Source organism: Ruegeria sp. C10 (assembly GCF_056537805.1).
Window position 1 is genome coordinate 56,011 of sequence record NZ_JBQFSC010000005.1, and the last position, 57,425, is coordinate 113,435.

52 protein-coding genes, 1 tRNA gene and 1 pseudogene (2 of these 54 only partly in view) are annotated in these 57,425 nt (G+C 55.8%); 20 read left to right on the forward strand and 34 right to left on the reverse strand.

Going from position 1 to position 57,425, the window contains the following annotated elements; translation table 11 throughout:
• Both ACR0DE_RS18630 and ACR0DE_RS18635 read right to left on the reverse strand, forming a co-directional pair.
• Window positions 1-588: the 5' portion of an FAD binding domain-containing protein gene (locus ACR0DE_RS18630; RefSeq protein WP_480754714.1), read on the reverse strand. Its footprint begins 279 nt before the window's first position; only the first 588 of its 867 coding nucleotides appear in the window; the start codon lies at window positions 586-588; its stop codon lies beyond the left edge, outside the window.
• Between the two features lie 129 nt (window positions 589-717).
• The gene (locus ACR0DE_RS18635; RefSeq protein WP_480754716.1) at window positions 718-3,930 is read right to left on the reverse strand and encodes a reductive dehalogenase; all 3,213 of its coding nucleotides are present in this window, start codon (window positions 3,928-3,930) and stop codon (window positions 718-720) included.
• 77 nt (window positions 3,931-4,007) lie between these two features.
• On the opposite strand from ACR0DE_RS18635, the gene ACR0DE_RS18640 reads away from it, so the two are divergent.
• On the forward strand, window positions 4,008-4,910 hold the full coding sequence (locus ACR0DE_RS18640; protein ID WP_170398397.1) for a LysR family transcriptional regulator: 903 nt from the start codon (window positions 4,008-4,010) through the stop codon (window positions 4,908-4,910).
• On the opposite strand, the gene ACR0DE_RS18645 is transcribed toward ACR0DE_RS18640, so the two are convergent.
• Entirely contained in the window at window positions 4,901-5,752 is an 852-nt protein-coding gene (locus ACR0DE_RS18645) for a LysR substrate-binding domain-containing protein (RefSeq protein WP_480754718.1), read from the reverse strand. The genes ACR0DE_RS18640 and ACR0DE_RS18645 overlap by 10 nt on opposite strands.
• 103 nt (window positions 5,753-5,855) lie before the next feature.
• Here ACR0DE_RS18645 and ACR0DE_RS18650 point away from each other — a divergent pair, with 103 nt between their 5' ends.
• On the forward strand, window positions 5,856-6,557 hold the full coding sequence (locus tag ACR0DE_RS18650) for an SDR family oxidoreductase (protein ID WP_480504100.1): 702 nt from the start codon (window positions 5,856-5,858) through the stop codon (window positions 6,555-6,557).
• Between the two features lie 2 nt (window positions 6,558-6,559).
• On the opposite strand, the gene ACR0DE_RS18655 is transcribed toward ACR0DE_RS18650, so the two are convergent.
• The 3 genes from ACR0DE_RS18655 to ACR0DE_RS18665 are packed head-to-tail and all read right to left on the reverse strand — an operon-like array spanning window position 6,560 to window position 11,096.
• Complete coding sequence (locus ACR0DE_RS18655) at window positions 6,560-7,831, reverse strand: NAD(P)/FAD-dependent oxidoreductase (protein ID WP_480754719.1); 1,272 nt, start codon at window positions 7,829-7,831, stop codon at window positions 6,560-6,562.
• Window positions 7,832-7,872: 41 nt separating this feature from the next.
• Complete coding sequence (locus tag ACR0DE_RS18660) at window positions 7,873-8,907, reverse strand: ACP S-malonyltransferase (RefSeq protein ID WP_480754720.1); 1,035 nt, start codon at window positions 8,905-8,907, stop codon at window positions 7,873-7,875.
• Window positions 8,904-11,096 (reverse strand): dehydrogenase E1 component subunit alpha/beta, encoded by a 2,193-nt coding sequence (locus tag ACR0DE_RS18665; protein WP_480754722.1) that lies wholly within the window; start codon window positions 11,094-11,096, stop codon window positions 8,904-8,906. Before ACR0DE_RS18665 ends, ACR0DE_RS18660 begins: the two co-directional genes overlap by 4 nt.
• A 217-nt stretch (window positions 11,097-11,313) precedes the next feature.
• On the opposite strand from ACR0DE_RS18665, the gene ACR0DE_RS18670 reads away from it, so the two are divergent.
• Window positions 11,314-12,213 (forward strand): LysR substrate-binding domain-containing protein, encoded by a 900-nt coding sequence (locus ACR0DE_RS18670; RefSeq protein ID WP_480754723.1) that lies wholly within the window; start codon window positions 11,314-11,316, stop codon window positions 12,211-12,213.
• A 7-nt stretch (window positions 12,214-12,220) separates the two neighbouring features.
• Here ACR0DE_RS18670 and ACR0DE_RS18675 read toward each other — a convergent pair whose 3' ends face one another.
• Window positions 12,221-12,973 carry a nuclear transport factor 2 family protein gene (locus ACR0DE_RS18675; protein ID WP_480754725.1) on the reverse strand — a complete coding sequence of 251 codons (753 nt, stop codon included), beginning with the start codon at window positions 12,971-12,973 and terminating at the stop codon, window positions 12,221-12,223.
• 216 nt (window positions 12,974-13,189) lie between these two features.
• The gene (locus ACR0DE_RS18680) at window positions 13,190-14,347 is read right to left on the reverse strand and encodes an acyl-CoA dehydrogenase family protein (protein ID WP_170398374.1); all 1,158 of its coding nucleotides are present in this window, start codon (window positions 14,345-14,347) and stop codon (window positions 13,190-13,192) included.
• A gap of 219 nt (window positions 14,348-14,566) precedes the next feature.
• On the opposite strand from ACR0DE_RS18680, the gene ACR0DE_RS18685 reads away from it, so the two are divergent.
• The 3 genes from ACR0DE_RS18685 (at window position 14,567) to ACR0DE_RS18695 (ending at window position 19,419) form a co-directional block, all read left to right on the forward strand.
• On the forward strand, window positions 14,567-15,208 hold the full coding sequence (locus ACR0DE_RS18685; RefSeq protein WP_170648374.1) for a pyridoxamine 5'-phosphate oxidase family protein: 642 nt from the start codon (window positions 14,567-14,569) through the stop codon (window positions 15,206-15,208).
• Window positions 15,209-15,322: 114 nt separating this feature from the next.
• Entirely contained in the window at window positions 15,323-16,249 is a 927-nt protein-coding gene (locus ACR0DE_RS18690; protein WP_480459897.1) for an NAD(P)-dependent oxidoreductase, read from the forward strand.
• Between the two features lie 104 nt (window positions 16,250-16,353).
• Window positions 16,354-19,419, forward strand: coding sequence for an aminotransferase class III-fold pyridoxal phosphate-dependent enzyme (locus ACR0DE_RS18695; protein WP_480754727.1), 3,066 nt, complete (start codon window positions 16,354-16,356; stop codon window positions 19,417-19,419).
• 46 nt (window positions 19,420-19,465) lie between these two features.
• Here ACR0DE_RS18695 and ACR0DE_RS18700 read toward each other — a convergent pair whose 3' ends face one another.
• Complete coding sequence (locus tag ACR0DE_RS18700) at window positions 19,466-19,942, reverse strand: hypothetical protein (protein ID WP_170425639.1); 477 nt, start codon at window positions 19,940-19,942, stop codon at window positions 19,466-19,468.
• On the reverse strand, window positions 19,939-20,106 hold the full coding sequence (gene hemP / locus ACR0DE_RS18705) for a hemin uptake protein HemP (protein ID WP_170398358.1): 168 nt from the start codon (window positions 20,104-20,106) through the stop codon (window positions 19,939-19,941). Before hemP ends, ACR0DE_RS18700 begins: the two co-directional genes overlap by 4 nt.
• A gap of 225 nt (window positions 20,107-20,331) precedes the next feature.
• Between hemP and gph the strand changes: the two genes are divergently transcribed.
• Window positions 20,332-20,994, forward strand: a complete 663-nt coding sequence (gph, locus tag ACR0DE_RS18710; RefSeq protein WP_480437630.1) for a phosphoglycolate phosphatase — start codon at window positions 20,332-20,334, stop codon at window positions 20,992-20,994.
• Between the two features lie 213 nt (window positions 20,995-21,207).
• On the opposite strand, the gene ACR0DE_RS18715 is transcribed toward gph, so the two are convergent.
• The 3 genes from ACR0DE_RS18715 to ACR0DE_RS18725 form a co-directional block, all read right to left on the reverse strand.
• Entirely contained in the window at window positions 21,208-22,380 is a 1,173-nt protein-coding gene (locus ACR0DE_RS18715; protein ID WP_480754729.1) for an acetate/propionate family kinase, read from the reverse strand.
• A complete protein-coding gene (locus ACR0DE_RS18720) occupies window positions 22,380-23,765 on the reverse strand; it encodes a bifunctional enoyl-CoA hydratase/phosphate acetyltransferase (RefSeq protein ID WP_480754731.1) in 1,386 nt (461 codons plus the stop codon). Before ACR0DE_RS18720 ends, ACR0DE_RS18715 begins: the two co-directional genes overlap by 1 nt.
• A gap of 75 nt (window positions 23,766-23,840) precedes the next feature.
• Window positions 23,841-25,109: a cytochrome-c peroxidase gene (locus ACR0DE_RS18725; protein WP_480754732.1), complete on the reverse strand. Its 1,269-nt coding sequence runs from the start codon at window positions 25,107-25,109 to the stop codon at window positions 23,841-23,843.
• 15 nt (window positions 25,110-25,124) lie between these two features.
• Between ACR0DE_RS18725 and ACR0DE_RS18730 the strand changes: the two genes are divergently transcribed.
• Window positions 25,125-25,595, forward strand: coding sequence for a tetratricopeptide repeat protein (locus ACR0DE_RS18730; RefSeq protein WP_170595133.1), 471 nt, complete (start codon window positions 25,125-25,127; stop codon window positions 25,593-25,595).
• A 30-nt stretch (window positions 25,596-25,625) separates the two neighbouring features.
• Here ACR0DE_RS18730 and ACR0DE_RS18735 read toward each other — a convergent pair whose 3' ends face one another.
• Genes ACR0DE_RS18735 through ACR0DE_RS18760 form a run of 6 tightly spaced genes read right to left on the reverse strand, consistent with a single transcriptional unit; the run spans window position 25,626 to window position 31,203 of the window.
• A complete protein-coding gene (locus ACR0DE_RS18735; RefSeq protein WP_170408182.1) occupies window positions 25,626-26,687 on the reverse strand; it encodes a TRAP transporter substrate-binding protein in 1,062 nt (353 codons plus the stop codon).
• Between the two features lie 25 nt (window positions 26,688-26,712).
• Window positions 26,713-28,002: a TRAP transporter large permease gene (locus tag ACR0DE_RS18740; protein WP_170398321.1), complete on the reverse strand. Its 1,290-nt coding sequence runs from the start codon at window positions 28,000-28,002 to the stop codon at window positions 26,713-26,715.
• Window positions 28,003-28,590, reverse strand: coding sequence for a TRAP transporter small permease (locus ACR0DE_RS18745; RefSeq protein ID WP_170398319.1), 588 nt, complete (start codon window positions 28,588-28,590; stop codon window positions 28,003-28,005). It lies immediately after the preceding gene.
• A 53-nt stretch (window positions 28,591-28,643) separates the two neighbouring features.
• Complete coding sequence (locus ACR0DE_RS18750) at window positions 28,644-29,159, reverse strand: flavin reductase family protein (RefSeq protein ID WP_170408253.1); 516 nt, start codon at window positions 29,157-29,159, stop codon at window positions 28,644-28,646.
• Entirely contained in the window at window positions 29,159-30,049 is an 891-nt protein-coding gene (locus tag ACR0DE_RS18755) for an aldo/keto reductase (protein WP_480754734.1), read from the reverse strand. The genes ACR0DE_RS18750 and ACR0DE_RS18755 overlap by 1 nt, the downstream gene beginning before the upstream one ends.
• Window positions 30,049-31,203 (reverse strand): LLM class flavin-dependent oxidoreductase, encoded by a 1,155-nt coding sequence (locus ACR0DE_RS18760; protein ID WP_480754736.1) that lies wholly within the window; start codon window positions 31,201-31,203, stop codon window positions 30,049-30,051. Before ACR0DE_RS18760 ends, ACR0DE_RS18755 begins: the two co-directional genes overlap by 1 nt.
• 105 nt (window positions 31,204-31,308) lie before the next feature.
• Here ACR0DE_RS18760 and ACR0DE_RS18765 point away from each other — a divergent pair, with 105 nt between their 5' ends.
• Both ACR0DE_RS18765 and ACR0DE_RS18770 read left to right on the forward strand, forming a co-directional pair.
• Window positions 31,309-32,019 (forward strand): GntR family transcriptional regulator, encoded by a 711-nt coding sequence (locus ACR0DE_RS18765; protein WP_170513702.1) that lies wholly within the window; start codon window positions 31,309-31,311, stop codon window positions 32,017-32,019.
• Window positions 32,020-32,031: 12 nt separating this feature from the next.
• Window positions 32,032-33,132 carry a Gfo/Idh/MocA family protein gene (locus tag ACR0DE_RS18770; RefSeq protein ID WP_480754739.1) on the forward strand — a complete coding sequence of 367 codons (1,101 nt, stop codon included), beginning with the start codon at window positions 32,032-32,034 and terminating at the stop codon, window positions 33,130-33,132.
• A gap of 9 nt (window positions 33,133-33,141) precedes the next feature.
• On the opposite strand, the gene ACR0DE_RS18775 is transcribed toward ACR0DE_RS18770, so the two are convergent.
• Window positions 33,142-34,998, reverse strand: a complete 1,857-nt coding sequence (locus ACR0DE_RS18775; RefSeq protein WP_170398548.1) for an SLC13 family permease — start codon at window positions 34,996-34,998, stop codon at window positions 33,142-33,144.
• A 131-nt stretch (window positions 34,999-35,129) separates the two neighbouring features.
• Window positions 35,130-35,597 (reverse strand): annotated as a pseudogene (locus tag ACR0DE_RS18780) (cephalosporin hydroxylase family protein); the annotation flags it as partial.
• Between the two features lie 696 nt (window positions 35,598-36,293).
• On the opposite strand from ACR0DE_RS18780, the gene ACR0DE_RS18785 reads away from it, so the two are divergent.
• The 4 genes from ACR0DE_RS18785 to ACR0DE_RS18800 all read left to right on the forward strand — a co-directional run bounded on the left by ACR0DE_RS18785 (window position 36,294) and on the right by ACR0DE_RS18800 (window position 39,344).
• The gene (locus tag ACR0DE_RS18785; RefSeq protein ID WP_480754742.1) at window positions 36,294-37,025 is read left to right on the forward strand and encodes a hypothetical protein; all 732 of its coding nucleotides are present in this window, start codon (window positions 36,294-36,296) and stop codon (window positions 37,023-37,025) included.
• 19 nt (window positions 37,026-37,044) lie between these two features.
• Window positions 37,045-37,473: a plasmid mobilization protein gene (locus ACR0DE_RS18790; protein WP_480754744.1), complete on the forward strand. Its 429-nt coding sequence runs from the start codon at window positions 37,045-37,047 to the stop codon at window positions 37,471-37,473.
• Between the two features lie 68 nt (window positions 37,474-37,541).
• Window positions 37,542-39,041: a relaxase family protein gene (locus tag ACR0DE_RS18795; protein ID WP_480754746.1), complete on the forward strand. Its 1,500-nt coding sequence runs from the start codon at window positions 37,542-37,544 to the stop codon at window positions 39,039-39,041.
• Window positions 39,042-39,053: 12 nt separating this feature from the next.
• Window positions 39,054-39,344, forward strand: a complete 291-nt coding sequence (locus ACR0DE_RS18800; protein WP_480754748.1) for a hypothetical protein — start codon at window positions 39,054-39,056, stop codon at window positions 39,342-39,344.
• 149 nt (window positions 39,345-39,493) lie between these two features.
• On the opposite strand, the gene ACR0DE_RS18805 is transcribed toward ACR0DE_RS18800, so the two are convergent.
• From ACR0DE_RS18805 to ACR0DE_RS18845, 9 genes are all read right to left on the reverse strand, one after another.
• Window positions 39,494-40,453: a PD-(D/E)XK motif protein gene (locus ACR0DE_RS18805; RefSeq protein WP_480754750.1), complete on the reverse strand. Its 960-nt coding sequence runs from the start codon at window positions 40,451-40,453 to the stop codon at window positions 39,494-39,496.
• Between the two features lie 4 nt (window positions 40,454-40,457).
• Entirely contained in the window at window positions 40,458-42,650 is a 2,193-nt protein-coding gene (locus ACR0DE_RS18810; RefSeq protein ID WP_480754752.1) for a Z1 domain-containing protein, read from the reverse strand.
• Window positions 42,643-44,241, reverse strand: a complete 1,599-nt coding sequence (locus tag ACR0DE_RS18815; RefSeq protein ID WP_170444347.1) for an ATP-binding protein — start codon at window positions 44,239-44,241, stop codon at window positions 42,643-42,645. The genes ACR0DE_RS18810 and ACR0DE_RS18815 overlap by 8 nt, the downstream gene beginning before the upstream one ends.
• Complete coding sequence (locus ACR0DE_RS18820) at window positions 44,242-45,546, reverse strand: DNA cytosine methyltransferase (protein WP_480754882.1); 1,305 nt, start codon at window positions 45,544-45,546, stop codon at window positions 44,242-44,244.
• Window positions 45,547-45,780: 234 nt separating this feature from the next.
• A complete protein-coding gene (locus ACR0DE_RS18825; RefSeq protein ID WP_480754754.1) occupies window positions 45,781-46,716 on the reverse strand; it encodes a hypothetical protein in 936 nt (311 codons plus the stop codon).
• Window positions 46,717-46,718: 2 nt separating this feature from the next.
• Window positions 46,719-47,795, reverse strand: a complete 1,077-nt coding sequence (locus ACR0DE_RS18830) for a hypothetical protein (protein ID WP_480754755.1) — start codon at window positions 47,793-47,795, stop codon at window positions 46,719-46,721.
• Window positions 47,796-48,077: 282 nt separating this feature from the next.
• Window positions 48,078-48,596, reverse strand: coding sequence for a hypothetical protein (locus tag ACR0DE_RS18835; RefSeq protein WP_480754757.1), 519 nt, complete (start codon window positions 48,594-48,596; stop codon window positions 48,078-48,080).
• 193 nt (window positions 48,597-48,789) lie between these two features.
• A complete protein-coding gene (locus ACR0DE_RS18840) occupies window positions 48,790-49,365 on the reverse strand; it encodes a hypothetical protein (protein ID WP_480754761.1) in 576 nt (191 codons plus the stop codon).
• Window positions 49,365-49,799, reverse strand: coding sequence for a helix-turn-helix domain-containing protein (locus ACR0DE_RS18845; protein WP_480754763.1), 435 nt, complete (start codon window positions 49,797-49,799; stop codon window positions 49,365-49,367). The genes ACR0DE_RS18840 and ACR0DE_RS18845 overlap by 1 nt, the downstream gene beginning before the upstream one ends.
• Window positions 49,800-49,975: 176 nt before the next feature.
• On the opposite strand from ACR0DE_RS18845, the gene ACR0DE_RS18850 reads away from it, so the two are divergent.
• Genes ACR0DE_RS18850 through ACR0DE_RS18860 form a run of 3 tightly spaced genes read left to right on the forward strand, consistent with a single transcriptional unit; the run spans window position 49,976 to window position 51,505 of the window.
• Complete coding sequence (locus ACR0DE_RS18850) at window positions 49,976-50,197, forward strand: hypothetical protein (protein WP_480754765.1); 222 nt, start codon at window positions 49,976-49,978, stop codon at window positions 50,195-50,197.
• A gap of 19 nt (window positions 50,198-50,216) precedes the next feature.
• A complete protein-coding gene (locus tag ACR0DE_RS18855; RefSeq protein ID WP_170444369.1) occupies window positions 50,217-50,390 on the forward strand; it encodes a hypothetical protein in 174 nt (57 codons plus the stop codon).
• Window positions 50,387-51,505, forward strand: coding sequence for a tyrosine-type recombinase/integrase (locus tag ACR0DE_RS18860; RefSeq protein ID WP_480754768.1), 1,119 nt, complete (start codon window positions 50,387-50,389; stop codon window positions 51,503-51,505). The genes ACR0DE_RS18855 and ACR0DE_RS18860 overlap by 4 nt, the downstream gene beginning before the upstream one ends.
• A gap of 4 nt (window positions 51,506-51,509) precedes the next feature.
• Here the strand turns inward: ACR0DE_RS18860 and ACR0DE_RS18865 are convergent.
• Window positions 51,510-51,585: transfer RNA gene (locus ACR0DE_RS18865), tRNA-Lys, on the reverse strand.
• Between the two features lie 209 nt (window positions 51,586-51,794).
• Between ACR0DE_RS18865 and dapF the strand changes: the two genes are divergently transcribed.
• Both dapF and mtaB read left to right on the forward strand, forming a co-directional pair.
• Entirely contained in the window at window positions 51,795-52,637 is an 843-nt protein-coding gene (gene dapF / locus ACR0DE_RS18870) for a diaminopimelate epimerase (protein ID WP_480754770.1), read from the forward strand.
• Window positions 52,634-53,890 carry a tRNA (N(6)-L-threonylcarbamoyladenosine(37)-C(2))-methylthiotransferase MtaB gene (mtaB, locus tag ACR0DE_RS18875; protein WP_170664139.1) on the forward strand — a complete coding sequence of 419 codons (1,257 nt, stop codon included), beginning with the start codon at window positions 52,634-52,636 and terminating at the stop codon, window positions 53,888-53,890. The genes dapF and mtaB overlap by 4 nt, the downstream gene beginning before the upstream one ends.
• Before the next feature lie 142 nt (window positions 53,891-54,032).
• On the opposite strand, the gene ACR0DE_RS18880 is transcribed toward mtaB, so the two are convergent.
• From ACR0DE_RS18880 to petA, 3 genes are read right to left on the reverse strand one after another with little or no spacing between them, the layout of a single operon-like run.
• On the reverse strand, window positions 54,033-54,818 hold the full coding sequence (locus ACR0DE_RS18880; RefSeq protein WP_480754772.1) for a cytochrome c1: 786 nt from the start codon (window positions 54,816-54,818) through the stop codon (window positions 54,033-54,035).
• A 17-nt stretch (window positions 54,819-54,835) separates the two neighbouring features.
• The gene (gene petB, locus ACR0DE_RS18885) at window positions 54,836-56,167 is read right to left on the reverse strand and encodes a cytochrome b (RefSeq protein ID WP_170398296.1); all 1,332 of its coding nucleotides are present in this window, start codon (window positions 56,165-56,167) and stop codon (window positions 54,836-54,838) included.
• Between the two features lie 14 nt (window positions 56,168-56,181).
• The gene (gene petA / locus ACR0DE_RS18890) at window positions 56,182-56,766 is read right to left on the reverse strand and encodes a ubiquinol-cytochrome c reductase iron-sulfur subunit (RefSeq protein WP_170398293.1); all 585 of its coding nucleotides are present in this window, start codon (window positions 56,764-56,766) and stop codon (window positions 56,182-56,184) included.
• A gap of 485 nt (window positions 56,767-57,251) precedes the next feature.
• On the opposite strand from petA, the gene ACR0DE_RS18895 reads away from it, so the two are divergent.
• On the forward strand, window positions 57,252-57,425 hold the start of the coding sequence (locus ACR0DE_RS18895; RefSeq protein WP_170425585.1) for a c-type cytochrome. Its footprint extends 273 nt past the window's final position; 174 of the gene's 447 nt are visible here — the first part of the coding sequence; the start codon lies at window positions 57,252-57,254; the stop codon falls past the right edge of the window.

Below are 57,425 nucleotides of genomic sequence, written 5' to 3' on the forward strand. Positions count from 1 at the left end.
GCCCACACCAACCACCGCGATGTCCATCTCAGTGCGCGGGATAAAGCGCAGATAGGCGTCACCGGCATTGTCGCCACGCGCTGGAATGTTGACCGCCGAGATCAGTTCGCCTTTGGCCAGTGAGGTCTTGCCAGGTCCCGTCGGGATGTCTTCGACCGCCACCTCTCGTGTGCCGTCCGGGCCAGTCACGGTAACCGTAACGCCTGCCGCAACCATAGCTGGCACCGAATCCGCCGCCGGAGAGCCATTGCACAGATTCCCGGTCAGCGTCGCACGCCCCTGTACCTGAGTCGATCCAATCAGGTCCATCGCCTCGACCACACCCGGCCAATCGCGGCCCAACGCGGCGTGCTCGCTCATCTCGGCGCCGGTCGCGGCGACGCCCAGCGTCCAGCTGCCATCGGCATTGCGGGTAATTTCGCTAACGCCATCGATCTTCTTGATGTCGATCAGCGTATCGGGCGTCACCAATTCCGAGCGCAACTGCACCAGCACATCGGTGCCGCCTGCCAGAAACCGAGTGATGCCCGTTGCATTTGCGGCCAGAGCCGACGCCTCGGCAAAGCTGGCGGGGCTGTGATAATCCATGAAAGTACCTCGCACCTGTTGATCAGGATAGACTGGGGTTCGCCGGGGACGTTAGTGCAGCAAGTCGGCGGCGTCCATGGCTGGAACGACCAATTTTTGGGATTCAAAATGTCGTTTTATCGAGAGCAATCACAGATCGATCTCGATCACCCCGTCTGCCCGGGCCGCCCGGCTTTGGCACAGTATGATCGCACCTTCGCGTTGTTTGTTGGACAAAACGAAATCGCGGTGTTCGATCTCACCTGAAATCACGTCACATTTGCAGACCCCGCAGATCCCATCAGCGCATTTCACATCCACGTGAAAGCCCGCCTCATTAAGTACCTGCGCCGCATCTTTGTCAGCGGGTACAGTCAACTCCCGACCCGATTTCGCCAATTTCAGAGTGAACGGATGGTTCTCATATTCGGGCTGTTCCGGCACCGAGAAATATTCGAGATGCCGTACACCTTCCGGAAACCCCTGCCGTTCGGCTGCGTGAATGACGCCGTCCATATAGCGGTCAGGGCCGCAGGTATAAACGTGCCATCCGTCCTGATATCCGCCCAGAACAGCCTCCAGATCGGCCCGTGTGCCCTCGTCCGAGAAGTGATAGTGCACGTGATCGGCCCATGGCACAGCCGCCAGATCATCCAGATATCCGGCACCTGCTCGTGTGCTGGCGGAATAGTGTAACTCGAACGGTTTGCCCAACTCATACAGTCGGTGGGCAAAAGCAATCATCGGCGTGATGCCAATACCACCGCCCATCAGGAAGGTTTTGGTTGCAGTCTCGTCCAGCTCAAAATGGTTTATCGGCTTTGAGATGAAGACCTTGCGCCCTTCGTTGAAGATGCGGTGCAGCAAGGCCGAGCCGCCGCGCCCCTCATCCTCGCGCAGCACGCCGATCTGATAAGTGTTGCGGTCGGAGGGATCGCCCGACATCGAGTACTGCCGCAGGAATTCGGGCGAAACCAGCACGTCCAGATGCGCACCCGCCGTCCATTTCGGCAAGGGCGCACCGTCGAGGGTTGAGAACTCGTACTTGGTGACATCCGAGGTCATCTTGTCGACCTTGGTTAATTCCACCCGCATCACCGGGGCGTCCCCTGCGACCTGATAACGGTGGATCACAGACATATCGCCGGCCGCTTTTCGCGCTTTGTAGTCTTCAGCTGTGACCATCGCCTCATAGGCGGCAATTCCGGCTTCCCGGTCCATGTTGAAGGGATAGGGCCATGGGTGCGGAGCGAGCGGAGCGGGGTAGACCGCAAGCGTCTGATCCTCGTACTTCAAATCGAGGTCTTTTTGTAGGTCCCGCCGGTTCAATGGGTGCTGCGACGGGCGATAGGCCCCGTCAGGTTCCAGCTCGATATCCCACCACCATTTCTTGATGTTATTTAGACCACCATTGCCGACCGCATCATCCAGTTTGGCCAATGCAGGCGCGGCCTGCGGAATATTCATCGCGGCCCATCGGAACGGGCGTTCCTTGAATATACCTTCGAGATTCCACGGGCAGGTCTTCATGCATCGTCCGCACATCGCCCCCCCGGGCGTGGTGATACGGTAAGTGGCGCATTTCTGGCTGTCGGATTTCCAGATTTCATAGCCGTTGAACATCAGCTTTGGCCCGGCAGTGATCGCGCCCGAAGGGCATTCCCGAGCGCATTTGTTGCAGCTTTCGCAAAACGTCTGAAGGCCGAAATCGATGGGTTTGTCATGCGTCATCGGCATGTCGGTTGTCACGACACCGGATTTCAGGCGCGGGCCAAGATAGGGGTTCAGGATCACCTCACCGATCCGACTGACCTCCCCCAACCCCGACAACAGCAGCAGCGGCGGTTGCAGCACCTCGCCATCCATCACCGTATGCGCCTTGGCCTTGTAGCCGAGATTTCGGATTTGCTGCGCGATCACGCCCCCCAGCAGTGAAAACCGCAGATAGGCGCGCATGGATTGGGCCACGCTGATCCAGTCATCCCCGCTGGCGCCTTCCATCGTCTCATAGCCCTGGTCGATGATCATGCTGATCGCCTGATCATGGGGCGGAACGATTTCTTCTCCAGTGGCGTCATGGGAATACCAGCTCCACTCGGGGCACCGGCTGAGCCCGACCGCATCGACCCCAAGGAAATAGGTTGCAGCCTTGATATTCGCGGCATTTCTTTCGGTATCTGTGGGCTGTACAGCCTCGGCGCTGTCACCGTCCTGCAGCAAAACAAATGCGCCCAGCGCGCGGCGTTGGGCGAAGCTGGGGGCGGATTTGCGCACGTAATGCCCGCCCTTTGTCGCATCCTGCAGCGATTTTCCCATGTCGCCGAACTGAGCCCGCGCAAACATGTCTGCGCGTTTGGGCACCCGGGCTACGTTTTGCTCGTCGATATAGGTGGTCGGTGTGTCGACTCGTTTGAGGTTTTCAAAAGGATGTGCCCCGTCCACATAGCGCCGCTTGGCATAGGCATCCCGGTTCACAGCGTTCTTGGCGAAGCCTGCACCCAGCCACCATGCAGGTCCTTGCGTGCGGAACCACGGTTGTTCGGCCAGCGGTCGCAAGGGTCGGTCATGCGCGATCTCCATTTCGGTGGTCACAGCGGCCAATCCGAACCGCTTACCCAACCAAGGCACCACAACCGCACCATCCTCAACCGAGGCCAGACCCGCAGCAACTGCCAGCTTGCCCAGATCAACCTCAGAGGACATCGCCGTATGCGCCCGCGCATCGAAACCCAGGAGGCGGATGTAGTTGGCAATGACCACAGCATTCTCGGTGGCAAGCAAACAGGCGCGGTGATCCTGCGCATCCATGATCCAATCGGACCCGGGCTCCGAGGGGTCCGGATCGCGGTTGAACTCATAGAGAAACACGAGCGTATGGCGATGACGGTCCATCGGGCGTGGCGCGGCCTCCATGCTTTCTTTTAGATCCGCCATGATCACATCGATGCCTGAGGCCAGCGTTTTGGTTTGCCGTGTCCTTAGCGCATGTGCCAGCCGGTCGATATCCGGGTTACGCCGAGGCTCAGCCAGCATCGCCTCCGCGGGTAGCGGCCCGCAGCCCATCATCGACGCATCGTTGAAATAGCCAAACGCTTTCAGATGATTGGCACGATCTGCTGGGTTGGCAGGAATTTCCGATGCTACGGGGTTCACAAATCCATCCCGAATTGCGTCCATCATCGCCTGAAACTCGCCCATCGCATTCACGATGCTTTCGGGCTGCTCGGGCCTGCGAAAGCTAAGCGCACACATCGGTTCGACCTGCGCCAGATCAGGCATCCGACCCTGCCGCGCCAGCCGTTCCAGCGGGAACGGACCCATGTGAACAGGTCTGTTCTTGTCCGAGAAAAAGCGGATCCCCATCGCGCGCCTCCAGTTAGCTGCCCTTTCCCCTACCCCGGCATGGACACCAAATCCATTCATGAATAATCATAAATGGTATGAGCAGAATTGATTTCACAGATCTGGACGGCAAGGTCCTACGGGTGTTCCTGACGATACTCGAAGAAAGCTCGGTGTCGAAAGCTGCCGACCGGTTAGGGGTGACGCAATCGGCCATCAGCCATACGCTGGGCAAGTTGCGGCAAGTGCTGGGCGATCCACTATTTGTCCGATCCGGACAGGGGCTGACCCCGACCGAACGCGCTTTGTCGTTGAAAGAGCCGGTGCAACAGGTGCTGGATAACATGCGCGCCCTGACCGAAGGTCGCCCGTTTGATCCGCTGTCCGAACAGATGGACATTCAGATCGCCACCAACGACATGCCGCGTGAGTTGATCTTTCCCGAACTTCTGCGGGCGACACGCGCCGAAGGCGTCAGGTTGCGGCTGGAGTTCATCCCGTCGGGTGTTCCCGACCCGGACTTGCTGCGCAGCGACCGGTGTCAATTGATGCTCACCCCGCTGCCACCGGACGGGCCGGATATCTTTCAGAAGCGGCTGATCACCAGCCCGTTGTTGGTATTCTATGATGCCGCTCACCGTGATCCGCCTGAGGATTGGCAATCCTATTGCAATAGCGATCATGTTGAGGTGCGATTTGCCGACGGGCGCAACGCCCGTGCCGTGATGCGTGGCGTGGATCAAAGCCAGATCAGACCGCCCGTCGTAACCCTGCCGCATTTCAACGCGATCCCGCCATTCGTGAAAGGCAGCGACCTGATCTCGACCGATACGGAGTTGATGAAATGCGGGCCGCTTGCCACGCTGGACAGTGCGCCACTGCCGTTCAAATGCGAAGCAGTGTCAATCTATATGGTCTGGCACCAACGCTCGGCCAACGACCCGGCACATCGTTGGTTACGCGACCGGATCGACGCGATTGCGGCCTCGCTTCAGACCTGAGATAGCAACCAGTCGCGCATCTGTTTCACCAGCTCCGGTTGGCGCGGTTTCTGCGGGGTGACGATGAAAAAGCTCAAATCGTCAACCAGCACCTCAGAGAGCGGCTGCATCAATCGACCCGAAGCCAGTTCCGCAGACACAAGTGGCGCATTGGCCAGCGCAAAGCCTTGCCCCGAGACAGCGGCGTCTATCGCCAGACTTGTCTGGCTGAAACTCATCATCCGCGGCTTCCCCTCGACCCCGGCGCGTTCAAGAAACAACGGCCACAGCCCATGGGAATCGCTGAGCAAAACGTGTTGCATCAGGTCGTCTGGACCTGAAATTTGCGATGCGAGGTCCGGACTGCCCACGACAACGAATTCGGTCGAGAACAAAGGTGTTGCTTGCAGATCTCGAGCAACCGGTGAACGGCTCTGGCGTACTGCAATATCGATTCCATCAGACTGGAAATCCGCCAACCGCTCGCGCGCGTCAACCTGCACCGAGATATCGGGATGGCGGGTCACAAAATCATTCAGACGCGGCACCAGCCATTTTGAGGCAAAGCTGGGCGTGACCGAGATCGTGATCTGCCGCTGATCAGCCAGCTCATCGACAGCCTCTTCAATCAGCCGAAACGCCCGACGCAGCGGCGCGTGGAACCGACGCCCCGCTTCGGTCAAGCGCAACCCACGTGGTAGTCGTTCAAAGAGTGCAGTGCCCAGCCGCGCCTCCAACCCCCGCACCTGCTGCGCAACGGCCCCTTGGGTTACGCCGATTTCTTCCGCAGCCAAGCGAAAGTTCAAGTGGCGTGCCGAGGCCTCAAAGGCGCGCATCGCATTGAGAGGTGGAAGAGCGGGCATAACTAGACTGTAGATTTTCTACAGCCTATGCGCAATAGAACTGATTGGTCAAAGTGAACGCTGCCAGCCATCTTTATACCAAACATCGCAAAGGAGCGTGAAGATGGAAAAAGTAGCTTTGATCACGGCAGGCGGCAGCGGTATGGGCGCGGATTCCGCGCGCAGATTGGCGGCGGATGGTTTCAAAGTCGGCATCCTTTCCTCGTCAGGCAAGGGTGAGGCGCTGGCGCATGAGTTGGGTGGCGTGGGCATCACGGGCTCGAACCAGTCGAATGATGACCTGCAGAAACTGGTCGATGCTGCAATGTCCCATTGGGGGCGGATCGATGTGCTGGTGAACTCAGCCGGGCACGGGCCCCGCGCTGCGGTGCTTGAGCTGACCGATGAGGACTGGCACACCGGCATGGATGTCTATTTCATGAATGCCGTAAGACCTACGCGACTAGTGACCCCTATCATGCAAACGCAGGGCGGTGGATCGATCATCAACATCTCAACCTTTGCTGCGTTTGAACCGGACCCGGTTTTTCCTACCTCGGGCGTATTCCGCGCCGGGCTGGCGGCGTTTACCAAGCTGTTCTCGGACAAATACGCCGCCGACAACATCCGCATGAACAACGTCTTGCCCGGGTTCATCGACAGCCTTCCGGAAAAAGAAGAGTTCCGCACACGCATCCCGATGGGCCGCTACGGGCGCAGCTATGATGAGATCGCCTCGGTCGTGGCTATGCTCGCCTCAGAAGGCGGAGGCTACATAACCGGGCAGAACATCCGCGTCGATGGCGGTATCACCCGGTCTGTCTGAACTCAGAACCGCGCCTTAACAAGATGCGTCAGCGCCGCGCCGGTTTCGAAGAAAGCGCGGCGCAGGCCAGTCCAGTTTTCGCTATACTCAGCCACTGACGGAACCGGCAGCAAAGACGGATCGTCCTTCAGCAGGCTCTCTGCCATCAAGCGCCCGAACACGGTGCCCGGCCCGATCCCGCGACCAGAAAACCCATGCGCGGCTAACGCATTTGGCCCGATCTGAGTGATTTTGGGAATGTGATCCGAAGTCATGGCAATCCGCCCATGCCAGCCCTCGATCAACGGCTGATCCGCCAGTTGCGGATACAGCGCCGCCAGTTTGCGCCTGATCCAGGATTTGTGGGCAAATCCTCCGGCGCTGCTTAGATCCCCCATGCCGCCAATGACGAACCGCCCCGTCTGATCCAAACGGAAGGATGTCATGATGAGGCCGGTATCCCAGCATCCTTCTGCCTTCGGCAATATGCTGGCCCGCAGGTTATGGGACAGCGGCGCGGTGGCGTATTGGAAGTAATAGACCGGCACATAGTCGGGCGCCATATCGGCGATGCCCTGATGATAAGCGTTGGTCGCCTGAATAACCGATCTTGCGCGTACGGTTCCACCATCCCCCTGCAGCACCCAAGCCCCGGCTTCCTGCCGCAAAGATCGAACCGGGCTTTGCGTATATATCTGCGCCCCCGCATTCTGTGCGGCGCGGGCCAGTCCCACCGCATAGCCCAGCGGCTGAATTGTACCCGCGCGGGGGTCAAACAATGCGCCGTGGACTGCCGGGCTGCCCGTCCGCTGGCGCGACGCATCAGGATCAAGCAATTCAACCGGCGCACCAGAAGCGCTCAGCTGTGCGTGGCGTGTACGCAGATCACCAAAGCCCGATGCCGAATGAGCACAATGCAACGTGCCTTGCCGCTCAGGCTCGCAGTCAATCCCGTGCGCTTCAATCAACTCGAACACGTCTGACGGCGCGTTAGCCAGCAGATCGATCAACTGATCCCCCGCCATTTGCCCCAGATGCGACCGAATTTGATCGGGTGGCAGCCAAAGCCCTGCGTTGACGAGACCGACATTCCGCCCCGATCCACCATGGCCGATCTGATGCGCTTCGAGCAGGCACACCGAAGCCCCCGCTTTTGCTGCGGTCAAGGCCGCAGAACACCCGGTGTAACCACCGCCGATCACGGCAAGATCAACGCTTACGTCATCAGAAAGCTTTTGCGTGTCGATACGCTCGCGACAGGTGTGCCGCCATAACGATTGATCATAGTCGCGCATGCCCGGGCCTCGCCAAAGTTTCGCTGATCATCAGGCTGGTCTCAGTTGGTTGCAAGGGCGCGCTGGTCAGCCCGCCCCATGGCGATGAGGAATGGATCCGCCTCCTGATGCGACTGGAATGACGCCTTATCTGTCATGCCCCGCCAGCGCCCCAGTGTCAGTGACTGCGCCACCGCGCCGCTCAGCGTTGCACCGGGGCCGGTGACGATGAACAGATCGGGCGCGAACTCGCGTGCGGCCGTCTGGATCGCATGTGTGAAGTCATAGGTCTCGGTCACCTGATGGCCCAGGGTGTAGTCCCACAACTCACTCGTGTCAGTTGCGCCGGGCCACCAGATTTTGCCACGCCCGTCAATCATCGGGAACTTGGGCTGAGCAAAAAGATCAGAACTCAATTGCGCCCGACCTTCCGCCGCCACCGGGGCCTGCAGCGCCGTATGAAAGGCGGCGTGATTGGCCAGCCGTAGGGGGAACCGATCCTGCACCGTAGGGTGTGCCGCCTCAAACGCCGTCAGACCCGCCTCGTTGCCAGCAAGCACCAGCATCCCACCCAGATCAATGGAAAGCGCCAGAGAATGATCGCGCAACGCATCGATCCTCGCCACCTCATCCAGCAATGCGGCTTTGCGGGCAGGATCATTCGCCCATGTCTCATCGACGAATGGGTAAACCAGTTGACCGCCGATCAGGTGCTTCTGCATCAGCGTGCCCATCGTATTGACCACGCGAAACCCGTCCCCAGGGGTCAATGCCCCTGCGGTGGCTAGCGCAATATACCAGCCCATCGAGTTACCAGTGACGGCGACGACTTCAATATCGTTGGCCAATGCCTGCGCATCGGCCAACGCGGCAGCATAGATCAGGGGTGAGGCCACATCGCCGCGCGAGTACTTCCCGACGCTAAAGCGATCAGCCCCATCCAAGGCAGTAATCGCATCCTGTCCGGTTCCGGCGCGAATGGCGTCGAAGCTGCGTAACAAGTCCATTCGATCCGAATGATGTTGGTGCAGATAGCCCAGCTCAGGCTTGTTATAAGTGCCCCGGCCCGGGCAGATCACAACGGCGGTGCGGGTCATGAGGCTGCTCCTGTCAAAGCCAGCGCTGCGGCAACGATACCGTCTTTCGAAGGAAGAGGCGCGGCATAGGCCGGGCCGGTTGCGATAAAGCAATCCTCGGCCACAACGCGGGCGGTTGGGGTGGAGGGACTTTCTTCGGCGAAGAAAGTCATCAGCGCTTCGGACTGACTGCCGGTCTTGCGGCATTCGTCGACGATCAGAACATGCGCGCATGTTTTGGTGGCTTCACGCAAGGCCTCCTCTGGCAGAGGAGCTAGCCAACGCATATCGATAATCCGGGTTTTTAGACCCGCCGCCTCAATTTCGGGCAGGGCCTGTTGCGACAGGTAATGCCCGTTGCCATAGGTCACGATGGCGAGATCGGTGCCGTCCCCGTGTACTCCCACCTCGCCCAGCGCAATTTTCTGATCCCGCGCAGGATAGGTGGTCATCCACCCGCCATCCTGCGCCGCATGCAGATCGCGCATCGGGTAGAGTGCGATCGGTTCAAGAAACACCACGACCCGCTGCTCTTCGCGCGCCAACCGCACGCATTCGCGCAGCATCAGTGCTGCATCGGCCCCGGTCGACGGGCAGGCGATGATGACACCAGGGATATCCCGCAAGACGGCTAGAGAGTTGTCGTTATGGAAATGTCCGCCAAAGCCCTTCTGATACCCGAGCCCCGCAATTCGCAGCACCATCGGGTTGGTGAACTGCCCGTTCGAGAAGAACGGCAGGGTTGCCGCCTCCCCCCTGATCTGATCCTCGGCATTGTGCAGATAGGCCAGAAACTGGATCTCGGGGATCGGGATGAAACCGTTATGGCCCATACCGATCGCGAGACCCAGAATGGATTGTTCATCCAGCAGCGTATCAATCACGTGGTCCGAACCAAAGCGTTGCTGCAGCTTTTGTGTGACGCCATAGACGCCACCTTTGCGGCCCACATCTTCGCCCATGCAAACGATCTCGGCATGTTCCAACATCAGATCGGTCAGCGCCCAGTTGATCAGGCGGCTGAGCGGCTGCGGCTCATCCATCGCGCGCATATCTGCGCCAAAGGTCTTCGCACGCGCCTCAGCGCTCGGGCCGTTGGTCGCTTTACAAGGGCGCTTAGGCGGGATCAGGCTTGCCATCACTTCGGTCGCATTGGCAAGATGGGGACGGCTGGCAGCCTCTGTAGCCACACGATCAGTTCGGGTGCAGGTATCGCTGTAGATTTTTAACGCCTGATCCGGCGACAATGCACCCGCCTGATCCAGCAGTCGTACGGTGTGCAAAAGCGGATCATTGGCCTCATCCGCCTCAACCTCAGTTTTCGGCAGATAGGTCGTGGGCACATCCGCCCCGGCATGGCCATAAAGCCGCACGGTTCTGAGATGCAGGAAGGCCGGTTTCCTGCGCTTGCGGACATAATCTGCAGCCTCTTTCGCGACCGCATGGGTTTCATAAATGTCCAACCCATTGGCCTGAAAATACTTGATCCCCGGACGATGCTCCATCGACGCCTGAATCCAGCCCTTGGGCGTTTTGACCGAAATCCCGATCCCGTTGTCTTCACACACGAACAGCAGCGGCAGCGGCGTCGATTGCACACTGGTCCAGCCTGCCGTGTTGATCGCCCCCTGCGCGGTTGAGTGATTGGCCGAGGCATCCCCAAATGAACACATCGCAATCCCGTCTTCCGGCAACACGCGATGTTCGGGCGCATGTCGCCGGGCTGCCCCCAGCGCATAAGCCGCACCAACGGCTTTGGGCAAATGGCTGGCGATGGTCGAGGTCTGCGGCGGGATCATCAGCGCCCTTGATCCCAACACCTTGTGCCGCCCGCCCGAGGTCGGGTCCTCACTCGAGCACGCAAAGCTGAGCAGCATATCCCACGCGATCTGCTGACCGGGCACCTGTTCGGCACGCGCGATCTGAAACGCAGCATCCCGGTAATGCAGAAAGGCAATATCGCTTGGGCGCAATGCGTGCGCGACGGCGGCCATCCCTTCGTGGCCAGATGAGCCGATGGTGTAGAACCCCTGCCCCGCCTTCTGCATCGCCCGGCTGGTCCGATCCAACGCGCGGCTGAGAACTTGCGACCGGAATAGCGAAACGGCTTCAGCATCGCCCAGACCGACGCTCGGTGGGGCTCCGTCGGGAAAATCACGATTTGCGACACGGGTCAGGAAATTCTCATGTACGATCTGGGCGCGGTCCATGTCTCTCGCTTTTGTCTTGTTGGTGTCATCGGCCTTGGGGAACCTCTGCGCGGGCCCGACCCGCTTGCTGATTTGTCCCGCGCTCCGACGTGAATTTCAAGATCGCGGATGGTACGGCACCCGCTCGACCACAAAAGTGATGTGGCGCACCACTCATCGCTCTGGCGGTAGGAAAAAACCAGTGCTATTGCGTTCAATAGGTATGAGGAATTGTCATATGATTGCACCCCGCCGTTTCTTGCCTTCAATCTCGTCCTTGCTTGCGCTTGAAGCCATAGATCGGCTGGGCAGCGCATCTGCTGCTGCGGCTGAGCTGTCCTTGACACAAAGCGCGATCAGCCGGCAATTGAAGACGATGGAGGATCAGCTGGGCGTGCAATTGATTGAGCGCAGCCAGATGCGATTGCACTTGACGCCAGCAGCCAAAGACTATGTGCAAACCGCAAGGTCTGCTGTTCAGGATCTGGCGCAGGCCGCACTGAAACTCAAAGCCAACCCGGCGGGTGGGTCACTTGATCTATCGATCCTTCCCGCGTTCGGCATGCATTGGCTGGCACCCCGCCTTCAGGATTTTGCGCAACGGCACCCTGAGGTCACCGTCAATCTGGGTACCCGCCTCAAACCGTTTGATTTCATGTCTGAACCATTTGATGCCGCGATCCATTTCGGTCAGCAAGACTGGGCGGGCGTTCAGTATTTACCGATCATGCGGGAAGAAGTCCTGCCCGTCTGCGCCCCTGCCCTTACCGCTGTCAATTTCAATAGCTTGGGTGCTCTCCGCGCCGCGCCACTGCTGCATCTGGAGTCGCGTCCGGATGCCTGGGAGCGCTGGTTTGAGATACAGGGCCAGCCCGTCACCGGCCTACGGGGAATGCTGTTCGATCAGTTTTCGACCATGATTCAGGCCACGATTCATGGGTTGGGCGTGGCTCTGTTACCGTCATATCTGCTGCAGGATGATTTGCGCACCGGGCGGCTTGTCCAGGCATGGGACGGGCCGCGCGTGAGCCTTGGCAGCTATTATCTGGTCTGGCCGAATGACCGCTCGATGCCCGAGCCTCTACGGTCTTTCCAAGCCTGGATCAGTGAACAGATTGGGGCAGACGCCCACGCCTAACGCGGCCTTAGAACTTGCCGTTGTCATTTTTCCATTCGCTGCGTGGTGCAATGGACTCAACCGTGTCCCAGTGTTCGACGATCTTGCCATCTGCAACGCGGTACAGATCATACAATGCGCTGTGAGTGCCCTGATATTCACCTTCGCACACGGTCAGTACAAAATCCCCTTCCGCCAATACCCGATGCAGATGCTGATAGTTTAGGGCGTTCCTATCGGCCAATGCGGTCCTCAAGGCAGTCAAGTCATCCGAGAGCTGCGGGCTGTGTTCTACGTAAGCGGAAGTGTTGATACAGGCCTCTATCTGGTCGAGATCCCCGGCAATCAACGCGGTTTCGACGAAGGCGCGAACAAAGGCCCGGTTTTCCTCGGTTTGCTCGACATCCCGAACTTCGGTCGGACCATCCACCATACTGTGATCCGAGCCGTTTGGCCCCATCCGTTTCTGGATATTGTCCCAGTGCTCTACCGCTTGCCCGTCTTCGAACCGGAACACTTCGAAGCCGATATTCCGCCGTGAGAAATCATATTCCGTATGTGCGAAGACAAAATCGCCGTCTTCAAAGGCGCGTACGATATTCACGCGCGGTGAGGTCTGGGACAGCCGTTTGAATAGGGATGCAAGCCCTTCGCTGCCTTCATGGGTTTGCGGATTGTGCTGGATATATCGTGCTTCATTTACCACCGAAACCGGACCCGGATCGCCCGTTTCGATGCTTTTGAGCAGGGCAGATATGCGATCTTTGTTGGACTTCTCCATACCGGGTTCCCTTCAGGTCTGACTACTCCGTGATCACAATGGCAGGCGACGTGTCAGGCATCAACGCCAGCAACAGCCAAACCCTGCGCGGCCTTCGGCCTTGCGTCCTGCGGACGGCAGGGGGCCAGGCAGGCGCGGGCTGCGTCCGCGCCTGCCTGGCCCAACGGGAGGAGACGTTCCGTAAGGAATGTGGACGACGGGCGGGAGTGTTTTGGTTCAGACGTCCAGCGAACGGGCGATGAGCTCTTTCATGACTTCATTCGTCCCGCCATAGATCATTTGGACCCGCGCATCCGCATAGAGCCGCGCGATTGGGTATTCCATCATGAACCCATAGCCGCCGAACAGTTGCAGGCATTCGTGCATCACTTCGTTCTGCACCTCAGAGCCCCAGTATTTCACCATCGAGGCCGTCGCAGCATCCAATTCACCGGCCTCCAGTTTTCCAATGCAGTCATTGACGAAACTGCGCAGCACCTCGGCCTTGGTCTTACACTCGGCCAACTTGAAACGTGTGTTCTGGAAATCCATCACCCGTTGTCCGAACGCCTTGCGCTCCTGCACGTAGTCCACCGTCTGCGATATGGCGAAATCGATCGCGCCCAGCGCCATGATCCCGATGGTCAGCCGCTCCCACGGCAACTGTTTCATCAGTTGATAAAACCCCTGCCCCTCTTCCGGACCCAGTAGGTTGGTCATTGGAACTTTGACATCCTCAAAGAACAACTCGGCTGTGTCGTTGCCCTTCATTCCCAGTTTCTTGAGGTTCCGCCCCCTCCGGAATCCATCAGCCCCGTCGGTTTCGACCACAATCAGAGAGACACCCTTCGCCCCTAACGACTTGTCAGTTTTGGCAGCCACGATAACCAGATCAGCCGATTGCCCGTTGGTGATAAATATCTTGGACCCGTTGAGCCGATAAGAATTGCCATCCTTCTCAGCGGTCGTCTTCACGGCTTGCACATCCGATCCCGTGCCCGGCTCGGTCATGGCCAGCGCGCCGATCATCTCACCCGAGGCCAGTTTCGGCAGCCACTTCTGTTTCTGATCCTCACTGCCATAAGCGGTGATGTAGTGGGTCACGATAGACTGGATGCCATATCCCCATCCTGCGTCCCCGCGCGCAGTCTGCTCATACAAAGTAACGGAATCGAAACCCATCCCGCCGCCGACGCCACCATATTCCTCAGCAATCGAACCGGCCATCAGACCCGTCTCTCCCGCCTGCAACCAAAAGGTACGATCAACCGCCCCGTTCTCGGCCCATTTCTCGGTATTGGGTACCAAGGCATCATCCATGAACCGGCCCGCCATTTCAGCAAACATTCGGTGTTCGTCAGTAACCCAGGCGGCGGTGCTGGTAAAAAGCGACATCAAATAGCTCTCCAGATCAGGTGTTTGCCCAAAACTAGCCGGGTGTGTGATTCCTTCCAATCCATGTGACGTGGCGTCCAGGACAGATACTACGCAACGTCCTTGGCACCGTTGCCGAATTTGGGGCCAAACGTTCACATCTGTGTTCCCACGCCTGATAGAGCAGGCCATCATCGACCATATTGCGCAAACGCCCCGGAAGACCCAGGAGACAGCATAATGCCCCGCGCCTTTTCTGAACTGACCTTCACACCCGCCGTTCGCGCCCATCAAGAGCGGATGGGATCCGCCGCGACCTATGCGAAATTCCTGAGCCGAGGACCAAAACAGGGCCATCAAATCGGACCGACCGAAGAGGCGTTCATTCGCGCCCGCGACGGGTTCTATCAGGCCACCGTCTCAGAAACCGGCTGGCCTTATGTGCAGTTTCGCGGTGGGCCGATAGGGTTTCTGAAAGTGCTGGACCCGCACACCATCGGCTATGCGGACCTGTCTGGTAACAAACAATATATCTCGCGCGGCAACCTGGATGGAAACGACCATGTGGCGTTGATCTTGATGGATTACGCGAACCAGCGCCGCCTCAAGATACTTGGCCGGATGACATTCAAGGAAGGTGCCGCGGCAGCAACTGATCTTTACACCAAAGGCTCCGAGACCCAGGCAGAACGGGCCGCGATCATCAAAGTTGAAGCGCTTGACTGGAATTGCCCCCGCCACATCACGCCGCGCTTTACCGAGGCCGAGCTTCGGCCACATCTGAATGATCTGGGTCAGCAACTGGCTGTTCTGCAATCAGAAAACCAGCGTTTACAGAGGGAATTGGCTGAGCTCAAAGCTGCGGCCGTTTTTCGAAGATGAAATCCGCGCCGGTTCAGATGTGAAACGAATGGCGCGCGATCGCTATGGATCTGAGCGGCAAATTGTGACGCAGGGTTGCCCTTTGGTCCAAGCTTTGCTTTGTCCTTTCTAAACATCACGACCTGCCGTCCGCTCGAGGCAGGAGCGGATAACAGAGAGGATCATCACATGGCAAAAGTTGCGTTCCTTGGCCTAGGCGTCATGGGCTACCCGATGGCCGGGCATCTTCAGGCTGCCGGCCACGAAGTCACCGTCTACAACCGCACCGCATCCAAGGCCGAGGCTTGGGTCGCCCAGCATGGCGGCGCGATGGCCCTGACACCGCGGCAAGCCGCAGAAGGGGCAGAGTTCGTGATGGCCTGCGTTGGCAATGACGACGATCTGCGTATGGTTTGCACAGGTGAAGATGGCGCCTTTCACGGAATGGCCAAGGGTGCGGTATTTGTTGATCACACCACCGTCTCGGCCAAGGTCACGCGCGAGTTGTACGAGGCTGGCAAGACACAGGGGGTTGCTTTTGTGGACGCCCCGATCTCGGGCGGTCAGGCGGGAGCCGAAAATGGTGTGCTATCGATCATGTGCGGCGGTGACATGGACGCTTATCGTGCTGCTGAGCCGGTGATGCAGGTCTATTCCAAAATCTGCCGCCGCATTGGAGACAGCGGCGCGGGTCAAATGACCAAAATGTGCAACCAGATCGCGATTGCCGGGCTGGTGCAGGGCCTGAGCGAAGCATTACATTTTGCCGAGAAGGCCGGGCTGGATGGCCGAGCTGTGGTCGAAGTGATCAGTCAGGGCGCGGCTGGCAGCTGGCAGATGGCCAACCGGTATGAAACCATGCTGGATGACCATTTTGAGCATGGCTTTGCAGTCGACTGGATGCGCAAGGATCTGGGAATCTGTCTGGATACCGCCAATGAGACCGGGGCTTCACTGCCAGTGACGGCGCTCGTCGACCAGTTCTACAAAGACGTGCAGAAACTTGGCGGGGGCCGGTGGGATACGTCCTCGTTGTTCAAACGGTTGCGAGCACTGGACTGAGCAAAGAGGGGGCTGTCTGCCCCATCGCGCCAGGGCGCGACTCCGCCCGAAGATATTTTTGGCCAGATGAAGAGGATCACCGTGGCAGTTGCAAGAGATAGCGCATGAGCGACTTGAACACTTTCTGGGCTGGTCGCCTGCGTGAACACTGGGGTCTGGACGCCCGTCTGACGCGTCTGGATGGGGAGTACGACCTCAACTTTCTGGTCGAAGCCACCAACGGGCAGGATTATGTGCTCAAGGTGATGCACGCGGGGTGCGATGCGGCATTGGTCGATCTACAGATCAAGGCGCTGGGACATCTCAGCGCAGCAGCGCCCGGATTGCCCTTTCCTGCCGTTTATCCCGATTTGAACGGGATGATGTTGCCTGAGATTGCCGACGCGCATGGGCAACCGCGACAGGTCTGGCTGCAGGAACGACTGCCGGGGGCATGCTATGCAAGCAGCGCGCCCAAGACCGAAGACCTGATACTAAAACTGGGCCGTGTTCTGGGCGCAACCGACCGGGCGCTGGAGGGGTTCACCCACGAGGGCTTGCATCGCGCCGATTTCAAATGGGATTTGACGCGGGCGAGTTGGATCGTCGACCAACTAGAGGCCATCTCTGATCCGGCAAGACGCGCGCGCGTTCAACAAATCGCTGAGGATTTTGAGGCAATCTCTGATCAACTGGGTGCATTGCCAAAGCAGGCGATTCACAATGATGCCAATGATTACAATATCCTTGTCGAAGGCAATCTGGGCGAACGACGCAGCATCTCGGGTCTGATCGATCTTGGCGACATGTGCGCGGCGCCGCGCGTTTGCGATCTGGCTATTGCCGGGGCCTATGTCGTTCTGGACCACCCTAAACCCGAGCGCGCATTGGCTGCGCTGGTACGCGGGTATCACGCCGCCAATCGGTTACGCCCGGATGAGATCGACCTGATCTGGCCTTTGTTGCAAGCACGGTTGGCGGTGTCCGTGGTGAATTCGACGCTGATGGCGATTGAGAACCCGGATGATCCGTATGTCACGATCAGCCAGGCCCCAGCGTGGCGATTGATTGAAAATGAGGCAATCAATGGCGCACTCATGCCCGCCCGATTGCGCGCAGCGTGTGGCTTGCCGGTTGTGAACGGAGCCGAGCGCATTCACGCCTACCTGTCCGGCCATCGCGGACAATTCGCGCAGATGTTCGGGCAGAATCTGAGCGACGCACCGATGGGCTCACTGTCGGTGGAAAACTCAACCTGGCCTCAAAACCCGTTCCACATGCCGCTGGACGAGGCGGCGCGGGTTGGTGAGGAGTTTGGGGATGGTCCCTGGCTTGGGTATTACAGCGAGCCACGCCTGATCTATGCTGAGCCGGGGTTTCGCAAGGGACCGTGGAAAGCGTCGGATCGGCGCACAGTGCATCTGGCCGTGGATGTGTTTGCACCCGCCGGAACAGTGCTGCATGCACCTCTCAGCGGTCGGGTCGAAGCGGTTGAAAACAGGGACGCGCATCTCGACTATGGCGGGGTTGTGATCCTGCACCACGAAACGCCCGAAGGGGATGCATTCTACACGCTTTATGGCCATCTGGACCCTGAGGTGAGTGAGCGTTTGAAACCAGGTGACCCGGTGGCTCAGGGTGCAGCTTTTGCCCGTCTGGGCGATGCCAGTCAGAATGGCGGATGGGCCCCGCATGTGCATTTCCAACTGGCGCTGACGACCGACGGTATGCAGGCCGACTGGCCGGGCGTAGCGGATCCTGATGAGCTCGAGCTTTGGCACGCGGTCTGCCCCAACCCCGCAGCACTGTTGAACTTGCCTGATGAAAAGGTTTTCTATCGACCAACCGACAAGCAGGCGATCCTACAGGACAGGCGCGAACACTTCGGCGGCAATCTCAGCCTGACATACGACGACCCGGTCATGCTGGTGCGTGGCTGGAGGCATCACCTGTTCGATGAATGGGGGCGACCCTATCTGGATGCCTACAACAACGTTCCGCATGTAGGCCATGCGCATCCGCGTATTCAGGCGGTTGCAGCGGATCAGCTGAAGCGCATGAATTCGAACACACGCTATCTGCACCCGGCGCAAACCGCTTTTGCCGACAAGGTATTGTCGAAACTGCCGGATCACCTTGAAGTCTGTTTCTTCGTCAACTCAGGGACAGAGGCCAACGAATTGGCTCTGCGTCTGGCGCGCGCGCACACCGGGGCAAAAGGGATCGTGACGCCCGATCACGGCTATCACGGCAACACAAACGCTGCGGTGGCGATCTCGGCCTACAAATTCAACAAACCTGGCGGTATTGGGCAGGCAGATTGGGTGGAACTGATTGAGGTCGCGGATGACTATCGCGGCTCGTTCCGGCGTGATGACCCCGAGCGCGCACGGAAGTTTGCTGACCTGATTGATCCGGCGATTTCGGCATTACAGGCAAAAGGGCAAGGCCTAGCTGGGTTCATCGCTGAAACATTCCCCTCGGTCGGGGGACAGATCATTCCACCAAAAGGCTATCTGTCTGCGGTCTATGAAAAAATCCGCGCCGCCGGAGGGGTCTGCATTGCCGATGAAGTCCAGACTGGCCTCGGGCGCCTGGGCGACTATTACTTCGGCTTTGAACATCAGGGCGCGCTGCCTGACATAGTGGTAATGGGGAAGCCCATCGGCAACGGCCACCCGCTGGGTGTGCTGGTCACTACCAAAGAGATCGCCGAAAGCTTCGACAACGGGATCGAGTTTTTCTCGACCTTCGGAGGATCGACCCTGTCCTGCCGGATCGGAAAAGAGGTGCTGGACATCGTCGACGATGAAGGCCTTCAAGAGAACGCCCGTGTGATGGGGGCTCACCTGCTGGATGGCCTCAAACAGATCGAAGCTGACTTTGGCTGTGTCGGCGATGTGCGCGGTATCGGCCTCTTCTTGGGTGTGGAACTGATTAACCCGGATGGCTCGGAAAGCGGTGAGATTTGCAGCTACGTCAAGAATCGGATGCGCGATCATCGCATTCTGATCGGTAGCGAGGGATCCAAGGACAATATCCTGAAAATCCGGCCACCGCTAACCATCGAAGCAGAGGACGTCGACATGATTCTTTGGGCGCTGCGGGAGGTTCTTGGCGAAGTGGGTGACTACAGCCCTGCCCCCATGTGCGATCACGATCATCATCATGCGGGCTGCGGCTGCTGCTAAGAAACACAAAACCCCAGCGAAATTGCTGGGGTTTTGTCGCCGTCGATCAGTGGAGCACTGAATGTGGGGGGTGGTGCCCGGTCGTCGGCATAGGGATCGAAACGGTCATCCGGCGTAACGCCAAGCCCAGTTCCTCGGACAACGAGGCCAGTGCCGGGGCGAAATCGGGCCGTACGATCAGCGAGGCCATCATCATTGCATCTTCACGCGCCCCCTCAGAGGCGGCACCGATCATCTGGGCAAAACAATTCTCATCAGCGCCCAGACATGCACATCCCAGCCCATGACGCACCAGCGGACGGCGACCGTGATGTGCACAAAGTGAACACAGCCGGTCCAGCGTCAGCATCGTGGCGCGTCCCTGATCTGCACCCAGCGCGATGTCAAAATCGCTTGCGGCATTTGCCCGGCCTTCGACCCCATCACCCCAAAGCCGCAGATACATGACGGCTCCGGCCTCAATGGGGTTCAGGTCAGCCAGACGGCCAACAGCCGCCCCGCCACGCGAAGAAGGTGCGCTCATTTTGTCAGGATCAGTTTGCCTGCGCGGGTGATACGCAGCGTATAAAGCTGATCGCCCAGCTCGATATGGGCCAAATTGCCGCCATTGGTGAGGTCTTCCGCCTTGTGGGCCGGAAGCATCGAAACAGCGTAGCTAAGGGTCGAGGTAGGGGTTTGCGCGTTCATTGGGGCATCTCCAGAGCATCTGTGGCACTTGGCCTTGTCTGTCTTCGTTTCGCTTGATCTGGCTGACCCTGTTTTGGGCTGGCTATCTGTTCGTGTGATTAATCTGATAAAAATAGTAAGGTTTGTCAAGCTGCTGTTTTTTCAATCGCTCCCACGGGTCTCTATTGCGCCGTCGCACAGCACGACCTAGGCATTGGACATCAACAAACAAAGGCGGATTCGCAGATGGCAGCAGTTGTCGTATTTGATCTGGATGGCACCCTGATAGACAGCCTTGCCGACCTTGCAGCTGCGGTAAACCGAATGCTGCACGATCAGGGGCACCCCGCCTTGCCTCAGGATACGATCCGGGGATTCGTCGGGAACGGATTACCCAAGCTGGTCGAGCGGGCGATGATGCATTGCGGGCTGGAGCCAACGCTTCACAAGGACCTGACACAGCTTACTCTGAAGCACTACAATGCAGGCGCCTGCGATCAGACCGTAGTTTATCCCGGCGTGATCCAGGCGCTGGATGAGCTTCGCGATATGGGCTGTGCGCTTGGGGTCTGCACCAACAAACCCGAAGCCCCTGCCCGGCATGTGCTGGGCGAACTTGGCCTGCTACCCTATTTCAACACGGTCTTTGGTGGAGACACGCTGGATATACGCAAACCCGATCCAGAGCACTTGCACGCCTGTTTCAAGACCCTTCAAGCCGCAGGCCCACAGATCTTCGTTGGCGACAGTGAGGTTGATGCCGAAACTGCGCAACGGGCTCAGGTTCCGTTTTTGCTGTTTGAACAGGGATATCGAAAGTCGCCGGTTTCGGACATGCCGCACACGCTCAGCTATGATTACAGTACCGCACTGCCTGCACTTGTTCGGAAAATCCTGACGCAGGCATAGACCCCAAAAAAGGTCGAGGGGCCGGCCAAGGGGGTAAGAAGCCAGCCCCTCATCGGGGGAAATTAGTGAAAGTGGATTGGGCGCACTGGCCCGGTAGTTAATGAAAAGTTAACGCACCTGCGCGGATCGCGAAATTGGGGGATTCCCGTAGTGCTGCGATTTTTTTCCCGATCTTCCAAATTATTTTGCGCGCAGAAGCCTAAAAACTGGGATTTATGCGGCTTTCTCAGCCGCGGCACGCGCGATCACCAGTTCCTCGTTCGTCGGAATGACCATCAGTTTCACACGTGACAGGTCGGTCGAGATGACGCGCAGATTGTCCGCGTTTGCATCGTGGTCCAGTTCAAGACCCAACCACCCCATGTCAGTGCAGATACGATCACGGATATAGGTCGAGTTCTCACCGATCCCGCCGGTAAACACGACGGCGTCCAGACCTCCCAACACAGCGGCCAAAGCGCCCAGCTCGCGGCGTATCCGGAACGTGTAGTAGTTGATGGCATTGCGTGCACCCGGCGTATTCGACGCCTCAAGCGTACGCATATCATTGGTCATTCCGGAAAGGCCAAGCAACCCGGATTTACGATACAGAAGATCCGAAATCTCATCCGCATTCATGCCTTGCTGATCCATCAGATACAGCACAACGCCCGGATCCAGCTGGCCACAACGCGTTCCCATCGGCAAACCATCCATGGCCGAGAACCCCATGCTTGAACCGACCGAGCGACCTCCGATCATGGCGCACATCGAGGCACCGTTGCCAAGATGCGCCACAACCACCCGTCCGCCATGTATCAGCGGTGCAGTCTTGGCCAGATGGTCCGAGATGTAATCATAGCTCAGACCGTGGAAGCCATAGCGGCGAACGCCCATATCGTAATACTCGGTCGGCAATGCGAAGGTGTCATTGACCCAAGGGTGGTGGCGGTGAAAAGCGGTATCGAAACAGGCAACCTGCTTGGCATTGGGGAACCTGTCCATCGCAGTACGTGCGCCCTGCAGATTGTAAGGTTGGTGCAGGGGCGCAAAGGGCTCTAGCTTTTCAAGCATCTGCAAGCTTTCGGAGGTCAGCAGAATGGGTCTGTCATTATCCGGTCCGCCATGCACGATGCGATGCCCTACAGCCGCAACACGCGCCGACGGGAACTGCCGTTCCAGCAAATCCAGAATATAGTCCAGGGCGCTGGCCTGATCGCGCAGCGCCTCGGATGTGGTATCGGCCAGCACACGGCCATCCGTGGTCTCTGCTTTGATGCGCGCCGCGCGGCTGCCGATGCGTTCCACCTCTCCCGAACAGACAAGGATCGGATCTGCTTCGCCCGCGGAGAACAACCCAAACTTCAGCGAGGACGAGCCTGAATTCAGTGTGATGATATGGTCCATCAGATCTTACCCGACATCCGCGCCGCATGCAGGGCCGCGACGGCACAGGAAACCAGCCGCGCCTTTTCGCCATCTGCGCGACTGGTCAGAATAATCGGTACGCGCGCGCCCAGCACCACCCCGGCAGCCTCGGCGTGCGCGATATACGTCAGTTGCTTGGCTAGCATGTTGCCTGCGTCCAGATTGGGTACGACAAGAATGTCTGCCCGTCCGGCCACCTCGGACACGATCCCTTTGGTGCGCGCCGCGGCCAGGCTGACCGCGTTGTCCATGGCAAGCGGCCCATCGACCAAGCCACCCCTGATCTGCCCCCGCTCGGCCATCTTCGACAGCAATGCGGCATCAATCGACGACCGGATAGCCGGATTCACCGTCTCGACCGCCGACAGAACACCCACTTTCGGAGCGCCAATTCCGATTGAGATTGCCAGATCGATCGCGTTCTGCGTGATGTCGATCTTGGTTTCCAGATCCGGCTCGATATTGATGGCCGCATCGGTCACCAGCAAGGGATGCGGCTGGCCGGGTATATCCATGACGAAGACATGCGTAAATCGGCGCCCTGCGCGAAGTCCACGATCCCGCCGCAACGCCGCCCGTAGCAGTTCGTCCGTATGAAGATGCCCCTTCATCAATGCTTCAGCATGTCCTTCGACAACCAGATCAACCGCTTTGTTGGCGGCGTCCAGATGGCCCTTAACTGGAACGATCTCAACGTCACCCAAGGGCAACTCAATCTCACGCGCTGCTGCAGCAATCTTGTCGGGGTCACCTATCAGGACCGGCTTGATGATGGTTTCACGCGCCGCCAATAAGGCCCCCCCCAGCGAGTTGGGCTCTTCTGGGGCGACAACTGCCGTGGGGATCGGAGGCAGCGGGCGCGAGCGATCGAGCAGTGCATCAAAATGCCGGTGCCGCTCGACGACCAGACCAGGCACTTCAATCTCATTGAATGACAGTTCTTTCTCCGGAGCGATCACGACCGCGATGCCGGACACGATCAGCACCTCATCACTAGGGCGCATCACCTGAGTTTTCAGAACTACCTCGCGGTTATCGCGTTTTTCGATAACCGTAACTCTGGCCAGCAGTTCCTCACCCGCATATGCCCGGGCGCTAAAATCCAAGCTTTGCGACTTATACAACGTACCCGCGCCCGGCAGGATATTCCCCAAAACGGCCGAGATCAGAGCCCCAAGAAACATCTCGGGCGCGATCGCCTCGTTTACGTTATCACCGTCCCCATCTTCGTCGGCCAGGTTCAAAGGGTTATGGTTGCCGGAATTCGATGCGAAGGCATAAAAATCATCCTCTGTGCAGAACCGGGTCAACTCGGCGGTGTCTCCGATCTGAAGCTGATCAAAGGGCTTGTTGTGATACTGCATTGAAACTCTCGGCGGCTGTTTTGCACCGATCATTATGAGATTTCACGTAAATTTCCAATGACGTTTGGTGGGTTTCTAGGGCTCAAACCCATCTGGCACACCAAACAGTGGCGCATCCAGTGTGGTCCCGGTCAATGCACCCATGAACGCCACCAGATCTGCGACCTGGGCATCGGTCAGTTCCAGCGGTTCGATGTCAATTTTCTGACGATGACGCTCCATCTCGAACCGGTCCTGCCAGACGATGAAATCCACATTCTCAAGCCACGGCACGTTGGGCAGCCCGGCCAAATCAGGGGTCCAGGCAGCGAGGCTCTGAGATGGGTTCAAGTGGTGGCGAATAATGCCTTCCAGATCGGGAAAGGCACCGTTGTGACCATAGGGCGCCGTCTCTGTCACATTGCGCAGCATCGGTGTGCGGAAACGATAGGCGTCCTCAAGACGGTTGCTTTCACCCATATGACCCACGTCGCGGGCATAGGGGTCCCATTGGCGGGTCTTGCCCGGTCCAAATGGCGGCAGGCTCAGCGCGTGGAATTTTTGATCCGATAGCAACGGGCCGGAATGGCAGTTTGCGCAACCTGCCTCACCATAAAACAGGGTCATGCCGTCCTTTTGCCGAGGCGTCAGGGCTGTGTTATCTCCGGCCAGATATTGATCGAACGGGCTGTCCATGCTGCGCCATTCCAGCGCCATGAATGCCGCCAGCGCGTTGGCTACTTGGGTGATCGTGATGTCCTCGGTCGTGTCGATGTCATCGAATGCCTTGACCATGGCAGGCCCATAGCGCGGATCAGTGCGCACGCGTTTGGCGAGGATCGGCCAGCCCTTGTCGATGCGGTCATGCACCGCGCCGGTGACCTGATTTTCGGCCACATTCCCGGCCATTTCAAACTGCGAAGTCAGCGGGAAAAGCGCCTGCGCGGCCAGCAGCGAATTCAAGCCGTCCGGCAACCACTCCTGCGCGGGTGAGTTGAAACCGTTACCGTAGACGTCAGAGATACTTAGGCGACCGTCATGGAAGACCGTGTGAAGGTCCTTTGCCCCAAGGTTCCAAAGCCCCGGCGAATTGCGGGGAATACGCTTGCGGATTTTGTCCGCTCCGGTGCCCGGCGTCCGGTCTGGCCCCAAGCCCATCCCGCCTTCTCCGATGCCAAGCGACAAGCCGTCCGAGGTGCCGAAATCCGGGTGATGGCAATGGGCGCAGCTTATGTTCCGGTTTCCCGATAAAATGGGATCGTAAAACAGTTGATGACCGATAGCGGCCTGTTCCATATCAAAGGGGATGAAATCGTCATCCGTCAGCGGGCGCGGCAGATCCTGAGCAGCCACAGTCCCTGCCAAAAGGAAAGAAATCCCATGCGCCAGTTTGTATTTGCCCTGTGCCTTCTCGCGACCCCAGCGCTGGCTGAACTGGAAAAAGCACGCGATCTGATGGAGGCCGGAGAGTTTGAAGCCGCGCGTGAGGAATTGCTGCCGGCAGCGCGGTCCGGCAATGCCGAAGCCGAGGAATTGATCGGTGTGATGTACGGGTTGGGACTTGGAGTCGAACAGGACTATGAACGCGCGTTTGAATGGTACTTGCGCGCCTCGATGAAAGGTCATCCCGGGGCGCAATCTGGTATCGGTTGGTACTACGAGTTGGGTCTGGGCATGCCCGCGCCTGATCTGGTTCGAGCGTACATGTGGTACACGCTCAGCGCCATTGGCGGCGACCCCGATGCGGCGATCAGCCTTGAAGAAGTGGTCAAAAAAATGTCGCCGGAGCAGATCGAGAAGGCGCATGTTCTGGTCAACGACTACAAAGGGTGGATGTACCCGTTTCGGTGAGGGCCGGACCCCAGGGCCCGGCCCAGCAATTCAGTTGAGATCCGCATCACGTGAGGCATTAACATCCGCCTCGGCTGCTGCCACAGCGTCAGTCAACGCTACAAAGATCTCATCACCACGTGCCACATTGGACTGGAACCAGTCATAGACCGGGGTTGCGGCTTCTTTGAAAGCAGCTTTCTGGTCGGGTGTAAGGACATAAAGGTCACCACCGCCGGCAACGAAATCCTCATACGCCTGGATCGACTTGCGCTTGGGTGAGGCAAAGGTCGCTTGCTGCAGCGCATAAAACCCGTCGACTACCACGCGGCGCATATCTTCTGGCATCTCCTGGAACTTGGCGTTGTTCATCCACCACAGCGCACCCATGTAGGCATGCCCATCCAGCGTGACATATTGCAGGCCTGCATCAGGGAACTTCATACCCATGATGTCAGTGATGCCGTTTTTTGAGCCCTCAACCACGCCGGTCTGGAAGCTGGTGAACAGTTCTGGCCACGGGATCGGGGTCGGTGATGCACCCAGTGCTTTGACCAGCTCCTGCGGCAGGTCGGCAACCACGGTGCGGATTTTCAGACCTTCCATGTCAGCCGGCTCAGCAACACGGCGTTGCGTATTGGCGAAGTTGCGCCAGCCACCTGTATTGCCGATTGTCATCAGACGGATCGCACCGCCGGAATCCTCCAGCGCCATGTCGCGCATCTGCCGGGTGAAATCACCAGATAGGACATGTTCGGCAATGCGGTCATCGGCCATCAGGTAAGGCAGGTCCAGAACCTGCACGTAAGGGAAGATGCCCGAGGCCCCTCCAGAGGTTGAGATGTAGATGTCGATCGTACCGTCTGCCACACCCTGCAGACACTCGGCACCGTTCGAGCAGAGCTGCGTACCTATGAACAGCTCAACCTCAATGGCTCCGTTCGAGGCCGCCTCAACGTAGTTCTTGAAAACGACCAGACCGTCATAGTCTTCGTCGTTTTCATTCGAGTTTGCTGTGGCGCGTAGCGTGTAGTCGGCGGCAGCCGCAGCAATCGCAGACGCGGCCACTAGCGACGTGGCCACCGCTGCGGTTTTGATAAATCTTCTGAGCATGCGTTTCCTCCCTGTGATACTCAGTTCAGTTTGCAAATCCCGTTATCCTCGGGATCGTCATGGATAGTGCGGGGATGTATGTGATCAAGAAGATCACGATGATTTCGACCGCCAGAAACGGCAGGATTGCCTTGGCGATGGTTTCAACCCGTTCCCGAGACACGGCGGCGGCTACGAACAGCACCAGCCCCATGGGCGGGGTGGCCAGACCGACAGTCAGGTTGACGCTCATGATAATGGCAAAATGGATCGGGTCTACACCGAGGCTGGTGAAGATCGGACCGAGGATCGGACCAAGGATGATGATCGCAGGGCCTGCATCCAGGAACATTCCAACAATGAACAGCAGCAGGTTGATCAGGAACAGCAGGATCAGCGGGTTTTCCGACAGGCTGAGGATCAGCGAGGCCAGTTGTTCGGGCGCATGGCTGAGGCTGACCACCGTCTTGAAGGCCATTGCCGCCCCGACCAACAACAGGACGACAGCTGAGGTCATACCTGCATTGCTGAGCACTTCGGGGACTTCTTTCCACGTCAATGTGCGCAGGACGAAGAAACCGATGATGAAGGCATACCCTACTGCGACTGCGGCGGCCTCGGTTGGGGTAAAGATGCCACCCAGTATTCCGCCCAGGATGATCACAGGGGTCATCAGTGGGAAGAACGCCTTTAGGCTGGCCTGACGGCGTTCCGGCCAAGTGTATTTACGGCTGGCGACCGGGAAGTCGTAGCGATCCGCCATCAGCTTGATCATGAGCATCAAACCGACACCGACCATGACCCCAGGAACGATGCCAGCGAGAAAGAGCGCAGCCACACTTTCACCCATGACATAGGCATAGATGATCATGATGCCCGAGGGCGGGATGATCGGCCCGATCACCGAACTGGCTGCCGTGATCGCGGCGGCAAATTTGCGGGTATAGCCTTGCTTCTCCATCGCCGGGATCAGCATTGACCCAAGCGCCGAAGTATCGGCGACAGCGGATCCTGAAAGGCCCGCGAACAGGATCGAGCTGAGGACGTTCACATGCGCAAGGCCGCCCCGCAGGTGGCCCATCAGGGCCTGGCTGAACTCCACAAGTCGGATGGTAATGCCGCCCCGGTTCATCAGTTCTCCGGCCAGCATGAAGAAAGGGATCGCCATCAGCGGGAAGCTATCCATACCGTTATAGACATTGCGATAGAGCAGCGTAATGTCGTTGGTCTGACCGCTAAGCCATAGCAGAATGCCGGGCGCTGCCAGCAGTGCGAAAAAGACCGGCAGGCCGATCAGCAGGAAAATCAGGAAGGTGGGCAGGAACCAAATCAGCATTTATTCAGCCCCCACCGCAGCTTCGGGAATTTCAGGCAAAAGATGTGCTCCGCCCAACATGGTTACTATCGACCGCAAGATCAGTTCGATATTGACCGAGATCAGCAAGATGATCCCAACCAGCAGCGAGGCCATCATCCAACTGCGCGGAATACGGTACCATTCATCGAACCCGAAAGAGGTAGGCAGGTACAACGCCGCAGTGGCGAACCGGCCACCAAAGCCCGTAACCTCAGACCAGCCGATATTGACCGCAACAAGCAGCACGGCCAGCGAGATCAGCAGCAGGAACAAATTGAGCGATTGACCAAGCACGCGCGGCAGGAAGCGCGCAAGCATATCGATGGCGACGAACCCTCCGCGACGGAAAGCTGTGGGGGCCATCAGGCCCGTCATCCAGAGCATGCAGAACCGGGCAGCCTCATCCGGCCATGGCAGGGCGTTGCCCAAGACATATCGGAAGAACACCTGAATCAGGATCGCGATAACCATAACTGCAATCGCAACAACACCGACCGCGCGGCCCAGACGCAGCACGGTTTCGTTCACGAATGCAATCGGCGTCAACGCCGATGCCAGTCCGCCCATGCGGATCCTCCCACTGTCAGCTGCGGGTTTGACCCGCAGTCTTCATATCGCGCTTAGCTCTGCGCGAATTGGCCGAGTTTTCCGGCAAAGAACGTCAGCGCGTCTCCATCCGCCATGCTGACTTTCAGAACTTTGCCCACCACGATCACATGATCGCCTGCATCGTGATAAGCGTGCTGCTCGCATTCGAACCGGGCAAGACTACCCGGCAACAACGGGGTGCCGTTTTCACAACGGTCATGTTCGATATCACGCAGCGCATGGGCGTCTTTTGAACAGCCAAAGCACAGCTCGGCCTGTTCAGCAGACAGAACATGCACACTGAAATGACGCGCCGCGTGAAAATAACGAAACCTGCGCGAATTGCGGTCGCCCGCCCACATCACCAGCGGCGGATCCAGCGACAGGGACGAAAAGCTGTTGGCGGTAATGCAGATTGGTCCATCCTCACTGTCGCAGGTCACGACAGTAACTCCGGTGGCAAAACGGCCAAAAGCATCGCGCAGGGTTCGCGTGTCGTCCTTATGCGGGACGAATGTGTGGTTCATATCGCGCGAGATTGCGTTCATCATGGCACCTCATGCCCCAGCGCCGCCTCATACAGGCGGTACCAGCTTTCACGATCCAGCTTGACCTTCAACGCATCCGAGGCGCGTTTGATACGGCCCAGATTATTTGTGCCCAGAACAGGCAGTATGCTTGCTGGATGCGCGAGCAGGAAGGCAACGGCCACAGCGGCGCGATCCACCCCGAATTCTGCGGCGATCTCATCCGCTACAACGCCGACCGGTGGATTCCCGGCCATCAAAAGGCCTCCACCCAGTGGAGACCACGCCATAAGCGGGTGACCATGCTGTTGATGGAACGCCAGATCGCCATTGGTAAACGGGCTAATCTCCCCAAGCGAGATTTCAATCTGATTGGTGACCAACTGGGTTTTCATCGCCGACTGCAGCAAAGACCAGTCCCAAGAGCGGAAGTTGGACACACCAACCGCGCCGACCTTGCCACTGGCAACCACCTCATCCAGCGCCGCACCGGTTTCATGGTGATCCATCATTGGATCCGGGCGGTGGATCAGTAGCAAGTCGATGTGGTCGATCGCCATTTCCGACAGAGATGTATCGACCGATTTCAGAATATGCGCACGCGACGTGTCGTAATATTTGACCTTGGCCTCGGCATAACGCCCCATCGGCGCGACGATGTCACATTTGGTGACGATCTCCATTTTCTGGCGCAGGCTGGGATTGGTGCGCAAGGCATTGCCCAGAACGGCTTCGGCCGCGTATCCGCCATAAATGTCGGCCTGATCGAAGGTAGTGATGCCCTGATCCAGACAGGCCTGAATCTTGGCCTCAACATGCGCAGTCGAGGTGTCACTGTCATCACCCAAGCGCCACATACCATAGACAAGACGGCTCATTTCCAGCGTGTCAGATAGTTTCACACGTTGCATCAGCGACGAACTCCGTTGCCCAGCGGGGTTGCCGGGGTGGTTGCTGGCACGCGCCCGTAGGCTTCGGGAAGCGAGCAGGTTTTCAGGTTGGGCATCACACGGGCGCCAAAATGCTTGGCCTCGTCCATGTGCGGGTAGCCCGAGAAGATGAAAGCGCGAATGCCCATCTTCTGATACTCTTCGATCTTAGACATAACTTGATCGGTCGAACCGACCAGCGCAGCGCCACAGCCCGAACGTGCACGTCCGACGCCGGTCCACAGCCCGGGTTCGACATAGCCATACTCATCCGCCAGATCGCGGTTCTTGGATTGATGCGCCACGCCCAAGGATGTCGCGTCCAGTGCCCGCTCGCGGATCGCACGACCATATTCGTCATCCAGTTTCGAGACGATGTAGTCGGCGTACGCCTGTGCCTCAGCCTCGGTATCCCGCACGATCATGTGGACGCGCAGGCCGTAATCCAGAGTACGATTGTAATTCTCGGCAACCGCATGAACGGCTTTCATCCGCTCGGCCAACTGATCCTTTGTTTCCGGCCACATCAGGTAGACATCGCAATGCTCGCCGCACAGGTCCAAAGCAGACGGCGAGTAGCCGCCGAAATACAGCAGTGGGCCACCGGTCTGGTAAGGCCGAGCCGGGTCGGTGGTCAGGCCTGAAAAGTTATAGACCTCGCCCGCATGGTTGATTTCGTCCTGCGTCCAGGCCTGTTTCAGTATCTCGACCACTTCGCGCGAGCGTTGATATCGGAAAGCGCTATCGGCTTTTTCACCGGGAAAATCGGACGAGATGATATTGACCGTCAACCGCCCCTTAAGCATGTGGTCCAGCGTCGCGATGGTACGGGCCAGCATGATGGGCTGCATTTCGCCACAGCGCACGGCGGCCAGCAGGTTGATGTTTTCGGTAATCGGCGCGCAACCTGCAACAAAGCTCAGGGTGTCCTGTCCGACCTGATAAGACGATGGGCACAGGATGTTGCGAAAGCCTTGCGCCTCGGCCTCTTTCACGATGCCTGAACAATGCTCCCAACTGGATCGCAGTTCACCATCGGGCACGCCCAGAAACTGGTAGTCATCCGAGCAAAGCGCTGCAAACCACGAAACCTCGGCCGCATCCAGGTCGGGGGATGTGATGGGGACGATGGTCATTTGATTCACGCTCCGTACATCTTTGACTTTCCTCTTGCGTAGCAAGCGCATTGATGTAGATCAATAGTGTATCAATTTTTCCTGCGACCGAGTGAAGCGCCCTCAATGTCCGCCAACAGCCGCAATCCAAATGCCCTGCCGATCTATGTCCAGATCTCAGAGCTTCTGATCCGCGATATAGCTGCGGGCCGTCTGATTGATGGTGAACGTCTTCCGCCTGAACGGGACATGGCTTCGAACCTCAATGTCTCGGTCGGGACCTTGCGAAAATCGCTCGCCGAGCTTGAGAAAAAAGGCATGTTGGAGCGTATTCAGGGTTCGGGCAATTACATTCGTGAGACCGGAACGCAGAACAGCGTCTATGCCATGTTCCGGCTGGAACTGCCCGAAGGCGGCGGGTTGCCGCGTGCCGATATTCTGTCAGTTGATCATCTCAAGAAGCCTGCGAAGCTGCCGGAATTCGGCCTGTCTGATAGCGGTTCGCGCGTACGCCGGATGCGTTATCTGAATGACACAATCATCGCGGTCGAAGAAATCTGGCTGGACGAATCAGCCGGGACCATCGACCAGAACCTGCTGTCCGACTCGCTTTATCGCTATTACCAGCAACAACTTGGCTTCTGGATCACACGGGCAGAGGATCGCGTTTCTGTCAGTGCCCTGCCCGACTGGACACCTGAAGGCTTCACCAAACCTGCGGGCCAAGCCGCAGGGTATATCGAACGGTTCAGTTGGTCTGAGAAAGCTGAACCTATCGAGTTTTCAAAAACATGGTTTGATCCAGATCGAGCCACATATGTTCAACGCCTGAAATAAAAGGAACTGCGCATGACCCGGACCACCAATTACGGGCTGATCGGATGCGGCATGATGGGGCAGGAACACCTGCACAACATTGCTCTGCTTGAGGGCACGCGCGTCGCCGCAATCTTCGAACCCGACCCGGAGATGGCGCATAAGGCGCAGGCGATTGCACCCGACGCGCATATGGTGTCTTCCCTTCAGGACCTTCTGGCAGTCAATGATCTGGACTGTCTAGTCATCGCCAGCCCCAACCACCTGCATGTTGATCAACTGGCCGAGATTGCGGAAACCCGCCCACTGCCACTGTTGATCGAGAAACCGTTGTTCACTGATCCCACCGATCTTGCACGGCTTGAGGAGTTGGAACGCAATTTTCCGCACCCGATCTGGGTCGCGATGGAATATCGCTATATGCCCCCGATCACGGCGCTGATCGATGAAGCAGCGACCGCCGGTGGTGGGATCAAGATGCTCACGATCCGCGAACACCGCTTTCCGTTTCTCGAGAAGGTCGGCAATTGGAACCGGTTCAACCGTAACACTGGCGGTACATTCGTCGAAAAATGTTGCCACTTCTTCGACCTCATGCGCCTGATCCTGCAATCAGACCCGGTTCGTGTTTCCGCAAGCGGAGGCCAAGCCGTCAATCATTTGGACGAAGTTTATGACGGCGATACTCCAGATATTCTGGACCACGGCTATGTCATTGTCGATTTTGCTTCGGGCGCGCGCGCGATGCTCGAGCTTTGCATGTTTGCCGAGGGTTCGCGGTATCAAGAAGAAATCTCGGCCATTGGGCGCGATGCCAAGATCGAAGCGCTTGTGCCCGGCCCGGGCCGCTTCTGGCCCGAACATTTGGGCGACGCGCCTGTACCACAGCTGATCATCAGCCCTCGTGCACCGAAAGGCCCAATCCAGCGCGACATCCCCGTTGATCCCGAGTTGCTGGCGGCTGGCGACCACAATGGCTCGACTTATTATCAGCACAAAGGCTTTCTGGAGCTGGTCAGGGGCGAGCGCGCCAAACCCGAGGTCTCACTGCATGATGGGATCTGGGCTGTGCGTATCGGTCTTGCCGCACAACAGGCGTCAGAGCAGGGCCAAACGATCAGCCTAGCTGGGTGATTAACAGGGTCAGAAAATCACATTCAGCATCAACAGTGAGACGATCAAGAAAATGATCGTCATGATCCCGCCCGAACGGACGAAATCGGTCACTTTGTACCCAGCTGGCCCCATGATCAGCGCATTCACCTGATGGGTCGGGATAATGAAACTGTTCGAGGTCGAAATCGCGACGGTTAATGCAAAGACCGCCGGGTTGGCACCCGCCGCAACCGCAATTGAAACCGCAAGGGGCACCAACAGAACCGTCGCGCCGACGTTTGACATGACCAGAGAAAATGCCGTCGCCAGAATGGCGACGCCCGCCTGTAGCGCCCAATTCGGCCATCCATCCAAGATGATCATGATCTGTTGCGCAATCCATGCCGCAGTCCCGGTATTCTGCACCGCCTGACCCAACGGGATCAGACACGCCAGCAGAAAGACCGTGTTCCATCCAACTGCTCGATACGCCTCGTCAACACTGAGCACCCGGGTCAACATCATTCCTGCGGCTCCGGTCAGCAAACAGAGCGACAACCGCACATCCGTGAACAGGATCAGCGACAATGAGATCAAGAAGAACAAGAGCGCCCAGCCTACCTTTTGCGGGCGCAATTCGTCCTGCGGGAAATCAGACGTGACCACAACAAAATCCGGATCACGCTTTATCCGCATCAGGTTGTCCCAGCGGGTATGAGCAACCAACATGTCGCCAGCCTTGAACTTCTCAAGCCCGATCTGGGTGGATTCATGCGTCTCAGTCTCGACATGACTTAGCGTCTCTTCACCCCTGTGGATGGCGAGCAAAGACATTCCGTAGGTTTTGCGGAATAGCAATTCGCGAGGGCATTTGCCGATCAGTTTGCTGTCAGGCGTCACGACCACCTCTGCGACCCCAGCATTCGTGGGTGCGAACTCTTCGACAAACACATCCAGATCAGGCAGCACCGTCAGCCCGTACTTTTCGGCAAACTCTTCGACAACCCAGCGCCGTCCCACAATCGCTAAACGACAAGGCGCAGCAATCTCGGCTGTTAGCACCTGAACCATCGAGGTCTTGCCACGGTAAAAGGTCGAGATGATATAGAGATGATTTTCAAAGTTGATGTCGGCCAGTATCTGCCCGACCAGCGGGCTGTCGGCCGGAACCACAACCTCGAACACATCGGCCTTCAGCCCGTAGACCCGCTGAAGATATTCCTGAGTCCCGCGCCCGGTACCCGTACTCTCCGACCCTGAATCGCCCGGCAGCACCCAACGTCCCAGCAGCAGGAAATATGCGATCCCCGTCAGGATCAGCACCGCACCGATGGGGGTAACGGAAAACAATCCAAAGGGTTCCATCTTCTGGGCTTCGGGCAGCCCTTCGTTTGCAGTTTGGATCAGGTCATTCAACAGAATAAGCGGCGAGGACCCGACCATCGTCATTGTCCCCCCCAGAATGGCACAAAACCCCATGGGCATAAGCAAACGTGACAACGGAATACCCGATCGCGATGAGATACGGCTAACCACCGGTAGGAACAACGCCGCCGCCCCGACATTTTGCATGAATGATGAGATAACACCGACTGTGCCCGAAACGATCGGCAGCACTCGGTTTTCAGACTTACCACCATATTTCAAAATGACGGACGCGACCTTGTTCATTAGGCCCGTTTTATCCAAACCCGCCCCTACGATCATGACCGCAATGATCGAAATCACGGCATTGGACGCAAACCCGTCAAACAGATGAGGAACATTTGCCAGATTTTCGAGACCCGGTGCATAACTCAACAGACCCACAATGACCAACACCAGGATGGCCGAAAGATCGATCCTGACAATCTCGGACACAAACAAGAACACCGTGAAGGCCAAAAGCGCCGAGACCACACCCATTTCGTATGTAAACGCCAATTGCTCCACTGGGATCACCTGGTTCCAAAAGCAAATCTAATAGGCATTTCTAGGCAATCAGCGCGGGCCTGTCATGGACTTTGTCTGTTTGGTCGAAATCCACCGTGACAAAACTACCGGCGTCGTAAGAAGCCGTCCGGTGCCACCGAAATTTGCAGCTTGTGATCGATACTCTTGTCGATCTCGAAATCAGGATTGACTTTCAACCAATCATGAACTGCAGTCTTTGGGTTGTCTCCAGGTCCCCATGGACGATCAGTGAACATAGTGGGAGGCATATCCTCAACGATTGTATCTAACACAATGCAATAGCTACCCGAAGAAACAAGCGGGGCATACGCATTTAACTCGGCAAGCACATGATCGTGTGTATGATTGCTGTCGAGACAAACAAGTACCTTTTGGTAATCTTCAGCAGCAGTTCGAACCTGGTCCACAATGTCTTCGTCGATAGATGAGCCTTGAATCATCTCGATTCTGGAGGCCATCGGATGCTCTTCTATGGCTGCACGATTGTGGGCGCGAATATCAATGTCAATGCCAAGCACTTTGCGTTTGGGACTGGCGGGGTCAAGCGTCGTGCTCGCATAAGCGGCGTGAACATGTCATGGACTTGGACCACACCCCGCCGCGTGTGGTCAGGAAGACAGTCTGGAACCACTGCCTGAACTGTACGAAACCGTTATGGAGCTTGGTTGCAATAGGGATTCGCATCCGCGATAACTGCAAGACGCCGACCCGATTGCAAAGTCATTCACGATAGCCGTTGCCGCAGGAGATGGCAGAGTAACGGCAAGCTGTTTCGCCAGCCGCGCAAGGCATTGGAGACCGTCCCTCGTAAATCCAACAGAGCAAACCTCGGCAGTGTCTCCTTGCTGCCTGCATCGGTGAAGCGCCTCGGGGGCATGAGTTCCGGGGCGCTTTTGCTGAGCGAGTCACCACAGCAAGCCGCATTGCTTGTATTGTACTGGTTTGGGCAAACACACCACCCCGCAGGGCGGGCACCACCTACTCTAAGCTTTTGTATTTGCTTGGCTTAAGTGGTGAGCCGTGCAGGAGTATACCTGCTGAACGAAATCAACAACTTAAACTGACGAACCCCGAGAAATGGCGCATTGAAATCTTTGAAAAAAATGTGCGTCTGACGAACCAAAAAAACATTGAAACTCAAAGAAGAACCGCTGAGGGGGCGGCCACCCACCTCAACGGCAATGCAAATTTATCTGCTCGAACAGAATACCAAATTGACGGCCTAACCGCAATCGCGGGAGGCGCATATGTCTAAACTCAATCGCTTTGAATGGCTCAAGGCAGTTCTGCAATGCGCTGACCTCAACTCGTCGACTAAGGCAGTTGCCTCAGCGCTTTCGGTACAGTTCGCCAACGACAGGACCAGCCAACTCAATCCCTCACTAAAAACGCTTGATGAGTTCCTGGCCGGAATGTCGCTGGCGACCATCAAACGCTGCCTCAAACAGCTTGTCGAGTTCGGCTGGCTGTTTCGAACTGAAGGGCGTGGCGCAGGCAATCACACAGAATACGACCTTCGCTCCCCTGCAAAAATCATCCCGTTTCGCCGGAAGACAAAGGATGCACCGGTGAGCCTTTCAGATGAGCGAAAGGGTTCGCCTGTGACAGACAAGGGGAGCATGGGTGATCTTTCCTATAAAAAGAAAGAACAATCCATAGAACAAAACCTCGCGCTTGAGCCGGCTCTGCCGGACGGAGAGCGATCCGGCTCGGCGCGCGTGGGCTGTGCGCAACCAGTATTCGTCTCGCGCCAATCTTTCGGCTGCCGCCAATGGGAGCAGTTCACCGAACGTATGTTTGGTGCTTGGATCGACCGAGTACTTCCTGATGCCATCGAAAACAACGAGCGCGGCTACTGGCTCCCCGGCAAGTTCCCTCCAACAAACAAAAACAAGTGGCCCGCGTTGCGCAGCTGGCTCCTCACCGAAGGCTGGACCCTGCTTGCACCATCGAAGCAGGAACTGTGCAATGCGGTCTGAGCAAAGAGCAAGGCGACCCATGTCATACGCTGGCGCTGCTGACACGGGACCTTGCGAGGGGTGGCAAGCCTCCCCTTCGAACCCCACCGGCGGAGGCACGCCGCACACCAAAGCGCCGCTCACCGAGACCTTCGTCTTTCGATGTAGCGTTGCTGAGAAGGCTGAGCTTCGCGCCAAAGCCGAAGCTGCCGGAGTGTCTGCCGCGACCCTCTTGCGCGAAGCCTTGGGTCTGGCGGAAGCACGTCGTCGCAAGCCTGCGCCTCGCGTTGACCCCGCTCTGGTCCTGGCACTAGGGCGCATTGGCGGTAACCTCAACCAGGTTGCGCGGGTTGTGAATCGGGCGCTTCTGATTGGTCGGGTTGACAGGGATACGCTAGCCGTCGCCCGACAACTGGTTGTGATTGAACGCCAGCTTACCAAGATCCTTGATGAGGCACGACAATGCTGATCAAGTTCTTTCCCAATGGCAAAGGCGCGAGTGCTGGTCCAGTTGGCTATCTCGTCACGCGTGAGGTTTTGGCCTATGACGCCAATCGCGATCTAATCTGCGATGCTGATGGCCAGCCCATGACGGTCATACGCGATCCTTTGCCTGAAGTGCTGCGCGGCGATCCCGCCCGCACAGAAGCCCTGATCGACGCCAGTCGCAATCAGTGGACCTACCGCGCAGGCGTCATCAGCTTTGCCAGCGAGGACGCACCCACCGAAGCCCAGCAGGTCGAAGTCATGAACGCCTTCGAGGCACTGGCATTCGCTGGTATGGACAGTGAGCAATTCGACATGCTCTGGGTCCGGCACAGCCACGAAGACCGCGTTGAGCTGCATTTCTGCACACCGCGTTTGGAGCTGACAACCGGCAAGAGTCTCAACATTGCGCCACCTGGTTATCAGACAGCCTATGACAGTCTGCGCGACCTGATGAACAAGGCTCATGCCTGGGCCGATCCCATGGATCTGGATCACGCGCAGGAGGTTCAAACCACCGTTGAGGCCCCAACCAGGGCACGGGGCCGCGAAGAACTGCACGAATGGATCTTGGACCAAATCAGCGTCGGCACCATCACCGACCGTGCAAGCATGGTCGATGCCCTGACCGACGCAGGTTTCGACATCCCCCGCGTAAGTAAAAATTACATCACCGTGAAAGACCCCGACACGGGCGAACGCTGGCGATTGAAAGGAGAGATTTTTCATGACGACTGGCAAGCCTACCCGGCTGAGCGAAAAATTGAACGCGGATATGGACAAGATCCGAAAAGAGCACGCCGCCTTGATGGATTCTCAACTGCAGAGCTTCAGGACCGATATTCAAGCATGTGTAACACTCGCGCGGAATACAATCGAAGCCGATACCCGCACGTTTTTGGATTGGAGCGGGACGACTTGGCAGAGGCACATCGACAAGACCAAATTCTTGATTCAGATCTCACCTTGGGTGGTGATAACGGCCTGTATGGTGTTGATCGCAGCAACCTTAGGACTGACTTTTCTGTGGAGCTGGAAACTCTCAACGATAGCCACCACGACACAGCTAGAGAGGTTGGGCATTCAGACGGTACTTCACGAGGGAGCGACCTATCTGATCCTACCTTCCGAAACATCCAGCATTCGCACCTGCACAGTGGCGAGTCGTTTGATTTCCTGCGTGAAAATGGAGCCGAAGTAGATGGATCAGCCTCTGACAGCCTTAGAACGCGACTTACTCGCCTGCGTAGAACGATTGGTGACGGTTTGCGAGACCTCCACAAAGGAGTTGCGCAGTTTGGAAGAGCGCTCGACGAGCGGGATCGAGGCCAGACTAAATGGCTTAGCGCAGTGCATCGAGTTGCTGATGAAATCACATCTCAAGTCCGTAGCTACATTGACCGACTTGCTGACCGAAGAACAGAACTACACGACGCTGGAAGAGAACTTGCAGACCAGTTTGAAGCTAGCGAGAGCCGCCGAAATTCAGCTGAAAGAGAGCTAGACGAGCGGCTGCTTGAAAGAGACCGCGATTACGGTTTCCATCTTTGATCTGGAGAAATCATGTTGTTTCCACACGAACGCTTCACCATGAGTTTTCGTCAAGCTCTCGACTACGGAATCGATTATCGAATGTTCGAAAAAGTGCGCTACTTGCCAGGGGATGTTCCCTTGATCGCTATTGCGGGCGTTTGGGGCGATTTCAATAACATACGTTGCTTGTTTATCGATAGGCATGGCACGAGATACATGCGCAATATCACCAAGTGGGGCGACAAGGGTTTTTTGATCAGAGAGCTTGATCTTGATGCCAAGGAAATCGCAGTGGGACAAGTCGTAGTACCAAATGAGTAGAGCTGAAATTGCTCCGGGATTCCGTCTCGTTCGCTTCAGTAGTTCAATTTTGTATTGATTTCCATTTGCTTCCTTTCAGAGCTACGCTCTGACATTTTATTGGAATAGCAAATACCGAACTGGTCGCGCGAACTCACTTGGTTGAATCCCTAGCCATCAAACCTTAACAACTCTTGCTTGGCTGCTGGCTGCAGTGCCCCCATATCAGTTAAGTCAATGTCAAAACGAATATTAGAGATAGGTTGGCTTGGGTCCACACTCGGCGTGGGTATGTTAATTGCATCAAACACTGCCAACGAAGCACCTTGGGGTAAAGTGCCAATCTTAATATCGGAACTGTACAGACTCTGGCCCGCTTTTAGCAGGCACTGCTTCAAAAACGTGCCCTTCAATTGTGAATCAGATATCTGGTCGCTTATTGAATCGACCAATGACCCAACGGCTTGTCCGTCAGGCTTTTCCAACAACAGAAGCGATGCGATAAAGTGAGGTTGGACAGCCGCTGGTCTCAACTGATCAAGTGAGAACCGATGAACTCGCCTAGCCTTCAAGGTCGACTTCACCTCTAGCGAGAAGCGTGGAGAGACGAAATCGAATTTTGCACTTGTATTAGTGCACCAACTTCGAACCGCACGTTCAATTTGGCCCGATGTTTGGATGATGTGCAGTTCACCCCAAAGGCCAATAACGTCGTTTAATTCAGATTCTGCTCGGCGGAACAAATCCGCCAGTTTTATAATTTCCTGTCTGATACTCCGGTTGGAAAAATCTGTACTAAGCTCCAAAAATGCTACTTCGAGCAAGCGTAGGAATAAATGCGCCAAGTCAGGATCATTGTCATTAAGTCGGACAATAGTAAATTTTCCACTTGTTTTACTGCCAAAAGAATCAATGAGATGGCTTTGCTTCGAGAAAGCTGCATCGACGAGATGCAACTTCAAATCGCTTAACTCCGCCCGGTCGTCATTCGAAAACAACAACGCTGGCCGACTGTTCCGGTCTATGGCAAGCCATACGCCACTCCAAGCGTCCAGTTGAGTTGCAAGTAGCTGATCGCCCTCCGGGAGGCGTTGTTTGTCGCACAGAAGATTGTAATTCTCGTAGAGCATGAGGTTAGTGCTCTATCCATACTCGTTCGATTAAGTGGTTAGGCACATGCACGGCAAGAATTGGAACATCTCTCAGAATCCGTGAACGATCTGCTGTTCGAACATCGTAGCGGTGTATTTGAAACGTTATCTTGTCTTGGGATGCCAAGGCGCGTGCGCCGGGGTAATTGGTTCTAGCGTTAGCACCTTGAAAAAGGTTTTTTATCTTTGGCGGTCTAGCATCGCTCAGAGTACGAATTGCATCTACACCTGACCAAGGACCGGAGAGCGCATACAGACTGCAACTCATGTCAGGAAACTCTGTCGCGAGGCGATCTAAGCCCAGCAAAAGCGCCGCATGTTGCAGATTGTCTTCGGGAGTCTTGTATCCAATACGTCCGATGTAAGGAATAATCTGGCCGAGGTTAATTGATGAACTGAATTTCGGAATGACCTGTTTTGTATTCCAACCTTCTTCTGCATATGGGTGGAAATCGAAGGAGGCCAAGAGTTCGTCCATAACGACGCGGTTATCCGCTACGACGTCGAGTCCTTGATAGGGAAATTCTGGGACTATCCATCCACCTTGTCCTTTTGACTGGTACATTTCCAGCAGGACGACTGAAGAGCGTGTCGGCTTAAGTCGAGAATCTAAGAAATACGCTCTACGCCAATCTTTTAGAGTCCGACCATTCTCCAAGTGTCTACGAATTGAGCCACGAATGGACTCCTCGTGGCTCACGTAACTTTCGAATGCATCTATGTTCTCACTTGTCAGGTAAATTCGACAAAGGCCGAGGTATCCCTTTTTGTAGCCAAAAAACCTTCCACGCTGCTGGATGTTGTCTGCGTTTCCAACCCCCACAGACCGTGGCATATAACTGACGGTCAGACCTTCCACGGTGAAACCGCGATCAAGACCAACACCGCCAATCAAAATCCAACTGTATTCGCTATTCCAATCCACCGACGGTATACGGGATCGCGCCCGAGTGTTTAACTCAAGCAACGCTGTATCTTTGATGGCTTCGTACAAGATTTCTTCTATGTCTACGAACGAGAACTTTGTTGAGTACGTCGCGTACAAACCGTCGTATGTGTTTTGGAACTCGTTCAGCAGGGTTGGTCGTTCGGGATGATCGTCGTCGCTGAGGATATTCGACCAATCTTCTTTAAGGTTTCGAGCCCAGCGAACAAACAGCAAATGCATGTCTCTCGGCACCGCAGGGTGGATCATCATTGATCGGTTAGCGCCCTTCTGGTCCTCGCCTTCCAGCAAGCCAATCGACACACCGACGAAGAAATCTCGCATCGCGGCGAGAAGACTCGCAGGAGGTTGCGTTGGTGGCTCGCTGCGATCCGGAACATCTGAGTAAGGGATTAATTTGATGTAACTTTCTTTACCATCAATAAAAAATTCTTGTCCGCCGACATAGCGCTCTCCAGGTGTCAAAACTTTACCAAAGTCTGGGGAAAGCGTATCGATCCGGCTGATTAGAAGAGGAGCTTGAGGTGTTGCTGTATATAGAAGGTAGCTGTGATGTGGGAAAACCTCGCGAAGTTCACTGATCCGAGTGTAGGTAGTACTTTCTTCCTCTTGCAGCGCTTTTGTGTTCATGCCCGCTTGGTCGCCTTCGTCATCGATTATGAGCGTCGGAACCGAAGCAAGATCCACTTCGGACAAGAGTTGTGCCAAATTTCTTAGGTGTTGATGTTGCTTCATCGAAACAATCAAAATCGTCCTAGCACGGCGACTTCCGCGTTGCCACTTAGCCAACTCGCTGGCAACCCTATCAACTTCTTCTTGTTGGAAACCACCCTGTTGAGTAGAGAATAACTTCCATTCTCGATTCTTGTTGATCTTCAAATCCTGCTTCAATCGTTCGAAGGATTGCTCTACAAGATTGTTTGTGGTTCCTGCCAGCAAAACGACAATCTGATACTTGTTGTCCCGTGCCAATGCTGCGAGACTCGTAAAAGACAGCGTTTTGCCGCTTTGCACGTAGCCAATTATTAGGCCGGTATTGTTTGTCGCGGCAATTTCCGGGTCAGAGCAGTGTTTCAAAATCTCCAGAGTTTCTTCTGTTAACCTGTCCTTTTCGCTCTCAGACAGTGCATTATTCTCGTTTAATAAGTTTGTAAAAGTTTGACCTTGAACAGGTCTCCAAGCAGAGTTGTGTGTGCTTTTTGTGATCTCGATGATGTGTTCTTCAGACATTTTCAATCGGTTTAGACATTACGCTACGGAGGATTTCATTTGTCAGGCGGCGGATCGAGGAGGGACCTTTTTCGGCCAATTCCGAAGCCATAATTTCAGCCAGCCCCATCGCCGCAGCCAAGCGCAAAATCGCTGAAAATGCATCGGCGTCTAGAGTTGGATACTGGGCCATAAATGGGTGTAGCATTGAAATTCGGACGCCAACCCGACGAGGATCTGGGTCAACGATTGAAGGGCGATCACTTATGTTCAACCAGTCGCGATCCTGTTCGGAATAAGAAAGCTCGACCCGAACTATCCAGGGGGAACCACGAAAACTCAGGCTAATTTCAGCGACTTCGGCTTCAGTTTCTGGGAGTTCTTCCAGCTCCTTTTCGCGCTTCGCTTGGTCATTGTCTATTGGCGATGGAATCTCAAGTGCCTGGTCTAGAAATCCGGGTAAGCCACTCTGTTCACTATTTGCAAGCGGAATCACTTTGTCTTGCAAACGTGCAGCAGTGTTTTCCAAAGCCTGTGCAGCCGTTTGTCGGCTGGCTTTGGCACCAGTTTTACTTCTATGCTCTCGAGCCTGTTGCAATAGTGGGAACTCTTCGGTCGAAATGACTTCGCGCAGTTTTGCTAGGAGTTCGTCCTCACATTCTTCCCATTTGATGCCGTCCTTCGTGTGGCTGACGAAGAACCCGCGCAAATTGATTTCCCCAAAGAGCCTTTGATAAGGGTAAGTGTTTGAGCGTCCAAAAATTTCTTCTGGTCTGTAGGTTTCGTCAACACTACCTAGAACGAGTCGCTTCCTGCGAAATAATGAAAGGCCTGCCAACCTGGTGCTTGCTGTTTTTCGTATCGCAATGAAGCCAGAGGCGGTCCGACCTTCACCCAAGTCGATGTTGAATTCCTGCCTCCACGTAACTAACGGACCATCTGGGTTCCTATAGGATGGAGCGGTCAACACCTCTGGATCTTGGTAAGCCAACTCCTCACCATCGACTCGAAGTTCGAGGTCACCCTCTCGCAAGAATACACGGTAGATGCTCGCGAGGTGTTCTTTTATCTTGTGAACCGTTTTTCCGCGCGGAAAACGCCGAATATTGTCCAGGCGCACTTCTGTATAGTGTTTGTTAGCACCTACAACCAGCGAACCTATGTTAAGTTCATCGATTTGGTCATTCACGATTTTATCGATGTTAAAAAATACTGTGCGTTCAATTGCTTCACCCAGAGCGCTCGTTCTCACACTCCAGTTCGGAGCAAACCAGCAAGCAGCACTCTTCATACCCATACCAAATTCGGATAAACCGGTCGCATCGGGAGGGATTTCTGCGGGCCGAAATGCACGCTGATACTCTGAGGAAGAAATACCGGCAGCATTGTCGGTTATTGTGATCGTTTTCTCAGTCGGGTCAAAGTCGATGTCGACCCGTAGTTTGTAGCTTTTACCATCTACTCGATTCAACTCCCGGCGACGGCTGATGCTGCTTTGAATAGAATTGTCTACAAACTCCGCCAAAGCAAACCACGCTTTGTAGTTAAGGTGTGGAAGCACAGCGAGTACGTTCACTCCTGGGCGAATATTTATTGTGTTTAAATCTGTCATTTACTCTGCGGCGAGGTTCAAAGGCATCTCGGTCTGCACGTTATCTCGCTCTAGCAGTGCAGTCATGATCTGTTTCACAACCTCCACGTTCACTGCATTTCCGAACGCTTTGTAGGCACCGTTCTTGGTGTCCGGTAGGTATTTCAATTCGCCCATACTTTGGAGGCGGCTGCACTCTCTGGGAGTCATGTAGCGCTTTTCCCACGACACAATCGGAACTTGGCTTGTGGTCATAGCAATTAGAGATGGGGCTGTATCAGTGCGCTTAACTCGTATTCCACTAGCTCGGAATTGGACAATCTGCTTCCAAATATCTCGTTCGCCACCTTTAATGTTCCACTCCAGCTTCTGGAAACTTGGAGGGAACGTTCGAATTTCAGGTATCAGTGGGTCTATGATGTCCCGATGTCGAGCATAAAATCTCCGATTTTTTTCAATAAAATCAATCTTCCACCCCGGGAATTCATCTTGTTTCGATCGGGCATAGTTCGGGAGCGCTTCTTCGGTGGCTTCATAAGCCAAACCGTTTAGCGGAACGCCAAAGGCTCCCTTATAATCTTCAAGGCCTCGATAGGACCTTCCATATGGGGTCAAACCATGGATGGGATAGTCAGCGCCGAATTCCATCGCCCAAATTGGAAACGACGGCAACTCTTCGTCCTTTGGAAATCTCTCCAAGAAAGTTTGCCAAGTCTCCATGTACTTTAGGTGGTTTGAGTTGAGGCTGAGAGCATCTGAAGGGTTTTGGTCCAAAATCGTCGAGATAGACACCTTCGGCAACTTTGAAGGAGTTGGCCAAACAAACCCTTGAAGGCCTTGCCTATCACCGACCAAAAAAGCGCGTTCGCGTTTTTGGGGAACTCCGAACATATGAGGTGACAGCTTGGCTCCAGATATGTCGTATCCAGCACCTCGGAGTTTATCGCAGATCACGTGCCAAGTTTTTCCACCATTATGTCTCACCAGATTCGGAACATTCTCGACAATGAAGTAACGCGGTTTCTTCAGTCTTAGAATTTCTACCACATAGTCGATTAAATCGCCCCATTGAGGACATTCTAGTCCTTTTTGCTCTCCAGCCTTCGAAAATGGTTGGCATGGAAAACCTGCACAAAGGACATCATGGTCCGGAATGCACTCTAACGCGACGGCACGGATATCCCCGTGAGGTTCTAAGTCAAAGTTCTTCTTATAAAGTGAGGAAAGCGCGGGGTTCAACTCTGACGCAAAAACACATTCGCCGTTAAGGGCGCTTAATGCTTGGTGGAAGCCCCCCAATCCCGCGAACAGATCTATAAATTTCATGGTCACATGTTTTTCTTGTCTGACTGTAGCTGCCCGGTCAGTGAACCCATTAATTCACAATACCTGCGTAGGGCATGATATTGTGTACGGGGCTGCCGTCAACTACTATACTCGCCCTTCAAACGCAAAACCATCAACTCCAACCCAGTGTGATTTCGCACTGAACAACCCGCTTACTGCGTAGCCTTTGGATTGAGCGTTGAGTTCGGAAAACACCGAGCAAACTGGGGAGGCTCAAACAAATCTTGGTAGAGCCTCGATTCTGGGTGCGAGCCAGTCAATGACTTCAGCAAGAGTTTCACCGTCCAAGGTCACATCGGCATCGGTTGCAGCTCGTAGCATCCTTATACGATCCAACACGGTTATTTGCCCTTCCAGCGCCGCACGCTTCATTTCTGGGGTGTCAATAACAAACGGAGCAGCAATTCCAGTACTCGGCTGAACAGCTGAATCAAGCAGCTTCTGCCACACATGCGGGTTGGGGGTATGAACCTTTTGCCGCCAGTTCTTTCCGCTAGCACATTGAAGCAAGTACACAGGAAGAGCCTCCCGCGTGTCACCAAATGGACGGTAGCAAACAATATCTAACCCGGCATCCTTGGCATCAGTTGCCACGTACTCGTACGGATCTACAGCACCTTTGACGTTAATGCGATCACGCAGTTCCGAGATAATGGCGGGTATATCCTGAGCCTCGTCAGGTGACCATCCTGCACGGAAAACATGCCAACCGGGCAGCATGGCAGGGCAAATCGCCTCAACCACCTTTTCAAAAAGATTGCCTTGGACAACGTGATCTACCTGGCCTTTTGCCCAGTCAGGAAAAATTCGCAGGATGCTTAAAAGCAAGAAGAAAGATCGGATAGGATCGTTTTCCCACTGGATCACGTCAACAATTCGAGTAGTCCCGATTGTAAACGAGGCTGGCAAGCCGCCCCAATTCTTTCGCTTCTGCAGTTCTTGCCAACCGGTTTCAGCTATCCAGTGAGCAAGATCCTGGGCGCCATCAGGGCAAACTTCATATTCGATTAAGATATCGACAACATCGCTTTTGCTAACCGGCTCCCCCTCAAATAGGACAACCGCCTCCAGCCAATCCGCTAGTGCGTTAGGGTCGATGTTTGACTTTGTAACAGATCGTCTGAAACCAGACTCCGGCAATTGGATCATGATTAGATTTCAAGCGTCTTTTTGATTTGTTCAGCGTTAGCTACCAGGCGTTTGGAAACTGCTATCAAGCGTTCATCATCTTTATAAAGGTGGATAGATGACAGTGCTTCCTGCAAGTTATAAGCTGCTGTGGATACAAGCTCATAGATTTCCTCTTGATCGCCGCCAGCTATGACAAAAGCTTTTTCTAAGCTTGGTGATCTAACTGTACGAAGGTATTGTAGACCCTCTTCCGAGGCCAGTACCGTCGCGAACTTATCAACTTCTCTGGAATCAGTGACAACCGGTGGTGTTTCCGCATCGCCAAAGAGCCAGCGAGAATACTCCAAAAGCTGAGGGATGTAGTTGTCTCCAACAGGAGGATTAACTTTCGCAGGCTCTATGCCAAATTTCTCCGAAACACCCAAAAAGTTCTGCACGCTTTTTGAGCGCAAAGATAGAAACAAGACACTGAAGCGCTTTTCCACTTCTTCGACACTTAAGCCCTCAATGTTCTCCATCTGAATAAGGATGCGATAGGCTATGTAGTTACGCTCAACGACCGGTGTCTTGCTTCCTATTTTCCGCATTACCTCGCGGTAAGACAAACCACGTTCATCAATGAGTTTCGCAATAAACTGAGCCTTCTCTGGCGGTGCCCACTCCTTAATGCCGGTTACATGACGAAACCCAAGGAACGCATCGACGTCTGACCTGTCCCCTAGTAGGATGTATGGGACATCTTTGAAGAGCCCATCCGGCCTATCCAAGCCATTGATAAGATCCGCCCATTTCTTCGAACCATCCGCTCCATCGAATGTGTTTTGCAACCTTTTTAGTGCAGCAATCCGACGGTTCCCTTCGATTACGACGAGTTGATCTTCACCGTCGATCTCTTCAATTGCGCAGAGAACAGCTTCGTGCGCCCAAAAGCCACTTTCAAGAAAAGATGTAGCAAGCTCTTCGAGAGACCAATCGCGCATGCGGTTGTAGATCTCGTCTTGCGGAAGGCTTTGAGCATGCGCTGAACGACCCAGTCTTGGATTTCGTGGGTCTAAGAAGAACTTATCTAGTGACGTATACTTTATTGTTCCCGTCATACTCACCAGATCCTTCCATAAGTATTGGCGAATCCATCTCGCCGAAATCCACTCTTACCTCTCTGGTGAACCTAAAGAGGCGTCGTTCAGGAAAGGCTTGAAGCGCTTCATGCGTAACAGCTTTGCACTCAGTGTTCCAGATTAGCAAGTCGCTGTACTTCCGAAGAAACTTGAGTGTGTCGCATCCACGCGAACCTGCTCTATCCACTAAGCAGTTTCAGTGAGTCAACTCGCGATCATTCAATCCCGCGAGTTCACTTGAAATTTCGCAACGATAAGTTCTCAACTTGCCTCCAACAACCTTAGGATTTCAGCAGCAAAACTATGGAACTTAAGGACCTGATCTGCATAAATTTCCACAAACTCGCCATTCTCTAAGAGGCCTAAGTCGGCTCTGACAGCTGCTTCCCATACAACCTCAGAGTTTGACTTTGGACCAGCAGCAAACAAAATGTTCGGCACTTCCATTGAATGACTGTCATTTCCTATGGTACCGCCATTGCATGAACTAATAGGGGTGTAGCCTGTCGCCGAGAGTGCTACTACCGCAGCGCTCATTCCGGCGTCAAAAGCCGACAATTCATATCTCTCGAAATAGTCTGTGTCTAAAATTTCGTTCGCATCACCAGTCGTCCAACCAACAGCGGCTAGCATCTTTAGAATTTCCCGTTCTTCCTCAAGAGCATCTCGGACATCGTGAACCGAGCACCCTCGGCAATCTATGTAACCTCTATTTAACGCTAGACCATCCTCGGAACTGGCTCGATCTTCATCAAGGGAACTCAATGAATTTAAGGTCATTCGGTCTCTGGATACTACCAAATTGCGGTGACGAGGAGGCGGGTTAAACATTATGTTAAAAGTACCTTCACAATTCTCTTGAGTATTACTGAACACACATTTTGGTCGCCGGTCTAAAATGCATGCTCGCTACCTCAAATGTGTTTCTGGGGACGATGCGTTCATCAGCCTTAACGGTAAAGCTTATACTAAATCAGCTGTTCGGTGAGGTTGTTCGTTCAATCAAAAACTGCTCGAAAGTGGCCGCGTCAACCAAGCGAGCGTTTGCGTCGCGTTTCGCGGTGACAGATCTTTCAAATAGAGCGCACAGCAAAATAACTATCAATCCCGGTAGGAACCACAGCCACGTCGTTATTGGCATTTTCCCCCCTGTCAAAACCCCTTGGTAGAGAGGCCAAATGAAGAACAACATTGCGACCAAGCTGATGCGCTTGACCGGCTTCATTGCTTCTTCTGCTTCAGCAGCCGAACGATTACTGGCCTCAACCAGATCAATTTCCCACGACAGGAATTCGTCCATAACCTGGCCAGCAAGATAATGGCCACAGCGGCAATAGTCGCGCGTTATGTATTCGATCTGCCCACTATCCGCGCAGCGGATCGCATTGATGCTGTCGGCATGTGGACGTAAGCGTTTTTTGCCACCTTCAAACCTAGTTTCATCGTCAGTTCCGCAAAGGTCATCCAAAATTCTTTTGGTATCGCGACCGAGCCGTAGCTTGCGTGGCCGGAGTTTGAGCACGTCTTCGGGAAGTTCTTCTCTCAACATCAGCTAATTAGCCTCAAAACACTGTCAATTCTTGTTATGTCCGGTGCACTACCTTCATTCGCCAATGCATCGCTGTTCAGGATTTCGTCGAAAAGGAACATGATGGCGTCCCATTTCTTTTCCGGCGTGACATTCAAATCTCGATCAATGATCCGCCTCTCTACGGCGATACCGACCTTGCGATAGGCGGTCGCGATCTCTTCGTGCCGACGGCTCTTCCCGTCTTCGGAATCCCCTTCGAGCATCCAAAGAGGATCGACATCGAACTTCTCGTAGATTTCTAGAAGCAATTGAGCCGTCAGGTCACGCTGGCCACGTTCGTAGTTCTGGTAGGCGCTTCGGCTGATACCAAGCGCGTGCGACATCTCCTCTTGGGAGAGACGAGCCATATTTCGTACTGCTGCAAGGCGATGCCCAAGGCCAGAAACAGCCATTTTCAACTTTCATTTGTATTTGCGTTGACCTCATTCGTAGTCAATTATATTAGAAATAGATACGAACGATGGCGATACGCTTGATTCATGCAGTTTCAGCGTAGTTTTGTTTCATTCTGGATGCAAAGCGATTTCTTTCGCTTCAGTTCGTGAGCAACGACGACAGGAGGCGAAGCGTGAGAAAGCTGCTTGAAACCCCCAAGGAACTGGCCGAGCGCGTGGGCATACCTGTGTCCAACGTGCGCTATCTTATCCGCGAAGATATGCTGGATCACATCTTCACCGCACCAGGTCGTCGCAATCCTAAGATCCCTCAGGGCGCTTGGGAGCGGTACGTCGAAAAATTCACTGTGAAAGCTGCAAGCGAGAGGCCAAATGCAGCCTCCGATGCGAATTGATTGAGTGAGGGGAAAACCGATGGCCATGCCCCGCGCGACACTGACACAGAGCGAGTTGACACGATACCTCAAGGCCTACCGGGACGCGGGCATACCGGTCGTGCGGTCTGAGATCAGCCGCGATGGCAAAGTTGTGATCTACAGCACCGAGAAGCAGATCGACGAGGTCAACAATCCGTGGGATCGCCCGTGAAGCGCCGGAAACAGTTTCCCGGTGCGACTGCCTATTTCGACCGGCACGGCAAACGGCGATGGCGGTTTCGGAAGAGCGGATTCTCGGCAGAACTGGGAAGCAACTACGGGTCGGAGGATTTTGTTCGGCGCTATGAGGATGCCATCAACGGGCATAAAACGCGTGGTTTGATCGGTGCGGATCGGACCAAGCCCTACAGCGTTAGCCAGCTTGTCGCGCTATGGTACTGCTCGCCAGAGTTCCTCGATCTCGCCCCGAGCACGCAGAAAGTTTATCGCGGGATTGTCGAGAAATTCCGGGAAGAGCATGGCGACAAGCCGATGCGTCTGATGCAGCGGAGGCATGTACAGACGATCCTCGCAAAGAAGGCCAAAACGCCCACGGCGGCGAACAACTTGCGCAAGCGGCTAATACAGTTAATGGATTTCGCGATCACGCTGGATTGGCGCGGCGACAACCCGGCGCGCGCGACAAAGCCGTTCCGCGTCGGCGGTGATGGCTTTCATACCTGGGACGAGGACGAACTGGCGCAATTCTTCAGTACACACAAGCCCGGTTCGCTGGCGCACACGGCAGTGACTCTGATGCTTTATACCGGCGCAGCGCGCGTCGATGCGGTGAAGCTGGGGCCGAAGAACATCCGCAACGGCAAGATAGAGTACCGGCGGCAGAAAACGCAGCGCTCTGGAGGGGTTTTGGTTTCCGTTCCGATCCACCCGGATTTGGCTGAGGTGGTGGACAGATTGCCGAAGGATCGGCCCTTCCTTGCCACCCAGAAAGGCACGATGCGCTCCGCTGGCGGCTTGGGCAATCTCATGCAGCGTTGGACCGACGATGCGAAACTGCCCCAATGCTCCGCGCACGGGCTGCGAAAGGCTTGTGCCCGTCGTTTGGCCGAGGCTGGTGCTACAGCGCACGAGATTGGCGCGGTCACCGGCCACAAAACTCTGGCCCTTGTGCAACGTTACACTGAAGCCGCAGGCCGTGAAGGCATGGCCGATTCTGCAATCGAAAAACTCATCGCCCGCCCTAATGGCGAGCGCGATTTGGCGAACCTTCCCAAGAGGTTCGTCAATCCCGACACCAAACCCAAGCGAGGAAAGGAAAATTTATGAAAAGTGGTGAGCCGTGCAGGATTCGAACCTGCGACCCACTGATTAAAAGTCAGTTGCTCTACCAACTGAGCTAACGGCCCACTCTTTTTAGGATCTCTTCGATCCGCAGCACTCTGTAAGGTAAATACCCGACCGGGTTCAAGACCTTATTTCGCACTTCAGTTCGCCGTCATTCGTATGAGTTCGGCGCCCCGATAGGCGGCCTAATTAGGCAGGTGGAACTGGGGGGTCAACCCCTTTTTTCAGGAATCTACGCGACAGGGTGGATTCATGTCCGGACCGGCGTTATATGCCCGCCATGCAACAGATACTCGACACCGGTTTGGCTTTCATGAAGATGCACGGGTTGGGCAACGACTTTGTCGTTGTCGATGCGCGCGCGCATGCCGTGCCGGTCACCTCGGCCCTTTCCAGGGGAATCGGGCACCGGCAGTTCGGCGTGGGATTCGATCAGTTGGCGGTTATCGAACGCGGTGAAGCGGATGCGCATCTGGTGTTCTACAATGCCGACGGGTCGACTTCGGCTGCGTGCGGCAACGCCACGCGCTGTATCGCCCGGTTTTTGATGAACGAAACAGGCAAATCCGAACTCACGCTCACAACTGAACGCGGCACACTGCAGGCCCGCGACGCTGGCGATGGACTGACGTCGGTGAATATGGGGCACCCCCAACTTCTTTGGAACGAGATTCCCCTGGCGGAAGAGATGGACACGCTGGAACTGCCGATAGAAGGTGGTCCAACAGCGACCGGCATGGGCAACCCGCACTGCACTTTCTTTGTCGACAACGCCGAGGCCATTCCGATGGAAGAGTTCGGCGCGCGTTACGAATACCATCCACTCTATCCCGAACGCACCAATGTTCAGGTCGCACAGATAGTCACACCCGACCACATCCGCATGCGGGTGTGGGAGCGAGGAGTGGGGATCACTCTGGCCTCGGGGTCATCGTCTTGTGCCACGGCCGTCGCTGCAGCACGCAGAGGTCTCACTGGGCGCAAAGTACAAGTTGACCTGGATGGCGGCACAATCTGGATCGACTGGCGCGAGGATGGGGTCTGGATGACGGGACCCACAGCCCATGTGTTTTCGGGCACGCTGACGCCTGAATACCTGAGGTCACTGGAATGAACCCGCCTAAGTTCAGCACTCTGGGCTGCCGCCTGAACGCCTATGAGACCGAAGCGATGAAAGAACTGTCGCAGCAGGCTGGCCTAACGGATGCTGTGATCGTCAACACCTGCGCGGTGACCGCCGAGGCCGTCCGCAAGGCGCGGCAGGAGATTCGCAAGCTGCGCCGCGAAAACCCCTCGGCACGTCTGATCGTCACCGGGTGCGCGGCGCAAACCGAGCCGCAGACCTTTGCTGCTATGGACGAAGTAGACGCGGTCATCGGCAACACCGAAAAGATGCAACCGGATACCTGGAAAGGCATGGCCGCCGATTTCATCGGTCAGACCGAGGCGATTCAGGTTGACGACATCATGTCTGTCACGGAAACCGCCGGGCATCTGATTGATGGCTTCGGAACCCGCTCACGCGCCTATGTACAGGTTCAGAATGGCTGCGATCATCGCTGCACCTTCTGTATTATCCCTTACGGCCGGGGCAATTCTCGCAGCGTCCCTGCGGGCGTTGTGGTGGATCAGATCAAACGATTGGTCGATAGGGGCTACAACGAAGTTGTTCTGACCGGGGTCGATCTGACCTCATGGGGCGCGGATCTGCCCGCTCAGCCGAAACTGGGCGATCTCGTGATGCGCATCCTTAAACTGGTGCCCGATCTGTCTCGTCTGCGCATCAGCTCAATCGACTCGATCGAAGTCGACGAGAACCTGATGCATGCCATCGCGACCGAGCCGCGCCTGATGCCCCATTTACATCTGTCCTTGCAGCATGGCGACGATCTGATCCTGAAGCGCATGAAACGCCGCCACCTGCGCGAAGATGCGATTCGTTTCACTGAAGACGCCATCAAACTACGACCCGACATGACTTTTGGCGCGGACATCATCGCTGGCTTCCCGACCGAGTCCGAGACTCATTTCGAGAATTCCCTCAAGCTCGTCACCGAGTGCAACCTGACCTGGCTGCATGTATTCCCCTATTCCAAACGCGAAGGCACTCCGGCAGCCCGCATACCGCAACAGATCAACGGCAATGTCATCAAACAACGCGCCGCGCGCCTACGCGCCGCCGGCGATGCACAAGTCATCAAGCATCTGACGGCACAGATCGGCAAAACCCACAATATCCTGATGGAAAATCCCACAATGGGCCGCACCGAACAATTCACCGAAGTAACCTTCGGCAACGCCCAACCCGAAGGCGAGATCGTAATCGCGACGATCCGGGGGCACAGCAAAGCTCAATTACAAGTGTGATCCGTTCTTCATCTGGCCCAAAATACCTCGGGGATGAATTGGCCGCAGGTCAAGAAGGGGCTGGCCCCTTCCACACCATCGCAACAATAAAACCCCCGTCACCGTGATGGCGCGGGGGTTTAGTTTTAGTTATACGTCGACCTTAGTCCAGACGTTTGCCCTTTATCGGTGCCCACAGGCGCTTGTTCACAAGGTACAGCAGAACAGACAGAACTGTCAGGAACAGAACACCGACGAAACCGGCATTTTTGCGCTCCATCATTTTCGGCTCGGCGGTCCACATCAAGAAGGCTGCTATGTCTTCGGACATTGCCTCAACGGTTGCAGGATGTCCGTCGGCAAATTCAACCTGATCTTCTGCCAGCGGCGGAGCCATGGAAATCCAACCACCGGGGAAGGCCTTGTTCTCATAGAGAACAGTACCGGCTTCTTCCTTTTCTTCACCGGTATAACCATCCAGAAGCGAGGCAATATATTCCGCGCCCCCCATGCCTTTGACCAGCTGGTTGATGCCCAGACCGTAAGGACCATGGAAACCGGCACGGGCCTTCGCCATCAGGCTCAGGTCAGGCGCGCCGACACCGTTGTTGGCCGGGAAGTGGTCGGTCGAGATTGCCGGGCGGAAATCGTCCAGCTCGGGATCGAACACCTCGAAGTTGTCGGCCGCGTAGGTGATGACTTGCTCTTCCGAATACCCCAAATCTTCAAGGGTCCGAAGAGGTACATATTGCAGACCATGGCAGGCTGCGCAGACCTCGGTATAGATCTGTAGGCCGCGCTGAAGCTGGTTCTGATCCCAGGTTCCAAACGGTCCCTCGAACGAGAAGTCGAAATCTTCGATGTGCTGCTCACCGCCACCTGCCGCAAAAGTCGAGGCGGGCGCAAGGGCCAAAGCGAACGCGGCACCGATTGCAAGTTTCTTGAACATGTTTCCGGTCCCTCTTCTTACTCGGCCGGCGTGGCGTCGGCGTTTGCCTTGCCATAATGCGCGTTGAAGTCTTCTTCGATGGTTTCCGGCTGCGCCTCGGGTTTTTCGATGACACCCAGGATCGGCAGGATCACGAAGAAATAGGCGAACCAGTAAGCCGAAGCGATCAGCGAGAAGGTCGCATAGGGCTCTTCCGCGGGCATCGCACCCAGCCACATCAAAGCAAAGAAGTCGATGATCAAAAGGTAGAACCACCATTTGAACATCGGACGATACTTGCCCGAACGCACGGTCGAGGTGTCCAGCCAAGGGGCTAGGGCCATGGCCAGGATCGCACCAAACATCGCAATCACACCAAAGAACTTGGCGTCGATGATGCCGCCGGTGATGAAGCTGGCGAACTGAACGACCCAGACTTCGCCAGTGAACGCACGCAGGATCGCGTAAAATGGCAGGAAGTACCATTCAGGGACGATGTGCGCAGGAGTAACCAGCGGGTTGGCTTCGATGTAGTTATCCGGGTGACCCAAGTAGTTCGGCATGTAGCCCACGATGGCCCAGAACACGACCAGAATGACCGCCAGAGCGAACAGGTCCTTGATCACGAAATAGGGCCAGAACGGCAGCGTGTCTTTCTCTGCCTCGGCTTTCGAGCCACGGCGAACCTCAACACCTGTCGGGTTGTTGTTGCCTGTGGTGTGGAAGGCCCAGATATGCACGATGACAAGCGCCGCGATAACAAACGGCAGAAGGTAGTGCAGCGAGAAAAAGCGGTTCAGAGTGGCGTTGTCCACCGCAGGTCCGCCCAGCAACCAGGTCTGGATCGCATCACCAACAAACGGGATCGCACCAAACAGGCCGGTGATCACGGTCGCACCCCAGAAGGACATCTGACCCCAGGGCAGAACGTAGCCCATGAACGCAGTGCCCATCATCATCAGGTAAATGAGCATCCCGATGATCCACGTAATCTCACGCGGGGCTTTGTACGAGCCGTAGAACAGGCCGCGGAAGATGTGGATGTAGACTGCTACAAAGAACAGCGATGCGCCGTTCATGTGCAGATAGCGCAGCATATAGCCGCCGTTCACGTTGCGCATGATGTGTTCGATGCTAGCAAAGGCCAGATCAACATGCGGGGTGTAGTGCATCACCAGAACGATACCGGTGACGATCTGCAACGCCAGGCAGAATGCCAGGACGATGCCCCAGATCCACCACCAGTTCAGGTTCTTGGGGGTTGGGATCATCAGGGTGTCATAAAGCAGGCCGACGATGGGCAGACGGCTGTTCAGCCACTTCTCGCCATTTGTCTTCGGCTCGTAATGATCGTGGGGAATTCCGGACATAAGTTAGGTCTCCCTTAGCCGAGCTTGATGGTGGTGGCGTCCACCCATTCAACGGGCGGAATGGGCAGGTTTTCAGGCGCGGGGCCTTTGCGGATACGACCGGCAAGATCGTAGTGCGAGCCGTGGCAGGGGCAGAACCAACCGCCAAAATCGCCAGCATCGCCAAGCGGCACACAACCCAAGTGTGTACAAACACCCATCTGAACGATCCACGCCCCTTCTCCTTCGCCTTCGGGCGATGGCATGACGCGATTGGCATCGGTCGCTGGTGCGTCGGCGTTCAGGTTGAAGTTGCGAGCCAGCGGGTCAGGCAGCGCGTCGACACCTTCAGCGTCCTGCTCCTGAGCTTCCTGAATCTCGGCACCTGTGCGGTGACGGATGAAAACAGGCTTACCCAACCACTTTGCAGTCAGCTGCGTACCCGGCTCTACCCCGCTTACATCCACACGGATCGAGGACAGCGCCTGGACGTCTGCCGATGGGTTCATTTGATTTACCAGGGGCCAAACGGCAGCCCCGGTGGCAACGACACCTGCGCCGCCAGCGACGTAGTAGAGGAAATCTCTGCGGGTGCCTTCGTGGTCTTCAGCTTGGGACACGAGGTTATCTCCGATTATCTGGCGCCCGCGAACGGGCATAAAGCTCGCGCACCGCACAAGTGCGGCGTCTTAAACGGGGTATCTATCGGGGAGAATAGAGTTCGTCCAGCGCTCTTAAACGCGCAATACGCCGCATCTAAGCATTCATGTCACGGTGAAAGGGCAAAATTTCAATCTCAAATGCAGATTTTATCCCTCAGAGCGGCGAATTGGCGCCAGGCAGGTGGGACGTGATTCGGCATCGACCCGCGCTGGTAGATCCCCAAATTGAAATCTCCTCACCCTATGCGAACGCCGCCGATTTCACGTGCAGCTCTACCTTAGGAACACTGTATTCCTTCTATTTTAGCGCGATACGATTTCTCTTAAATTATTAATATAAAATAGATATTTCAAACACGTGATTATCTACCAGAATTCGATTGCACTCTAAACGGGAATGCGTGAAAGGCCACAGGCGCAATATTCCCAGCCGGAGATGTTCAATGCTCAAGATAGCAGCAACCGTAGTTTTTGTTTCGTTTCTGACTTCAGTACAGGCGATCGCGGCCGGCGATCCGGCGAAAGGCGAACAGCTCTATAACAGATGCTCTTCGTGCCATGCGATCATCAAAAATGGCGAGGTTCTGGTCAAAGGCGGCATCACCGGGCCGAATCTC

Excerpts from the sequence above, each read along its gene's own strand:
- ACR0DE_RS18635 (WP_480754716.1), bottom strand. The coding sequence starts at position 3,930 with ATGGGGATCCGCTTTTTCTCGGACAAGAACAGACCTGTTCACATGGGT.
- ACR0DE_RS18640 (WP_170398397.1), top strand. The coding sequence starts at position 4,008 with ATGAGCAGAATTGATTTCACAGATCTGGACGGCAAGGTCCTACGGGTG.
- ACR0DE_RS18645 (WP_480754718.1), bottom strand. The coding sequence starts at position 5,752 with ATGCCCGCTCTTCCACCTCTCAATGCGATGCGCGCCTTTGAGGCCTCG.
- ACR0DE_RS18650 (WP_480504100.1), top strand. The coding sequence starts at position 5,856 with ATGGAAAAAGTAGCTTTGATCACGGCAGGCGGCAGCGGTATGGGCGCG.
- ACR0DE_RS18655 (WP_480754719.1), bottom strand. The coding sequence starts at position 7,831 with ATGCGCGACTATGATCAATCGTTATGGCGGCACACCTGTCGCGAGCGT.
- ACR0DE_RS18660 (WP_480754720.1), bottom strand. The coding sequence starts at position 8,907 with ATGACCCGCACCGCCGTTGTGATCTGCCCGGGCCGGGGCACTTATAAC.
- ACR0DE_RS18665 (WP_480754722.1), bottom strand. The coding sequence starts at position 11,096 with ATGGACCGCGCCCAGATCGTACATGAGAATTTCCTGACCCGTGTCGCA.
- ACR0DE_RS18670 (WP_480754723.1), top strand. The coding sequence starts at position 11,314 with ATGATTGCACCCCGCCGTTTCTTGCCTTCAATCTCGTCCTTGCTTGCG.
- ACR0DE_RS18675 (WP_480754725.1), bottom strand. The coding sequence starts at position 12,973 with ATGGAGAAGTCCAACAAAGATCGCATATCTGCCCTGCTCAAAAGCATC.
- ACR0DE_RS18680 (WP_170398374.1), bottom strand. The coding sequence starts at position 14,347 with ATGTCGCTTTTTACCAGCACCGCCGCCTGGGTTACTGACGAACACCGA.
- ACR0DE_RS18685 (WP_170648374.1), top strand. The coding sequence starts at position 14,567 with ATGCCCCGCGCCTTTTCTGAACTGACCTTCACACCCGCCGTTCGCGCC.
- ACR0DE_RS18695 (WP_480754727.1), top strand. The coding sequence starts at position 16,354 with ATGAGCGACTTGAACACTTTCTGGGCTGGTCGCCTGCGTGAACACTGG.
- ACR0DE_RS18700 (WP_170425639.1), bottom strand. The coding sequence starts at position 19,942 with ATGAGCGCACCTTCTTCGCGTGGCGGGGCGGCTGTTGGCCGTCTGGCT.
- hemP (WP_170398358.1), bottom strand. The coding sequence starts at position 20,106 with ATGAACGCGCAAACCCCTACCTCGACCCTTAGCTACGCTGTTTCGATG.
- gph (WP_480437630.1), top strand. The coding sequence starts at position 20,332 with ATGGCAGCAGTTGTCGTATTTGATCTGGATGGCACCCTGATAGACAGC.
- ACR0DE_RS18715 (WP_480754729.1), bottom strand. The coding sequence starts at position 22,380 with ATGGACCATATCATCACACTGAATTCAGGCTCGTCCTCGCTGAAGTTT.
- ACR0DE_RS18720 (WP_480754731.1), bottom strand. The coding sequence starts at position 23,765 with ATGCAGTATCACAACAAGCCCTTTGATCAGCTTCAGATCGGAGACACC.
- ACR0DE_RS18730 (WP_170595133.1), top strand. The coding sequence starts at position 25,125 with ATGCGCCAGTTTGTATTTGCCCTGTGCCTTCTCGCGACCCCAGCGCTG.
- ACR0DE_RS18735 (WP_170408182.1), bottom strand. The coding sequence starts at position 26,687 with ATGCTCAGAAGATTTATCAAAACCGCAGCGGTGGCCACGTCGCTAGTG.
- ACR0DE_RS18740 (WP_170398321.1), bottom strand. The coding sequence starts at position 28,002 with ATGCTGATTTGGTTCCTGCCCACCTTCCTGATTTTCCTGCTGATCGGC.
- ACR0DE_RS18745 (WP_170398319.1), bottom strand. The coding sequence starts at position 28,590 with ATGGGCGGACTGGCATCGGCGTTGACGCCGATTGCATTCGTGAACGAA.
- ACR0DE_RS18750 (WP_170408253.1), bottom strand. The coding sequence starts at position 29,159 with ATGAACGCAATCTCGCGCGATATGAACCACACATTCGTCCCGCATAAG.
- ACR0DE_RS18755 (WP_480754734.1), bottom strand. The coding sequence starts at position 30,049 with ATGCAACGTGTGAAACTATCTGACACGCTGGAAATGAGCCGTCTTGTC.
- ACR0DE_RS18760 (WP_480754736.1), bottom strand. The coding sequence starts at position 31,203 with ATGACCATCGTCCCCATCACATCCCCCGACCTGGATGCGGCCGAGGTT.
- ACR0DE_RS18765 (WP_170513702.1), top strand. The coding sequence starts at position 31,309 with ATGTCCGCCAACAGCCGCAATCCAAATGCCCTGCCGATCTATGTCCAG.
- ACR0DE_RS18770 (WP_480754739.1), top strand. The coding sequence starts at position 32,032 with ATGACCCGGACCACCAATTACGGGCTGATCGGATGCGGCATGATGGGG.
- ACR0DE_RS18775 (WP_170398548.1), bottom strand. The coding sequence starts at position 34,998 with ATGGGTGTGGTCTCGGCGCTTTTGGCCTTCACGGTGTTCTTGTTTGTG.
- ACR0DE_RS18785 (WP_480754742.1), top strand. The coding sequence starts at position 36,294 with ATGTCTAAACTCAATCGCTTTGAATGGCTCAAGGCAGTTCTGCAATGC.
- ACR0DE_RS18790 (WP_480754744.1), top strand. The coding sequence starts at position 37,045 with ATGTCATACGCTGGCGCTGCTGACACGGGACCTTGCGAGGGGTGGCAA.
- ACR0DE_RS18800 (WP_480754748.1), top strand. The coding sequence starts at position 39,054 with ATGTTGTTTCCACACGAACGCTTCACCATGAGTTTTCGTCAAGCTCTC.
- ACR0DE_RS18805 (WP_480754750.1), bottom strand. The coding sequence starts at position 40,453 with ATGCTCTACGAGAATTACAATCTTCTGTGCGACAAACAACGCCTCCCG.
- ACR0DE_RS18810 (WP_480754752.1), bottom strand. The coding sequence starts at position 42,650 with ATGTCTGAAGAACACATCATCGAGATCACAAAAAGCACACACAACTCT.
- ACR0DE_RS18815 (WP_170444347.1), bottom strand. The coding sequence starts at position 44,241 with ATGACAGATTTAAACACAATAAATATTCGCCCAGGAGTGAACGTACTC.
- ACR0DE_RS18820 (WP_480754882.1), bottom strand. The coding sequence starts at position 45,546 with ATGAAATTTATAGATCTGTTCGCGGGATTGGGGGGCTTCCACCAAGCA.
- ACR0DE_RS18825 (WP_480754754.1), bottom strand. The coding sequence starts at position 46,716 with ATGATCCAATTGCCGGAGTCTGGTTTCAGACGATCTGTTACAAAGTCA.
- ACR0DE_RS18830 (WP_480754755.1), bottom strand. The coding sequence starts at position 47,795 with ATGACGGGAACAATAAAGTATACGTCACTAGATAAGTTCTTCTTAGAC.
- ACR0DE_RS18835 (WP_480754757.1), bottom strand. The coding sequence starts at position 48,596 with ATGACCTTAAATTCATTGAGTTCCCTTGATGAAGATCGAGCCAGTTCC.
- ACR0DE_RS18840 (WP_480754761.1), bottom strand. The coding sequence starts at position 49,365 with ATGTTGAGAGAAGAACTTCCCGAAGACGTGCTCAAACTCCGGCCACGC.
- ACR0DE_RS18845 (WP_480754763.1), bottom strand. The coding sequence starts at position 49,799 with ATGGCTGTTTCTGGCCTTGGGCATCGCCTTGCAGCAGTACGAAATATG.
- ACR0DE_RS18855 (WP_170444369.1), top strand. The coding sequence starts at position 50,217 with ATGGCCATGCCCCGCGCGACACTGACACAGAGCGAGTTGACACGATAC.
- dapF (WP_480754770.1), top strand. The coding sequence starts at position 51,795 with ATGCCCGCCATGCAACAGATACTCGACACCGGTTTGGCTTTCATGAAG.
- mtaB (WP_170664139.1), top strand. The coding sequence starts at position 52,634 with ATGAACCCGCCTAAGTTCAGCACTCTGGGCTGCCGCCTGAACGCCTAT.
- ACR0DE_RS18880 (WP_480754772.1), bottom strand. The coding sequence starts at position 54,818 with ATGTTCAAGAAACTTGCAATCGGTGCCGCGTTCGCTTTGGCCCTTGCG.
- petB (WP_170398296.1), bottom strand. The coding sequence starts at position 56,167 with ATGTCCGGAATTCCCCACGATCATTACGAGCCGAAGACAAATGGCGAG.